Source organism: Ramlibacter humi (assembly GCF_004681975.1).
In the GTDB taxonomy this organism is placed as follows: domain Bacteria; phylum Pseudomonadota; class Gammaproteobacteria; order Burkholderiales; family Burkholderiaceae_C; genus Ramlibacter; species Ramlibacter humi.
The window spans coordinates 1-51,627 of record NZ_SMLK01000010.1 but is presented as its reverse complement, the minus strand read 5'-3'; the positions used below and the strand labels follow the sequence as shown (position 1 = coordinate 51,627).

At 69.7% G+C, this 51,627-nt stretch carries 62 protein-coding genes and 2 pseudogenes (1 of these 64 only partly in view); 30 read left to right on the top strand and 34 right to left on the bottom strand.

The features are described from left to right. From EZ216_RS20105 to EZ216_RS20095, 3 genes are all read left to right on the top strand, one after another. On the top strand, positions 1–786 hold the 3' portion of the coding sequence (locus EZ216_RS20105) for an MFS transporter (protein WP_135251583.1). Its footprint begins 402 nt before the window's first position; the window shows 786 of its 1,188 coding nt (coding positions 403–1,188); its start codon lies beyond the left edge, outside the window; its stop codon occupies positions 784–786. 152 nt (positions 787–938) lie between these two features. Next, the gene (locus tag EZ216_RS20100; RefSeq protein ID WP_135251582.1) at positions 939–1,970 is read left to right on the top strand and encodes a glycosyltransferase family 2 protein; all 1,032 of its coding nucleotides are present in this window, start codon (positions 939–941) and stop codon (positions 1,968–1,970) included. Further along, a complete protein-coding gene (locus EZ216_RS20095) occupies positions 1,955–3,571 on the top strand; it encodes an ArnT family glycosyltransferase (protein ID WP_135251581.1) in 1,617 nt (538 codons plus the stop codon). Before EZ216_RS20100 ends, EZ216_RS20095 begins: the two co-directional genes overlap by 16 nt. Here the strand turns inward: EZ216_RS20095 and EZ216_RS20090 are convergent. Then, positions 3,519–3,911 carry a GtrA family protein gene (locus EZ216_RS20090; RefSeq protein WP_205959721.1) on the bottom strand — a complete coding sequence of 131 codons (393 nt, stop codon included), beginning with the start codon at positions 3,909–3,911 and terminating at the stop codon, positions 3,519–3,521. The genes EZ216_RS20095 and EZ216_RS20090 overlap by 53 nt on opposite strands. 30 nt (positions 3,912–3,941) lie before the next feature. On the opposite strand from EZ216_RS20090, the gene EZ216_RS20085 reads away from it, so the two are divergent. Continuing rightward, positions 3,942–4,784: a ChbG/HpnK family deacetylase gene (locus tag EZ216_RS20085; protein WP_135251580.1), complete on the top strand. Its 843-nt coding sequence runs from the start codon at positions 3,942–3,944 to the stop codon at positions 4,782–4,784. A 4-nt stretch (positions 4,785–4,788) separates the two neighbouring features. Here the strand turns inward: EZ216_RS20085 and EZ216_RS20080 are convergent, their stop codons facing one another. From EZ216_RS20080 to EZ216_RS20070, 3 genes are all read right to left on the bottom strand, one after another. Continuing rightward, the gene (locus EZ216_RS20080) at positions 4,789–6,186 is read right to left on the bottom strand and encodes a M20 family metallopeptidase (RefSeq protein ID WP_135251579.1); all 1,398 of its coding nucleotides are present in this window, start codon (positions 6,184–6,186) and stop codon (positions 4,789–4,791) included. 40 nt (positions 6,187–6,226) lie between these two features. Then, positions 6,227–7,699 carry an NHL repeat-containing protein gene (locus tag EZ216_RS20075; protein WP_135251578.1) on the bottom strand — a complete coding sequence of 491 codons (1,473 nt, stop codon included), beginning with the start codon at positions 7,697–7,699 and terminating at the stop codon, positions 6,227–6,229. Positions 7,700–8,084: 385 nt separating this feature from the next. After that, positions 8,085–9,413 carry an MFS family transporter gene (locus tag EZ216_RS20070; RefSeq protein ID WP_135251577.1) on the bottom strand — a complete coding sequence of 443 codons (1,329 nt, stop codon included), beginning with the start codon at positions 9,411–9,413 and terminating at the stop codon, positions 8,085–8,087. A gap of 155 nt (positions 9,414–9,568) precedes the next feature. On the opposite strand from EZ216_RS20070, the gene EZ216_RS20065 reads away from it, so the two are divergent. Further along, positions 9,569–10,243 carry a PA4824 family protein gene (locus EZ216_RS20065; protein ID WP_135251576.1) on the top strand — a complete coding sequence of 225 codons (675 nt, stop codon included), beginning with the start codon at positions 9,569–9,571 and terminating at the stop codon, positions 10,241–10,243. Here the strand turns inward: EZ216_RS20065 and cadR are convergent. Next, positions 10,233–10,670, bottom strand: a complete 438-nt coding sequence (gene cadR, locus EZ216_RS20060; protein ID WP_135251575.1) for a Cd(II)/Pb(II)-responsive transcriptional regulator — start codon at positions 10,668–10,670, stop codon at positions 10,233–10,235. The genes EZ216_RS20065 and cadR overlap by 11 nt on opposite strands. Positions 10,671–10,746: 76 nt before the next feature. Here cadR and EZ216_RS20055 point away from each other — a divergent pair, with 76 nt between their 5' ends. Next, positions 10,747–11,433, top strand: coding sequence for a cation efflux transmembrane domain-containing protein (locus tag EZ216_RS20055; protein WP_135251574.1), 687 nt, complete (start codon positions 10,747–10,749; stop codon positions 11,431–11,433). Positions 11,434–11,436: 3 nt separating this feature from the next. On the opposite strand, the gene EZ216_RS20050 is transcribed toward EZ216_RS20055, so the two are convergent. The 3 genes from EZ216_RS20050 to edd form a co-directional block, all read right to left on the bottom strand. After that, the gene (locus EZ216_RS20050) at positions 11,437–12,117 is read right to left on the bottom strand and encodes a dienelactone hydrolase family protein (RefSeq protein WP_135251573.1); all 681 of its coding nucleotides are present in this window, start codon (positions 12,115–12,117) and stop codon (positions 11,437–11,439) included. Positions 12,118–12,366: 249 nt separating this feature from the next. Further along, positions 12,367–13,017 carry a bifunctional 4-hydroxy-2-oxoglutarate aldolase/2-dehydro-3-deoxy-phosphogluconate aldolase gene (eda, locus tag EZ216_RS20045; protein WP_135251572.1) on the bottom strand — a complete coding sequence of 217 codons (651 nt, stop codon included), beginning with the start codon at positions 13,015–13,017 and terminating at the stop codon, positions 12,367–12,369. After that, complete coding sequence (edd, locus tag EZ216_RS20040; RefSeq protein WP_135251571.1) at positions 13,008–14,837, bottom strand: phosphogluconate dehydratase; 1,830 nt, start codon at positions 14,835–14,837, stop codon at positions 13,008–13,010. Before edd ends, eda begins: the two co-directional genes overlap by 10 nt. Positions 14,838–14,927: 90 nt before the next feature. On the opposite strand from edd, the gene EZ216_RS20035 reads away from it, so the two are divergent. Beyond that, the gene (locus EZ216_RS20035) at positions 14,928–15,518 is read left to right on the top strand and encodes a gamma-glutamylcyclotransferase (protein WP_135251570.1); all 591 of its coding nucleotides are present in this window, start codon (positions 14,928–14,930) and stop codon (positions 15,516–15,518) included. Between the two features lie 36 nt (positions 15,519–15,554). Next, positions 15,555–16,079 (top strand): superoxide dismutase family protein, encoded by a 525-nt coding sequence (locus EZ216_RS20030; RefSeq protein WP_135251569.1) that lies wholly within the window; start codon positions 15,555–15,557, stop codon positions 16,077–16,079. 4 nt (positions 16,080–16,083) lie between these two features. Here the strand turns inward: EZ216_RS20030 and EZ216_RS20025 are convergent, their stop codons facing one another. Both EZ216_RS20025 and EZ216_RS20020 read right to left on the bottom strand, forming a co-directional pair. Then, on the bottom strand, positions 16,084–16,623 hold the full coding sequence (locus tag EZ216_RS20025; RefSeq protein WP_135251568.1) for a nucleotidyltransferase family protein: 540 nt from the start codon (positions 16,621–16,623) through the stop codon (positions 16,084–16,086). Positions 16,624–16,760: 137 nt separating this feature from the next. Beyond that, positions 16,761–17,519 carry a PAS domain-containing protein gene (locus EZ216_RS20020; RefSeq protein WP_167773000.1) on the bottom strand — a complete coding sequence of 253 codons (759 nt, stop codon included), beginning with the start codon at positions 17,517–17,519 and terminating at the stop codon, positions 16,761–16,763. A gap of 151 nt (positions 17,520–17,670) precedes the next feature. Between EZ216_RS20020 and EZ216_RS21565 the strand changes: the two genes are divergently transcribed. Continuing rightward, positions 17,671–18,159, top strand: coding sequence for a DUF3617 domain-containing protein (locus tag EZ216_RS21565; protein ID WP_167772999.1), 489 nt, complete (start codon positions 17,671–17,673; stop codon positions 18,157–18,159). A 36-nt stretch (positions 18,160–18,195) separates the two neighbouring features. Here the strand turns inward: EZ216_RS21565 and EZ216_RS20010 are convergent, their stop codons facing one another. Together EZ216_RS20010 and EZ216_RS20005 are read right to left on the bottom strand one after the other, a co-directional pair. After that, on the bottom strand, positions 18,196–18,909 hold the full coding sequence (locus tag EZ216_RS20010; RefSeq protein ID WP_135251565.1) for a DUF1345 domain-containing protein: 714 nt from the start codon (positions 18,907–18,909) through the stop codon (positions 18,196–18,198). 41 nt (positions 18,910–18,950) lie between these two features. Beyond that, positions 18,951–19,304 carry a UBP-type zinc finger domain-containing protein gene (locus tag EZ216_RS20005; protein WP_135251564.1) on the bottom strand — a complete coding sequence of 118 codons (354 nt, stop codon included), beginning with the start codon at positions 19,302–19,304 and terminating at the stop codon, positions 18,951–18,953. Between the two features lie 48 nt (positions 19,305–19,352). Between EZ216_RS20005 and EZ216_RS20000 the strand changes: the two genes are divergently transcribed. After that, positions 19,353–21,029 carry an FAD-dependent oxidoreductase gene (locus tag EZ216_RS20000; RefSeq protein ID WP_135251563.1) on the top strand — a complete coding sequence of 559 codons (1,677 nt, stop codon included), beginning with the start codon at positions 19,353–19,355 and terminating at the stop codon, positions 21,027–21,029. Here the strand turns inward: EZ216_RS20000 and EZ216_RS19995 are convergent, their stop codons facing one another. Then, a complete protein-coding gene (locus tag EZ216_RS19995; RefSeq protein ID WP_135251562.1) occupies positions 21,030–21,380 on the bottom strand; it encodes a DOPA 4,5-dioxygenase family protein in 351 nt (116 codons plus the stop codon). It lies immediately after the preceding gene. 62 nt (positions 21,381–21,442) lie between these two features. Here EZ216_RS19995 and EZ216_RS19990 point away from each other — a divergent pair, with 62 nt between their 5' ends. Beyond that, positions 21,443–22,543, top strand: coding sequence for a redoxin family protein (locus EZ216_RS19990; RefSeq protein ID WP_135251561.1), 1,101 nt, complete (start codon positions 21,443–21,445; stop codon positions 22,541–22,543). Here EZ216_RS19990 and EZ216_RS19985 read toward each other — a convergent pair. Continuing rightward, complete coding sequence (locus EZ216_RS19985) at positions 22,540–23,403, bottom strand: YihY/virulence factor BrkB family protein (RefSeq protein WP_135251560.1); 864 nt, start codon at positions 23,401–23,403, stop codon at positions 22,540–22,542. The two genes, EZ216_RS19990 and EZ216_RS19985, sit on opposite strands and share 4 nt — an antisense overlap. Positions 23,404–23,567: 164 nt before the next feature. Here EZ216_RS19985 and EZ216_RS19980 point away from each other — a divergent pair, with 164 nt between their 5' ends. Together EZ216_RS19980 and EZ216_RS21560 are read left to right on the top strand one after the other, a co-directional pair. Then, complete coding sequence (locus EZ216_RS19980; protein WP_167772998.1) at positions 23,568–23,999, top strand: VOC family protein; 432 nt, start codon at positions 23,568–23,570, stop codon at positions 23,997–23,999. 17 nt (positions 24,000–24,016) lie between these two features. Beyond that, complete coding sequence (locus EZ216_RS21560) at positions 24,017–24,166, top strand: SRPBCC family protein (RefSeq protein ID WP_167772997.1); 150 nt, start codon at positions 24,017–24,019, stop codon at positions 24,164–24,166. 7 nt (positions 24,167–24,173) lie between these two features. Here the strand turns inward: EZ216_RS21560 and EZ216_RS19975 are convergent, their stop codons facing one another. Next, on the bottom strand, positions 24,174–24,386 hold the full coding sequence (locus EZ216_RS19975) for a DUF3820 family protein (protein WP_135251558.1): 213 nt from the start codon (positions 24,384–24,386) through the stop codon (positions 24,174–24,176). 27 nt (positions 24,387–24,413) lie between these two features. Here EZ216_RS19975 and EZ216_RS21555 point away from each other — a divergent pair, with 27 nt between their 5' ends. The 4 genes from EZ216_RS21555 to EZ216_RS19960 all read left to right on the top strand — a co-directional run bounded on the left by EZ216_RS21555 (position 24,414) and on the right by EZ216_RS19960 (position 28,233). Next, a complete protein-coding gene (locus EZ216_RS21555; protein ID WP_167772996.1) occupies positions 24,414–24,587 on the top strand; it encodes a hypothetical protein in 174 nt (57 codons plus the stop codon). A 332-nt stretch (positions 24,588–24,919) separates the two neighbouring features. Then, entirely contained in the window at positions 24,920–25,978 is a 1,059-nt protein-coding gene (locus EZ216_RS19970; protein WP_135251557.1) for a hypothetical protein, read from the top strand. 126 nt (positions 25,979–26,104) lie between these two features. Then, a complete protein-coding gene (locus EZ216_RS19965; protein WP_135251556.1) occupies positions 26,105–26,938 on the top strand; it encodes a DUF3703 domain-containing protein in 834 nt (277 codons plus the stop codon). Beyond that, positions 26,935–28,233 carry a cytochrome-c peroxidase gene (locus EZ216_RS19960; RefSeq protein ID WP_239024459.1) on the top strand — a complete coding sequence of 433 codons (1,299 nt, stop codon included), beginning with the start codon at positions 26,935–26,937 and terminating at the stop codon, positions 28,231–28,233. The genes EZ216_RS19965 and EZ216_RS19960 overlap by 4 nt, the downstream gene beginning before the upstream one ends. Here the strand turns inward: EZ216_RS19960 and EZ216_RS19955 are convergent. The 4 genes from EZ216_RS19955 to EZ216_RS19940 all read right to left on the bottom strand — a co-directional run bounded on the left by EZ216_RS19955 (position 28,221) and on the right by EZ216_RS19940 (position 31,479). Continuing rightward, a complete protein-coding gene (locus EZ216_RS19955; protein WP_135251555.1) occupies positions 28,221–29,033 on the bottom strand; it encodes a helix-turn-helix transcriptional regulator in 813 nt (270 codons plus the stop codon). The two genes, EZ216_RS19960 and EZ216_RS19955, sit on opposite strands and share 13 nt — an antisense overlap. Next, positions 29,030–29,323, bottom strand: a complete 294-nt coding sequence (locus EZ216_RS19950; protein ID WP_135251554.1) for a GIY-YIG nuclease family protein — start codon at positions 29,321–29,323, stop codon at positions 29,030–29,032. Before EZ216_RS19950 ends, EZ216_RS19955 begins: the two co-directional genes overlap by 4 nt. A gap of 8 nt (positions 29,324–29,331) precedes the next feature. Next, on the bottom strand, positions 29,332–30,318 hold the full coding sequence (locus tag EZ216_RS19945; RefSeq protein ID WP_135251553.1) for a Bug family tripartite tricarboxylate transporter substrate binding protein: 987 nt from the start codon (positions 30,316–30,318) through the stop codon (positions 29,332–29,334). A 72-nt stretch (positions 30,319–30,390) separates the two neighbouring features. Continuing rightward, positions 30,391–31,479, bottom strand: a complete 1,089-nt coding sequence (locus EZ216_RS19940; protein ID WP_338050573.1) for a fatty acid desaturase — start codon at positions 31,477–31,479, stop codon at positions 30,391–30,393. Positions 31,480–31,563: 84 nt separating this feature from the next. On the opposite strand from EZ216_RS19940, the gene EZ216_RS19935 reads away from it, so the two are divergent. The 3 genes from EZ216_RS19935 (at position 31,564) to EZ216_RS19925 (ending at position 34,217) form a co-directional block, all read left to right on the top strand. Next, complete coding sequence (locus EZ216_RS19935; RefSeq protein WP_167772995.1) at positions 31,564–32,523, top strand: BLUF domain-containing protein; 960 nt, start codon at positions 31,564–31,566, stop codon at positions 32,521–32,523. Positions 32,524–32,590: 67 nt separating this feature from the next. After that, positions 32,591–33,376 carry an oxygen-binding di-iron domain-containing protein gene (locus tag EZ216_RS19930; protein WP_135251607.1) on the top strand — a complete coding sequence of 262 codons (786 nt, stop codon included), beginning with the start codon at positions 32,591–32,593 and terminating at the stop codon, positions 33,374–33,376. An 85-nt stretch (positions 33,377–33,461) separates the two neighbouring features. Then, positions 33,462–34,217 (top strand): 2OG-Fe(II) oxygenase, encoded by a 756-nt coding sequence (locus EZ216_RS19925; protein ID WP_135251551.1) that lies wholly within the window; start codon positions 33,462–33,464, stop codon positions 34,215–34,217. A 47-nt stretch (positions 34,218–34,264) separates the two neighbouring features. Here the strand turns inward: EZ216_RS19925 and EZ216_RS19920 are convergent, their stop codons facing one another. Both EZ216_RS19920 and EZ216_RS19915 read right to left on the bottom strand, forming a co-directional pair. Further along, positions 34,265–35,347, bottom strand: coding sequence for a carbohydrate-binding protein (locus tag EZ216_RS19920; RefSeq protein ID WP_135251550.1), 1,083 nt, complete (start codon positions 35,345–35,347; stop codon positions 34,265–34,267). A 64-nt stretch (positions 35,348–35,411) separates the two neighbouring features. Next, complete coding sequence (locus tag EZ216_RS19915; protein ID WP_167772993.1) at positions 35,412–38,177, bottom strand: SEL1-like repeat protein; 2,766 nt, start codon at positions 38,175–38,177, stop codon at positions 35,412–35,414. A 244-nt stretch (positions 38,178–38,421) separates the two neighbouring features. Between EZ216_RS19915 and EZ216_RS19910 the strand changes: the two genes are divergently transcribed. Both EZ216_RS19910 and EZ216_RS19905 read left to right on the top strand, forming a co-directional pair. Beyond that, positions 38,422–39,231 carry a cytochrome b/b6 domain-containing protein gene (locus EZ216_RS19910; RefSeq protein WP_135251548.1) on the top strand — a complete coding sequence of 270 codons (810 nt, stop codon included), beginning with the start codon at positions 38,422–38,424 and terminating at the stop codon, positions 39,229–39,231. After that, positions 39,228–40,019, top strand: a complete 792-nt coding sequence (locus EZ216_RS19905; protein WP_135251547.1) for a molybdopterin-dependent oxidoreductase — start codon at positions 39,228–39,230, stop codon at positions 40,017–40,019. The genes EZ216_RS19910 and EZ216_RS19905 overlap by 4 nt, the downstream gene beginning before the upstream one ends. 84 nt (positions 40,020–40,103) lie before the next feature. Here EZ216_RS19905 and EZ216_RS19900 read toward each other — a convergent pair whose 3' ends face one another. The 5 genes and pseudogenes from EZ216_RS19900 to EZ216_RS21910 all read right to left on the bottom strand — a co-directional run. Next, positions 40,104–40,808, bottom strand: a complete 705-nt coding sequence (locus EZ216_RS19900) for a hypothetical protein (protein ID WP_135251546.1) — start codon at positions 40,806–40,808, stop codon at positions 40,104–40,106. 127 nt (positions 40,809–40,935) lie between these two features. Further along, complete coding sequence (locus EZ216_RS19895) at positions 40,936–41,322, bottom strand: hypothetical protein (protein ID WP_135251545.1); 387 nt, start codon at positions 41,320–41,322, stop codon at positions 40,936–40,938. A 16-nt stretch (positions 41,323–41,338) separates the two neighbouring features. Beyond that, a complete protein-coding gene (locus EZ216_RS19890; RefSeq protein ID WP_167772992.1) occupies positions 41,339–41,686 on the bottom strand; it encodes a hypothetical protein in 348 nt (115 codons plus the stop codon). A 186-nt stretch (positions 41,687–41,872) separates the two neighbouring features. Then, complete coding sequence (locus tag EZ216_RS21550) at positions 41,873–42,010, bottom strand: hypothetical protein (protein WP_167772991.1); 138 nt, start codon at positions 42,008–42,010, stop codon at positions 41,873–41,875. A gap of 144 nt (positions 42,011–42,154) precedes the next feature. Beyond that, a pseudogene (locus EZ216_RS21910) lies at positions 42,155–42,277 on the bottom strand (slipin family protein); the annotation flags it as partial. Positions 42,278–42,426: 149 nt separating this feature from the next. On the opposite strand from EZ216_RS21910, the gene EZ216_RS19880 reads away from it, so the two are divergent. Together EZ216_RS19880 and EZ216_RS19875 are read left to right on the top strand one after the other, a co-directional pair. Further along, positions 42,427–42,948 carry a barstar family protein gene (locus EZ216_RS19880; RefSeq protein ID WP_135251543.1) on the top strand — a complete coding sequence of 174 codons (522 nt, stop codon included), beginning with the start codon at positions 42,427–42,429 and terminating at the stop codon, positions 42,946–42,948. A 90-nt stretch (positions 42,949–43,038) separates the two neighbouring features. Beyond that, on the top strand, positions 43,039–43,851 hold the full coding sequence (locus EZ216_RS19875) for a leucine-rich repeat domain-containing protein (protein WP_135251542.1): 813 nt from the start codon (positions 43,039–43,041) through the stop codon (positions 43,849–43,851). A 48-nt stretch (positions 43,852–43,899) separates the two neighbouring features. Here EZ216_RS19875 and EZ216_RS19870 read toward each other — a convergent pair whose 3' ends face one another. Next, the gene (locus EZ216_RS19870; protein ID WP_135251541.1) at positions 43,900–44,199 is read right to left on the bottom strand and encodes a hypothetical protein; all 300 of its coding nucleotides are present in this window, start codon (positions 44,197–44,199) and stop codon (positions 43,900–43,902) included. A 92-nt stretch (positions 44,200–44,291) separates the two neighbouring features. Here EZ216_RS19870 and EZ216_RS19865 point away from each other — a divergent pair, with 92 nt between their 5' ends. Beyond that, positions 44,292–44,561 (top strand): hypothetical protein, encoded by a 270-nt coding sequence (locus EZ216_RS19865; protein ID WP_205959719.1) that lies wholly within the window; start codon positions 44,292–44,294, stop codon positions 44,559–44,561. A 55-nt stretch (positions 44,562–44,616) separates the two neighbouring features. Here the strand turns inward: EZ216_RS19865 and EZ216_RS19860 are convergent, their stop codons facing one another. Together EZ216_RS19860 and EZ216_RS19855 are read right to left on the bottom strand one after the other, a co-directional pair. Continuing rightward, positions 44,617–45,045: an HU family DNA-binding protein gene (locus EZ216_RS19860; RefSeq protein ID WP_135251540.1), complete on the bottom strand. Its 429-nt coding sequence runs from the start codon at positions 45,043–45,045 to the stop codon at positions 44,617–44,619. A gap of 85 nt (positions 45,046–45,130) precedes the next feature. After that, a complete protein-coding gene (locus tag EZ216_RS19855; RefSeq protein WP_135251606.1) occupies positions 45,131–45,574 on the bottom strand; it encodes a PACE efflux transporter in 444 nt (147 codons plus the stop codon). A 506-nt stretch (positions 45,575–46,080) separates the two neighbouring features. Between EZ216_RS19855 and EZ216_RS19850 the strand changes: the two genes are divergently transcribed. Together EZ216_RS19850 and EZ216_RS19845 are read left to right on the top strand one after the other, a co-directional pair. Next, a complete protein-coding gene (locus EZ216_RS19850) occupies positions 46,081–46,434 on the top strand; it encodes a hypothetical protein (protein WP_135251539.1) in 354 nt (117 codons plus the stop codon). Between the two features lie 16 nt (positions 46,435–46,450). Then, positions 46,451–47,311 (top strand): polysaccharide deacetylase family protein, encoded by an 861-nt coding sequence (locus tag EZ216_RS19845; RefSeq protein ID WP_135251538.1) that lies wholly within the window; start codon positions 46,451–46,453, stop codon positions 47,309–47,311. 11 nt (positions 47,312–47,322) lie between these two features. On the opposite strand, the gene EZ216_RS21545 is transcribed toward EZ216_RS19845, so the two are convergent. Continuing rightward, entirely contained in the window at positions 47,323–48,111 is a 789-nt protein-coding gene (locus EZ216_RS21545; RefSeq protein WP_167772990.1) for a hypothetical protein, read from the bottom strand. An 83-nt stretch (positions 48,112–48,194) separates the two neighbouring features. After that, positions 48,195–48,445: pseudogene (locus tag EZ216_RS21905) on the bottom strand (zinc-binding dehydrogenase); the annotation flags it as partial. A 180-nt stretch (positions 48,446–48,625) separates the two neighbouring features. Between EZ216_RS21905 and EZ216_RS19830 the strand changes: the two are divergent. Next, a complete protein-coding gene (locus EZ216_RS19830; protein WP_135251535.1) occupies positions 48,626–48,898 on the top strand; it encodes an SWIB/MDM2 domain-containing protein in 273 nt (90 codons plus the stop codon). A 74-nt stretch (positions 48,899–48,972) separates the two neighbouring features. Here EZ216_RS19830 and EZ216_RS19825 read toward each other — a convergent pair whose 3' ends face one another. Continuing rightward, positions 48,973–49,347, bottom strand: coding sequence for an SPW repeat protein (locus EZ216_RS19825; RefSeq protein WP_167772989.1), 375 nt, complete (start codon positions 49,345–49,347; stop codon positions 48,973–48,975). Between the two features lie 95 nt (positions 49,348–49,442). Between EZ216_RS19825 and EZ216_RS19820 the strand changes: the two genes are divergently transcribed. Beyond that, complete coding sequence (locus EZ216_RS19820; RefSeq protein ID WP_239024458.1) at positions 49,443–49,775, top strand: hypothetical protein; 333 nt, start codon at positions 49,443–49,445, stop codon at positions 49,773–49,775. Positions 49,776–49,804: 29 nt separating this feature from the next. On the opposite strand, the gene EZ216_RS19815 is transcribed toward EZ216_RS19820, so the two are convergent. Then, positions 49,805–50,593, bottom strand: coding sequence for an ABC transporter permease (locus EZ216_RS19815; protein WP_135251532.1), 789 nt, complete (start codon positions 50,591–50,593; stop codon positions 49,805–49,807). Further along, positions 50,590–51,186, bottom strand: coding sequence for an ABC transporter ATP-binding protein (locus tag EZ216_RS19810; protein WP_135251531.1), 597 nt, complete (start codon positions 51,184–51,186; stop codon positions 50,590–50,592). The genes EZ216_RS19815 and EZ216_RS19810 overlap by 4 nt, the downstream gene beginning before the upstream one ends. Positions 51,187–51,379: 193 nt before the next feature. Between EZ216_RS19810 and EZ216_RS19805 the strand changes: the two genes are divergently transcribed. Further along, positions 51,380–51,627 (top strand): PA2779 family protein (locus tag EZ216_RS19805; RefSeq protein WP_135251530.1); only part of this gene is annotated, 248 nt, incomplete at its 3' end.

Here is a 51,627-nt window from a genome sequence, read left to right as displayed (position 1 = left end):
GACTTCCGCCGCGCCATCATCACGCTCACCTTCCTGGGCGGCCTGGCCAGCACGGTGTTCATCCCGCTGACGGCCTGGCTGATCTCGCACCTGGGCTGGCGCCATGCGCTGTGGGTGCTGGCCGCGCTGAACCTGCTGGTGTGCGCGCCGATGCACGCGGTGCTGCTGCGCGGCGCGCCCGGGCCCGTGGCGGCCGGTCCCCACTCGTCCTCGCCTTCCTCGCTCTTGCGAAGCGCGCCCTACCTGCTGATCGGCGTGTTCTCCATCGGCATGCTGGCCATCACCGCGGCGCTGCCGCCGCACATGATCTCGCTGCTGCGCGAAAGCGGGCTGCCGCAAGCGTGGGTCATCACCATCCCGGCCAGCATCGGCGTGCTGCAGGTGGCGGGCCGGCTGCTGCTGTTCTTTTTCGAGCACCGCTTCGACCTGCACGTGGCCAACCGCGTCATCCCCTGGCTGATCCCGCTGGGGCTGGCCGCGCTGCTGGCCGGCGCTTCGCACCCGGTGGCGGCCCTGTTCTTCGTCCTGATGTACGGGCTGGGCAATGGCATGCTCACCATCGTCAAGGGGACGGCGATCGCGCAATACGTCAACCGCGAGCACGTCGCGTCGCTGAACGGCGCGATGGGACCGCCGCTGGCCGTGGCGCGCGCGCTCTCGCCGCTGATGCTGGGCGTGCTGTGGACGCCCGCGGCGGGCTACCGCTGGGGCGTGGCGGTGATGCTGGTGGGGGGCATCGTCGCGGCGCTCGCGCTGTGGGGCGCGCAGCGGCGGTCGTTGCTTTGACGCCCGGTGATCAGGGCTTGCCGCCCTCGGCCGGCGGCTCGCTCTGCAGCCCTGAAGCCACCTTGCGCCTGACGGAGCGCTGACTCTCCTTGAGCGCCGCCGCGCTGCTCGACGTTAAGTCGGCCTTAAGGGATCCGTCAGAGGATGAGGTCATGAACGCCGTTCTCGAGCGCCCGCCGGCCGCCCCTTCCCCGGCGCGTGCGAAGCCGGGTGCGCGCCCCCCGGGCGCCAGCTTGTCGTGCGTGCTGCCATGCCGCAACGAAGCACCCAACCTGCAGGTACTGCTGCCGCTGCTCGCCGAGCTGCTGCCCGGGCTCGCGCGCACGTGGGAAGTGGTGGTCGTCGACGACGGCAGCACCGATGCGACGGCCGCGGTCATGCTCGAGTGGACCGCCCAGCCCGGATTCCGCTTCCTGCAGCTTTCGCGCAGCTTCGGCAAGGAAGCCGCCCTGAGTGCCGGGCTCGAAGCGGCCGGCGGCGACGTGGTGGTCCTGATGGATGGGGACCTGCAGCACCCGCCGGAACTCATCCCCTCGATGCTCGACCACTGGCTGCAGGGCGCCGACGTCGTCTACGCCGTGCGGACCAGCCGCGCGGACGAATCCTGGGCCAAGCGCGCCGGCACGCGGATCTTCTACGCGCTGCTCAACCGGTTCGCCCGCGTGCAGGTTCCGCAGGGCGCGGGCGACTTCCGCCTGCTCGATCGCAACGCCGTCGACGCGCTGCTCTCGCTGCCCGAGCGCAACCGCTTCATGAAGGGCCTGTACGCCTGGGTCGGCTTCGAAGCCGTGGCGGTGCCCTACCAGCCGCAGCCCCGCGCCCATGGGCGCAGCCACTTCAACGCGGGCCGCCTGCTGCGGCTGTCCATCGACGCACTGACGGCATTCACCAACTGGCCGCTGCGCATCGTGGGCAGCGTCGGCACCGCCTGCGCCCTCGCCGCCTTCCTGTACGGCGCGTACCTCACGCTGTCGTACCTGCTGGAAGGCAACTCCGTCTCGGGCTGGACCACCATCGTGGTCATCATGCTGTTCTTCTTCGGGCTGCAGATGATCTTCCTGGGCATCATGGGCGAGTACGTCGCGCGCATCTTCGAGGAAGTGAAGCAGCGGCCGCTGTACCTGGTCAAGCGCGAAACGGGGCGGGGGCTCGCGCCGCGGCAGAAATCGTGCGAGACGCGCTAGCGCGCGAGGCGGTCAGCCCGGCGGGCACCGGCGGCACCGCGCACCGTTCCAGCCTGCGCGCGTGGCGGCGCGAATGGGGCCCGCTGCTGGCCGCGCTGGCATGGTTCGCCGTCACGTCGTGGGTGCGCCCGCTGGCGCTGCCCGACGAGGGCCGCTACGTGGGCGTGGCCTGGTCCATGCTGGCCGGCGGCGACTGGCTGGTGCCCGCGCTCGACGGGCTGCCCTACTTCCACAAGCCGCCGCTGTTCTACTGGATCACCGCGGTTTCGCTCTCGGTGTTCGGACACGGCGAATGGGCGGCGCGCATGGCGCCGCTGCTCGGAGCGGTGGCGGGCACCACCGCCGCCTTCCTGTTCGCGCGGCGCTGGTGGGGCCGCGAGGCGGCGCGCGCCGTCCTGCTGGTGCTCGCTACCCAGCCCCTGGTGTTCGTCGGCGCGCAGTTCGCCAACCTCGACATGCTGGTCGCCGGCTGCATCGGCGTGACGGTGCTGGCCTTCGCCCACGCGGCGCTGGCGGCGGACCACGGCTTGCCGCGGCCAACCGCGGCACTGGCCGCCGGCTACGCGTTCGCCGCGCTGGGCGTGCTGGCCAAGGGCCTCATCGGCATCGCGCTGCCGGGCATGGTGCTGCTGGCATGGCTGCTGGGCAGCGGGCGCGTGCGGGCGGTGCGATCGCTGCTCTGGTGGCCCGGACTGGCCTTGTTCGCCGCCATCGCGCTGCCCTGGTTCGTGGCCATGCAGCAGCGCTACCCCGAATTCATGCACTACTTCTTCGTGGTGCAGCACTTCTCGCGCTTCGCGCAGGGCGGCTTCAACAACCAGCAGCCGTGGTGGTTCTACCCCGCGGTCATCGCCGCGCTGTGCTTTCCCTGGTCGGCGTGGCTCGCGGCGCGGCCGCGCCGCGCGGCCGGCGGCGATGCGGCCGGCGGATCCCGTTCGCTGATGTGGACCTGGATCGTGCTGGTCACCGTGTTCTTCTCCATCCCGCGGTCCAAGCTGGTGGGCTACATCCTGCCGGTCACGTGGCCGCTGGCGCTGCTGGCCGCGCAGGCCGCCGCCGCTTCGCCGGCCGGCGGGCGCGCGCGCCGCCTGCTGTGGCCGGCCAGCGTGGCCGTGGGCGCGGCGGTGGGCCTTGCAACAGTGGGATTCGCCGCCGGCCACACGCCCAATACCCTGCGCGAACTCGGAAGGACGCTCGCCGCGCGTGCCGTTGCCGGCGACCAGGTGGCCTTCCTGTCCGGCGCCTTCTTCGACCTGCCTTTCTATGCCCGCCTGCGCGATCCCGTGCTGATGGTCGACCGCTGGGACGATCCCGGCATCGCCGCCCGCGACAACTGGCGCCGCGAACTGGTGGACGCCGGCCGGTTCGCGCCGGACCGTGCCCAGGCCACGCTGCTCACGCCGGCGCGGTTCGCCGCGCTGCTGTGCGGCCCCCGGACCACCTGGGTGGTCGGGAGCCGCGCGGACGCGGCATCGATTCCCGCGCTGGCCGCCGCGCAGGCCGTCGCCACCCAGCGCGACACCGTGCTGTGGCGCGTCCCCGGCGGCGTCAGCGGGGGCGGCTGCCCCGGAACGCCCAGCGCGAACTCAGGACGTAAGTGATGGCCGCCACGCCCAGCAGCACCAGCGCGAGCAGCACGTCGTACCGCACGCCGCTCCAGCGCAGGAAGGCGGCGTACGCGGTCTCGTTCATGGCGAACCCGGCCAGCGACAGCGTGAGGAAGCGCGGCATGGCGTCCTGCCAGCGCGCCTGCCGCGAGCGGAACGTGAGCCGCCACTGCCCGAGGAAGGACACGCAGAACGCGAGGCACCAGCCGGCGACGTTCGCCAGCAGCGGCAGCCAGCCGTGGCCGGCCACCAGCCACACCACCGCCGCGAAATGGACGGCGGCGGCGCAGCAGCCGACGAGCACGAAGGAAGCGAGCGTGGGCCAGTGAGTCACGGTTTGGGTGGGCAGCGGAACGGGCCGAGTATGGGCCCGCCAGCGCCGGGGCCGCGCCGCATCGCGGTGTGCGTGGACGATTTCGGGCTGCACCCCGGCGTCGCCGACGCCTCATCGCGGCTGGCGGACCAGGGCCGCATCAGCGCCGTCAGCTGCATGCCGGGCGCGCCCGCGTGGCCGGCCGGTGCGCCGGAGCTTCGGCGGTTGCAACAGCGCGGCATCGAACTGGGCCTGCACCTGGACCTGACGGAGCACCCGCTGGACGCACACCTGCGTGGCGGCCTTCGCACCTGGCTGCTGCGCGCCTTCACGGGCCGGGTGGACCGCGATCGCCTGCGCCGTGAGATCGATGCCCAGCTCGACCGGTTCGAGACGGATACCGGCACGGCCCCGGCCTATGTGGACGGCCACCAGCACGTGCACCAGCTGCCGCTGGTCCGCGCGGTGTTGGTCGACGCGCTGCGGGCGCGCTATCCCGCGCGGCTGCCTTGGCTGCGGTCCACGCTGGCCGGCGAAAACCCGCCCGGGGCGAAAGCGCGCATCGTCCAGCTGCTCGGGGCACAAGGGCTGACCGAACTGGCGCACCGCAACGGCATCGGGCAGAACGGCCGCCTGCTGGGCATCTACGATTTCTCGGGCGGCCCCGGCCGCTATGAAGCCCTGCTGGCGGGATGGCTGCGGTGCGCGGCCGACGGCGATCTGCTGGTCTGCCACCCGGCGACCGGCGCTCCGCCGGATGATCCGATCGGCCCGGCGCGGCGCAGCGAATACCAGGTGCTGGCCGGCCCGGGTTTCGGCGAGCTGCTGCTGAACGGGAACGTGCGCATCGAGCCCTTGCGCGCGATCCTGCAGCCGGCGCACCGCGCGGCCTGAGAGCCTAGCGCGGCATCCCGACCGGCTCGCCCAGGTCCCAGAACAACCCCGCCATCTGTGCCAGGCCTTCCCTGGCGACAGGCACCAGCAGGTGCTCGTTCGGCGCGTGCTGCGAACACGCGGGGTAGGAATGCGGCACCCACAGCGTGGGCAGGCCCAGCACGTCGCTGAACACGTCGTTCGGGATGGTGCCGCCCAGGTTGGGCAGCACGGTGGTGGGCTTGCCGGTGCTGCGCTCCAGCGATTTCGCGGCCCACGCCACCCACGGGTTGTCCAGCGGCGTGCGCGTGGCGGCCATCGCCATGCCCGCTTCCACCTGCACTTGCGGAAAGCCCGCGGCATCCAGGTGCGCGCGCAGCAGCGAAGCGAGTTCGCGGAACGGCGTGCCCGCGACGAACCGCAGCTGGCCGTGCAGCACCGCCGAAGGCGGGATCGCGTTGATCGGCCGCGCGGGGTTGCCGGCTTCCATCGCCAGCACCTCCAGCGTGTTCCAGGCCACCAGGCGCTCGATTGGCGTCAGGCCGGGCTCGCCCCAATGCTCGTCCACCTCGGGATCGCCGGCCGCTCCGCCCACGGGCACGCCGCTCAGCGCCGCACGAACGTCATCGGCCACCGGCGGCGGGAGCAACGCTTCCACCAGGATGCGGCCATGCGCATCGACCATCGACGCCCACGCATGGGCCAGCACCGTGGCCGGGTTGGCCAGCGCGCCACCCCAATTGCCGGAGTGGTGCGCGCGGTCCCGCGCGGCGTAGCGCAGCGTGAAGTTCACCGCGCCGCGCGAACCGAGGAACAGCGTGGGCCGGTCGGCCGCCACGCGCGGGCCGTCGCTGGCGATGAACACGTCGGCACGCAGGCGTTCGCGCTCGCTTTCGCAGAAAGCATGCAGGCCGGGCGAGCCGGCTTCCTCGCCGGTTTCCAGCAGCACCGTCACGTTGTAGCCCAGGCGCCCTCCCCGGGCGCCGATGGCATGGGCCAACGCGGCCAGCACGATGGTGTGCTGCCCCTTGTTGTCCGCCGTGCCGCGGCCGTACCAGCGGTCGCCTCGGCGCTCCAGCCGCCACGGCTGCAGCCCGTCACGCCAGCGGCCTTCCTGGCCATTGACGACGTCGCCGTGGCCGTAGGTCAGCAAGGTGGGCGCGGCCGCATCCTCGATGCGGCGCGCCAGCAGGAAGGGACCGCCGCGCGGGTCGGGGTTGGCCTCGATCGCGCAGTCGAAGCCCAGCGCCTGCAGCTCGGGGACGACCTGCTCGCGCAGGTAAGCCTCCAGTGCCGGCGGCACCGTGCCGCCGTCGCTCTCGGTGCGGCAGGCCACGCGGCGCGACAGCGCGGCTTCGAAGCCGCCGCCGTCGAACCAGGCGGAGATGTCTTGCAGCAGCGCTTCGCGGGTGGCGGTGGTCATCGGGCCAGTGTAGGCCCGGACCACCACCCGCCGCGGACCGCTACTTCGACGGGAACGCCAGCACGCGGTTGTTCTGCTCGTCCACCACCAGCAGCTGATCCCGGTACAGGGCCATGCCCGCCGGCCCGTGGAACGTGCTGGCCGAAGCCGCGCCCAGCGTATTCGAGGTGAAGGAAGGCTGGCCGATGACGGCGTCGGCCGGCTTGAAGTTGGTGGCCGGGAAGGTGTTCCACACCAGCACGCGGTGGTTGTCGGAGTCCGCGACCAGCAGCTGTTCACCATTCACGAGGACGCTGGAAGGCGAGAACAGCGTGCGGCTCGTCGGGGTCGTCTCCGCCGTGCCGTCCTGGTCGTCGTCATCCAGCTGGCTCATCGCGAACGTGGATTGGCCCAGCACGACGTCGGCTGGCTGGGAGCTGGACGTGGGCATCGTGTTCCAGATCAGCACGCGGTTGTTGGCGCCGTCCGCCACCACCACGCGGTGGCCGTCGGACCACACGCCGGTGGGCAGCGCCAGCGTCTGCGCGCTCGGCGTCGGCGTGCCGCCGTTGGTCGCGCAGTTCGTGAACGTGGACTGCCCCAGCACCAGGTCGGGCGCCTGGCCATTCGTGGTGGGCACGGTGTTCCACACCAGCACCCGGCTGTTGCGCATGTCGGCCACCAGCAGCTTCCCGTCGGGAGTCAGCGACACACCGGTCGGACGGCTCAGCCCCGTGGCGGAGCAGTTCCCCGTGTCTTGCGTGAAGTCGGGCTGGCCGACGACCACGTCGGGCAAGGCGCTGGAACTGGTGGGGATCGCGTTGTAGATCAGCACGCGGTTGGCGTCGAGGTTGGCCACGGCCATCTTGCCCGCGCCGATGGCGATGCCTTGCGGTGCCAGGTGGCTGGCCTGCGTCGTGACGTAGGTGCTGCTCACGAAGTCCGGCTGGCCCAGCACGATGTCGGCAGCCGCGCCGGGCCCGGTGGGCAGCGCGTTGAACCCGAGCACCCGCTCGCCCGTGGAATCGGTGACGAAGATGCGGCCATCCGGGGCCACGGCCACGCCACGGGGAGCGTTGAACCCCACCGCGGTGGGGCCGGCCGATCCGGCCCACACCGTCCCGCTGGTGAAGTTCGCCTGGCCGATCACCGTGCCGGCCGGCGGGTTCGGGTCGAAAGCCAGGTTCACCGCGTAGACCGCGTTCAGCGTGGCGACGCCGCCCTTCGCGCCGTTGGCGCGCAGGATCACCGTGCGATCGCTGCCCGGGCGCCACTTGCCCGCGGTGGGCACCAGCGTGTAGGTGTCGTTCGCCACCGAAGTGGACGACCAGGTGCCCGTCGCTTCCGCGGCCAGGGTGCCCGAGAGCGCCAGCGAGGACGGGTCCATCGAAGCGTCGAACCGGATGACCAGTGCCTCGGTGCTGCCCAGCGACCTGGCGGCCTGGCTGACCGATACGCCGATGGGCGGCGGCCCGGACTCTTCTCCACCGCCACCGCCGCCGCCGCCGCATCCGGCAAGCAGCGCTGTGGCCATGAAAGCGGCGGACAGGAACCTCGCGGACCTGCGGGTGGTTTGGTGGAATCCCAACATCAGAAAACGATCCTTCATCACGGGTTGCCGCGCAGGTGGCGCGGACTGGCGGCCCGGACTCTATGCGGACCCCGGTGCCCGCAAACGGGCGTACTGCATTCGAAGCAGCAGGGGGACGACGCATCTCACGATCGCACCCTGCGTGTCATGCATTGGAATGACCGCGACTGGCAGGCCCGGCGGGCGGGCCTCATGCGCCGCTCTATACGGCGACACACCGGCCGGGCCCCGGGCGCGCCGCGTGCCCAGCGCCTGCAGCGAGGTGAATGCTTGCCACGGATGGATGGCCGCGGCTGCTGGCCGGCGATGAAGTGACGGCCCGCCGGCGTCAGTGCGCGTCGTGCAGGTAGCCCCTGCGCGGCAGCCGCAGGCTGACCAGGAACGCGATGACCATCATCGCGGACACGTACCAGTAGAACAGCGGCTCGCGCCCCGCATTCTTCAGCCACAGCGCGACGTATTCGGCCGAGCCGCCGAACACGGCGTTGGAGATGGCGTAGGCGAAGCCGACGCCCATCGCGCGCACCTCGGGCGGGAACAGTTCGGCCTTCACGATGGCGCTGACCGAGGTGTAGAAGCTGACGATGGCGAGTGCCAGGATGATCAGCGCGCCCGCCTCCACCGCGCTCTGCACGTGCTGCAGGGCGGTGAAGATGGGAACCGTGGCGATGGCGCCCAGCGCGCCGAACAGCATCATGTTGCTGCGCCGCCCGATGCGGTCGGACAGCGCGCCGAACAGCGGCTGCAGGCACATGAACACGAACAGGCAGACGGTCATCACGTTGCTCGCCGTGCGCACCGACATGCCGGCCGAATTGACCAGGTACTTCTGCATGTAGGTGGTGAACGTGTAGAAGATCAGCGAGCCGCCCGCCGTGTAGCCCAGCACCGTGAAGAACGCGCCGCGGTGGTGGCGCAGGATGCCGGTGAAGCTGCCCGCGACGCGGCTGCCGCGGGTTTCGGCGGTGGAAGTCTCGTGCAGCGTGCGCCGCAGCAGCAATGCGGCCACGGCGGCGACGGCGCCCACGACGAAGGGGATGCGCCAGCCCCAGGCGCGCAGCTCCTGCTCGTCCAGCACCTGCTGCAGGATGACGATGACCAGCACCGCCAGCAGCTGGCCGCCGATCAGCGTGACGTACTGGAACGAGGACAGGAAGCCGCGCAACCCGCGCAGCGCCACCTCGCTCATGTAGGTGGCCGTGGTGCCGTACTCGCCGCCGACCGACAGGCCCTGCAGCAGGCGCGCGGCCAGCAGCAGCACCGGCGCCCATGCGCCGATCTTCTCGTACGTCGGCACCGCCGCGATGAGCAGCGAGCCCACGCACATCATGGCCACGGACAGCAGCATCGCGGTGCGGCGGCCGCGCCGGTCACCGATGCGGCCGAACATCCAGCCGCCGATGGGGCGCATCAGGAAGCCGGCGGCGAACACGCCGGCCGTGTTCAAGAGCTGCGCCGTGGGGTCCGACTTGGGGAAGAACGCGGCGGCGAAGTAGATCGCGCCGAACGCGTAGACGTAGAAATCGAACCACTCGACCAGGTTGCCGGACGAGGCCGCCATGATGGCCAGGATGCGCCGGCGCTTCTCCTCGGCCGTGTAGTGGGGGCGGGCCGGTTCGGCGGCGGTGCCGCCGTGCAGGGAAGCGGTGGAGTCCATGCGGCCCAGTCTGCGGGCGGCCGCGGCGCGGGCAATAGGCCCGGGGTCGGGCTGCGTGTCGGCCGCTTCCTTCGCCGAGGACGACCGCGCGCGCCCCTCCCGGGCAGCGCGCCGCCAACGGGGCATGTCACGCGTTTCGTGTAGCGTCGCGGGCCATGAACCCGGCTGTCCGCCCGCTCGTCCTTGCCATCGGTGCCTGCGCCGCCGCCGCGTGCGACGCGGCCGGCGGGCACCACGCGGTGGACGACGCGACCATCCTCGATCCCGGCCAGTGCCAGCTGGAAACCTGGGCCGACAGTTTCGGGCCCGGCGGCGGCGCGCAGCACATCGGCCCCGCGTGCCGGTTCGGCGCCTGGGAGATCGGCGTCAACCTGGACCGCGCGCGGTTCGGCACCGCGCCGGCCGCGCGGGCCGCCGGCGTGCAGGGCAAGTGGGTGATGAAGCTGTCGGACCAGCTCAGCACCGGCATCGTGGTGGGGCCATCGTGGCAGCAGGGCCGCTACGACAACACGATGGTGCTCGTGCCCCTGACCTGGCAGCCTTCGGCGAACTGGCTGGTGCACGTGAACGCGGGCCGGCAGTGGAACCGCGGCGGCCCCGGCCGGAATCTGGCCGGCATCGCGGCGGAATGGACCGCCGGCGAGCAGCTCAGCTTCGTCGCGGAGCGCTTCAACGACGCCATCGGCCGCGCGGCACGCGTGGGCGCGCGCTGGCAACTCGCGCCGGCGGTGTCGCTGGACCTGAGCCGCGCGCACGCGTTCGCGGACGCCCGCGGCCGTTGGTGGACGCTGGGCCTCAACTTCGTGGCCGACGGCGCGATCAGGCCCTGAGCGCCCCTGCGCCGTGGCAGGCGCAGGCATGCTCGCCCGCCACGCCCATGAACGACTGCAGGATGGTGCACGGGTGCGACGCGTCGCCGTCACAAGCCCGCCGCAGGCTGACCAGTTGCGTTTCCAGCGACTGCAGCGCCCTCACCCGCTCGCGCACCAGCTCGATGTGCCGGTCGATCAGCCCGTTGACCTGCCCGCACGATTCGGACGGCGTTTCCGCCAGCGCCAGCAGCTGGCGCACTTCGGGCAGCGGAATGTCCAGCGAACGGCAGTGCCGGATGAACCCCAGCCGTGCGAGGTGGCCGTCCGCGTACTGGCGATAGCCCGACGACTGCCGCGGCGGTTCCGGCAGCAGCCCTTCGCGTTCGTAGAAGCGCACGGTCTGCGCGTCGCAGCCGGCGCGGGAGGCCAGTTCACCGATCTTCATGGGGTTGCCCTGCAGCTTGACCCTGTACCGGGTACAGGGTTTCCAATCCTCCCACACACCCCGTAACCGCACCGCCATGTCCGCTTCCTGCTGCTCCGCTCCCGCCGCGCCTTCCGCCGACCCGCGCTACCGCAGGATTCTCTGGGTCTCCCTGCTGCTCAACGCGGCGATGTTCGTGGTCGAGCTGGGCGCCTCCTGGCAGTCCGGCTCGGTGTCGTTGATGGCCGACTCGATCGACTTCTTCGGCGACGCGGCGAACTACGGGCTCAGCCTCGCCGTGCTGGGCATGGCACTGCCGGTCCGCTCCAAAGCCGCGCTGTTCAAGGCCGCCTGCATGGGTGCCTTCGGCCTCTTCGTGCTGGGCCGTGCCGGCGTCAATTTCTTCGGCGGCGCCGCGCCCGAAGCGATGACGATGGGCGTCGTGGCCTCCGCGGCCCTGGCGGTGAACGTGGGCGTCGCGCTGATGCTCTACCGCTACCGCGCCGGCGACGCGAACATGCGCTCGGTCTGGATCTGTTCGCGCAACGACGCCCTGAGCAACGTCGCCGTGATGCTGGCCGCGCTGGGCGTGTTCGGCACCGGCAGCGCGTGGCCGGACCTGCTGGTCGCGGCCGCGATGGGCCTGCTGGCGCTCAGCGGCTCGGCCACCGTGCTGCTGCACGCGCGGGCGGAATTGCGCGGAGAGCCCGGCCACGAAGCGCACGGTCATCGACCCGGAGAGGCCGGCGCATCCGGACGGCAGCCGCAGGCGCCTCGCGCCTGAAGCCTAGCCTTCCCGCTGGTCCCACATCAGGTGGCGGGTGAACCACGAGCACGCGTGCTGCGCGGCGATCTCCAGCGTGCCGGGTTCCTCGAACAGGTGACCCGCGCGCGGCACCACCGCCAAGCTGCGGTGGCAGCGCAGGTGCTCGAAAGCCGAAGCGTTGAGCGCGACCACTTCGCGGTCGGTCTCGCCGACGATGAGGAGCGTGGGCGCCCTCACCTTCGCCAATGCGGACGATCCCGCCAGGTCGGGCCGGCCGCCACGGCACACGATCGCCCCCACGCGGCTGCCCATCTCGGCCGCTGCCGACAGGGCCGCGGCCGCGCCGGTGCTGGCGCCGAAGAAGCCGATGGCGGGCGGCTCGCCGCCTTCCAGCGCCAGCGCCCACTCGGCCGCGACGCGCAGGCGCTCGGAAAGCAGCTCGATGTCGAAGCGGTGGATGCGGGTGCGCTCGTCCTCTTCCTGCTCGCCCGGCGTGAGCAGGTCGAACAGCAGCGTGCCCAGGCCGGCTTCCTGCAACTGCGAAGCGACCCAGCGGTTGCGCGGGCTGTGCCGCGTGCTGCCGCTGCCGTGCGCGAACAGCACCAGCGCCGTCGCCCCGGGCGGCCGCACCAGGTCGCCGGCAAGTTCGTCGCGGTCCACGGGGATGGCGACAGCCTCTTCCTGAAGGAGCGTCTCTGCCATGTCATGCCTCCTTGCCCGGCAAGTCTGTTCACCTGCCGCCGGATTGCCGTCGGCAGCGCGCCGCAATGCGCGTAGGAACGGCATGACGAGATGGCAGGCACGGCAATCGGCTGGCTCATGCAGTCCGGGCATTTCCTCCAGCGGGTCTTCCGCTCCGCCGTCCGGGGCGCGTCCTCCCCGCTCATCCGCGTCGCCAGCCCGGCCTTCGGGCCGTTTCCGAGGGCCTTCAACCCGCTGCGCGGGAGCGTGTCACGCCGAACGCAACGCCACCGACTCGCGCGCCAGCCGCGTGATGCGGGCCCAGTCGCCCGCCTTCACCGCGTCCGCGGGCGTCAGCCACGACCCGCCCACGCACACCACGTTGGGCAGCGCGAGGAAGTCTTTCGCGTTCGCAACCGACACGCCGCCGGTGGGGCAGAAGCGCACTTCGGGGAAAGGCCCATGCCACGCCTTCAGCATGGCCGCGCCGCCCGAAGGCACCGCGGGGAAGAACTTCAGCTCGTTGTAGCCGTCTTCCTGCGCCATCAGGATCTCGCTGCCGGTGGCGACGCCGGGCAACAGCGGCAGGCCGACCTCGCGGCAGGCGCGGCCGATGGCGGACGTGTAGCCGGGGCTGACGGCGAACTTCGCGCCCGCGGACGCCGCGGCCTGCGCGTCGGCGGCGCTGCGCACCGTGCCCGCGCCCGGCACCGCGCCGGGCACCTGCCGCGCGATGGCCTCGATGGCGGCCAGCGCCATGGGCGTGCGCAGCGTCACTTCCAGCATGCGGACGCCGCCTTCCACCAGCGCGCGCGCCAGCGGCACGGCCTGCGCGGCGTCGTCGACGACGATGACGGGGATGACGGCGGCGTTGCGCATCACGTCCAGCGCGGTGAGGTTCGCGCCAGGGGTTACAGCCATGTGCAGGCTCCTTGTTCGGCTTCCGTCGCGTTGCGCCGCATCATCGCGAACAGCTCGCGGCCCAGCTTCACCCCGCTTTCGGCGCGCTGCGCGCCGGGTACGCGCGCGGGTTCGCGCCGGATCCATTCCTCGTGCGGCACCAGGGCCTGCAATTGCCCCTGCTCCGCGTCGAGGCGCACCACGTCGCCGTCCCGCAGCAGCGCCAACGGACCACCGGCCATCGCTTCCGGCGTGATGTGGATGGCCGCGGGCACCTTGCCGGAAGCGCCGCTCATGCGCCCGTCGGTGACCAGCGCCACGCGCAGGCCCTTGCCTTGCAGCACGGCCAGCGGCGGCGTCAGCTTGTGCAGCTCCGGCATGCCGTTGGCTTGCGGCCCCTGCCAGCGCACCACGCAAATCAGCGAGCCGCCGCCGTCGCGCGCGGCCTTCTCCAGTTCGCCGGACTGGAAAGCCTTTTGCAACGCTTCCTGCGTGTCGAAGATGCGCGCGGGGCCTTCGATGAGGTGGCGGTCGTCGGGCACGGAGGAGATCTTGATGACGCTGCGGCCCAGGTTGCCGGTCAGCAGCTTCAGGCCGCCGGTGGCGCTGAACGGCGCGGTGGCGGGGCGCACCACGGACTCGTCGCGCGAAACACCGATGTCGCGCCACTTCAGTCCTTCGGCGGGCTCCCGCGTGAACTCGCGGATGCCGCCTTCGCGCACCGTCAGCACGTCTTCGTGCATCAGCCCCGCGTCGAGCAGTTCGCGGATGACGTAGCCCGGCCCGCCCGCGGCCTGGAACGCGTTGACGTCCGCCTGCCCGTTCGGGTACACGCGCGCCAGCAGCGGCACCACCGCCGACAGTTCGGCGAAGTCGTTCCAGTCGATGCGGATGCCCGCCGAGCGCGCGACCGCGACCCAGTGGATCAGGTGGTTGGTGGACCCGCCCGTGGCCAGCAGCGCCGCCATCGCGTTGACGATGCAGCGCTCGTCCACCTGCCGGCCGATGGGCGTGAAGCGGCGGGCCTTCACGATCCCCAGCACCGTGCGCATGGCTTCGCGCGTGAGTTCCTCGCGCAGCTCGTTGCCCGGGTTGACGAAAGCCGCGCCGGGCACGTGCAGGCCCATGGCTTCCATCAGCATCTGGTTGCTGTTGGCCGTGCCGTAGAAGGTGCAGGTGCCGGCGGAGTGGTAGGCCTTCTGCTCGGATTCCAGCAGTTCGGCCCGGCCCACCTTGCCCTGCGCCGCCAGCTCGCGCACCTTGGCCTTCTCGGCGTTGGACAGGCCGCTGGTCATCGGCCCGCCCGGCACGAACACCGTGGGCAGGTGGCCGAAGTGCAGCGCGCCGATCAGGAGCCCCGGCACGATCTTGTCGCAGATGCCCAGCATCAGCGCGCCGTCGAACACGTCGTGGCTCAGCGAGACGGCCGTGCCCATCGCGATGACGTCGCGCGAGAACAGCGACAGGTCCATCGCCGGCGTGCCCTGCGTGACGCCGTCGCACATGGCGGGCACGCCGCCCGCCACCTGGGCCGTGGCGCCGTGGCGGCGCGCCTCGTCCTTGAGCAAGGCGGGATAGCTGGCGTACGTCGCATGCGCCGACAGCATGTCGTTGTACGCGGTGACGATGCCGATGTTGGGCACGCGCTCGACGACGACCTTGAGCTTCTCGTTCTCCGGCAGGGCGGCGAAGGCATGCGCCACGTTGGCGCAGCCCAGCCGGTCGCTGCCGCGGTCGCGGGCGGCCATCTCGTCGACACGGCGAAGGTAGTCGGCCCGGGTACCGGCGCTTCGCTCGCGGATGCGCTCGGTGACCCGGTCCACGGCGGGATTCAGGGGCATGGTTCATCCTACCGCCAAGCCCCCCCGCGCAGGGCCGATCGGTGACGGACCGGTTACGAACGGACAGGCGGCGAGCTACATTCGGAAGCCATGAGCCAGCTGCCGCCCCCGCTGCGTGACCCCGCCCCCATGCTGGAGAGAGCCCTCACCGAATGGGGTGGGCACGAGGACCTGTGGGTCTTCGGTTACGGCTCGCTCATCTGGCGCCCCGACTTCGAGTACGCCGAGCGCCGCCCCGCGCGCGTCAACGGCTGGCACCGCGCGCTGAAGATGTGGAGCCGCGTGAACCGCGGCACGCCCGAGTGTCCCGGCCTGGTGTTCGGCCTGCTCAGCGGCGGCTGCTGCCAGGGCGTGGTGTTCCGCATCCCGAAGGCCGAAGGCGCGCAGGTGATGACGGTGCTGTGGGCGCGCGAGATGCTGATGGGCGTGTACGACCCGCGCTGGCTGGTCTGCAACACGCCGCACGGCCCGGTGAAGGCGCTGGCCTTCACGCTCTCGCGCAAGAGCCCCAGCCACACCGGCGTGCTCACGGAAGAGCAATACAAACGCATCTTCAGCGACGCCTGCGGCAAGTACGGCACCACGCTGGACTACGCCGCGCGCACGCTGGAAGAACTGAAGCGCCACAACATCCGCGACCGCCACCTGGAGCGCCTGCTCAGGCTGGTCGGGCACCACTGACTTTTTCCACAACGACTTTTTCCAAAGGAGACTGCCATGCGACTGCCCTTCCCGCTCGTTCCCCTCGCGCTTTCGCTCGCGCTGGCCGGTTGCGCCGGAATGGGTGGCGGTGGCCCTGCCGCCACCGCGAAGCTGGAACCCACGCGCGGCAACGCCACCAGCGGCGACGTGCGCTTCACCTCCTCGGGCGGCAAGGTGCTGGTGGCCGGCGAAGTGCGCGGCCTGAAGCCGAACGCCGAACATGCCTTCCATGTGCACGAGAAAGGCGACTGCTCCAGCGGCGACGGCATGAGCGCCGGCGGCCACTTCAATCCGACGGCTTCGCCGCACGGCCGCCACGACGCGGCCCAGCACCACGCGGGCGACCTGCAGTCGCTGAAGGCCGATGCCAACGGCGTGGCGAAGTTCAGCTTCGAGTCGACCAGCGTGGCGGTGGGCAGCGGCGCCAACGACATCGTCGGCAAGGGCCTGATCGTGCACCGCGACCCCGACGACTACGTCACCCAGCCCACCGGCAACGCCGGGCCCCGGCTGGCGTGCGCGGTGATCCAGAAAGCCTGATGCGCTAGCGTGCGGCCAGCAGGCGTTCCGCCGCGGCGAGCGCCTCGACGGTGTCGATGTCGATCGTGACGCCGGGGTCGTCCACCGGCAGTTCCTCGGCGCCGTGCGCCTTCAGCACCGCCACCGCGCCCTTGGGGCCGGTGAGCGCGGCGAGTTCCTCGCCGCATTCGCGCGAGAAGCCGACCGGGTGCCCGCGCTGCCCTGCGTGCACGGGCACGACGACGTCGGCTTCTTCCAGCGCCTGCGCCACCGCCAGCAACGTGTCGGGCCGCACCAGCGGCAGGTCGCCCGGCAGCACCAGCCAGCCGCCGGCATCGCGCGTGGCGCGCACGGCCGCCGCGATGGAATCGCCCATGCCGGGATGGCCCGCGTCCTCGACGTGGAACGGCAAGCCGGTGGCGCGCACCGCTTCCAGCGTCCACTCGATCACGGGCCGGCCCGCGAGCAGTGCCTGCAGCTTGGCGCCCTGCCCGCCCGAGGCGACGAAGCGCTCGCCCTTGCCGGAGGCCAGGACCAGGATGGTGGGCGGGGTGCGCGCGGCCATGGCTCGACTTTAAGCGCAGCGCTGTCTCTGCCGCACGGCCGCACTGTCAGGCGATTCCTTCGCGCGGTGCCCGGCCTTGCCCTGCCGGCGCGGGCCGGGGGGCGCTGCAGGCCGTGGCCCAGCGGCACTGACCGCGCTCAGACGTGGCCGACGGCGAAGCGCGGGCGCTGCTCCCACAGCCTGCGCTCATGGACATCCGTCACCGACCCCGAGTGGCCGAGGAAGTTGCCCATCGGGTCGAAGCGCGGGTTGCCCATGCACATCACCCAGCGCCATTGGCCCGAGCGGTGCTTGATGCGGTGCTCGATGCGGAAGAACGTCTGCTGGGCGACCGCCTGCTGGGCGCATTCCCTGGCCATTGCGACGTCGTCCGGATGCACGAGCCGCAGCCATCCGAGGCCCAGGGCCTCTTCGGGCAACTGCCCGGTGTACTCGTTCCAGCTGCGCGAGTAGAACGAGCAGAAGCCGTCGGGCTCCATCATCCAGAGCATGGCCGGCGAGCTTTCGGCGAGCGCGTCCAGCCGCGCCTGCGCGATCACGTGCTGCGTCTCGTCGAACAGCATGCCGGAAGGCATGTCAAGGCCGTCCTCTCCCGTCGCGACGACCCTGCCGGCGATGCGCAGGTATCTCGTGGGCGCCACGGTCCGGAACCGGTAGTCCAGCGTCAGGTCCGTCGAAGCCGCCCGCCGGGCGGCGGCCAGCAGATAGGGCCGGTCTTCGGCATGGGCCGCCGCGGCGATGGCGTGGATGCCTTCGCGCACGTCGGCGCCGACGTGGAGGAACGCGCCGTGGATCTCGCCGTCCCGCGTGGTCCACCAGCAGCCGATGCCCAGCCTGCCGGCGATCTCGGGCAGGGAGGGGCCGGGCGGCGCGTCGATCAGGCTGGCTGGGTTCATGGTGGGTCGGGTGGGCGCGGAGCGGCTGCGGCGATTCTGGCCACCGGCGCCCCGCGTGCGAATCGTGCGCATGCAGCATTGCGGCGGCTCATGCCGACGCAGTAATCCAACGGCACCAGGTTCGTGGCGCGGTGCGGGGGACACTGGCGCCATGGAAGACGAAGCGATCGCGCGGCGGGTCCGCGCACTTCTGGGTGCTGCGGCCCTGGCCTGCGCCTGTTGCGCCGCCAACGCCGGCGTGGACGCGCAGCCCAGCCTGAAGCCGGGCTTATGGAACCTCACCGCCGTCTACCCGGATGGCCGCAGCAGGTCGTCCCGCGAATGCGTCCAGGCCCGCACGCGGCGGGACCTGACCACCGAGATCCTGTCGAAGATGCAGGAGTGCAGCTCGCAGCAGTACAAGGTGGTGGACGGCAAGGTGCGCTTCGAGGCGAGCTGCACCACGTTCGACGACGAGAAGGCCGCCGTCGTGGTGGACTTCAGCGGCGACCTGCAGGCCACCTTCCAGGCCGCGGGCCGCATCACGCTCACCAAACCGGGCGGAAGCAGCAAGATCCTGCAGCCTTCCCTGTCGGGGAAGTACGGCGGGACCTGCGACCCGAAGAAGTACTACGGCACGGGCAGCAACGACAACGGCTGACCGGCGCGGCATTGGCCGCACGCGCCCGGCAGGTGCTCAGGTCAGCAGGCCCGCCGCCACGTTGATCGACATGGCGAGCAGCATCGCGTTGAAGAAGAACGACAGCACGCAATGCACGGTGCCGACGGGCCGCAGGGACCGGCCGTGGAACTGGATGTCGGCCGTCTGCGCCGCCGCGCCGATGACGCAGGCGAAGTGGAAGAAGTCGGTGTAACCCGGGTCCTTGGTGCCCGGAAATTCCAGCGGGTCGGGCTTGCCGCGGTGCCGCGCCAGGTAGAAGTCGTGCGCGTAGTGCAGCGAGAACAGCACCTGCGTGAAGAACCATGAGCTGAGCACGGTGCAGCCCGCCAGCGCGAAATGCCACACGCGCTGCTCCTCGTCGACGTCCTTCATCTGCGACAGCTGCGTGCCGACGGCCAGCATCACCGCCGCGGCGGCCAGCACCACCAGCAGCAGGATGGTGGTGCGGCCTTCGTCCTGCGCCACCGCGCGTTCCTGGATGAGCCTGGCGTCGTCCACGCCGCGCATCTCGTGCCAGGCCAGCCCCAGGTAGAACAGGGCGCCGGCGTTCCAGCCGATCAGCGTGCGCGCCGACGTGTCGAGCACATGCGCCAGCGTGATGGCGCCGAAGACGGCCAGGCCGAACGCGATGGCGGCCGCCAGGCGCGGACGCACCCGCAGCGCGCGCCACAGCGGCACGTGGCGGCCGAGACCCGGGCGTTCGGCAGTGGTGGGCTCATCGCGATTCATCACCGGCGATTGTCACGACTGCGGCGCCGCCGTGGCTGACTTCAGCCGTGCAGGTGGCGCTCCCAATCGGCCGGCACCCGCCCCGCCGGCCCGGGCACGGGCTGGCCGGCGGGATGCGACTGCGGCCCGGCCAGCGCGGGCCCTGTCATCGCCTGCTGCGTGCGGTAATTCCAGAACCAGTCCTCGCCCGGCTCGAAGCTGCGGATGAGGTAATGGCCCGTCTCGTGGAAGTGTTTCGTCGCGTGCTGGTGGGGCGAGGAGTCGCAGCAGCCGATGTGGCCGCACTTGGCGCAGCGGCGCAGGTGGAGCCACCACTGCCCGGTGGCCAGGCATTCGGCGCAACCGGTGCCCGAGGGCAGCGCGCCGGGGTCGAGGGCTTGCGAGAGATCGGACATGCCGGGTCCTTGTGGCGTTGGCGAAGCAGCAGATGCTAACGTTGCCCCATGTCCACGCCACCCGAAGAAAGCCGCCGCCACCAGGCTTTCCCGACGCTCACCGCCGCCGAGATCGGCCGCATCCAGCGGTTCGGCCTGCCGATGGGTTTCCGCCAGGGCGATCGCCTGTACGTGGCGGGCGAAGCCAGCCCGGGCATGTTCGTCGTGCTGAAGGGTTCGGTGGCTGCGGTGCAGCGCGACGGTGTCGGCGTGCATGGCGCCGTCACCAGCCACCGGCCCGGCCAGTTCACCGGCGAGGTGGGCCAGCTGTCGGGCGGGCCGGCGCTGGTGGACGGCATCGCGGAGGAAGACGTCGAGGCCCTGCTGGTGCCGCCGGAACAGCTGCGCGCGCTGCTCATCGCCGAAGCGGACCTGGGCGAGCGCATCGTGCGCGCGCTGATCCTGCGCCGCGTCGAACTGCTGCAGCGCGGCGCCAGCGGCGTGGTGCTCATCGGCAATCCGCGCGCGCCCTCGTTGCTGCGCCTGGCCTCCTTCCTGGACCGCAACGGCTTCCCGAACCACGTGCTGGACGTCGGCCGCGACCGCAACGCCGCCGAACTGCACCTGCAATCCGGCGGCGCGCCCGACGACGTGCTGGCCGTGTGCGCCGACGGTTCCGTGCTGCGCAACCCCAGCGAAGCCGAACTGGCGCGCTGCATCGGCATGGTGGACGCGGCGCCGCACGACGAGCTGTTCGACGTCGTCATCGTCGGCGCGGGTCCGGGCGGACTGGCCACCGCGGTCTATGCCGCATCGGAGGGCTTGAAAGTCATCGTGGTGGATGCACGCGCCTTCGGCGGCCAGGCCGGCGCCAGCGCGCGCATCGAGAACTACCTGGGCTTCCCCACCGGCATCTCGGGCCAGGCGCTGACCGCGCGGGCGTACATCCAGGCGCAGAAGTTCGGCGCGCAGTTCCTCATCCCCGTGCAGGCCGAAGCGCTGGACTGCAGCGAGCAGGCGGCGACCGGCGAGCTGCGGGTGAAGTTGGCCGACGGCCGCCGCCTGCGCGCCCGCACCGTGGTGGTGGCATCCGGCGCCCGCTACAAGCGCCCGAACGTCGAGCGCGTCGCCGAGTTCGAAGGCCGCGGCATCTGGTACTGGGCTTCGCCGCTGGAAGCGCAGACCTGCGCGGGCGCCGAGATCGCGCTGGTGGGCGGCGGCAATTCCGCGGGCCAGGCCGCGGTGATGCTGTCCGCGCACGCCAGCCGCGTGCACATGCTGGTGCGCGGCCCGGGACTGGCCGCCAGCATGTCGCGCTACCTCATCGACCGCATCAACGCCATCCCCAACATCGAGCTGCTGCCGCACACGGAACTGACCGAACTGCAGGGCGACCCCTTGCAGGGCCTGACCGGCGTGCGCTGGCGGCAGCGCGATGCGGGCGAGCGCGATCTGCCGCTGCGCAGCGTGTTCGTCTTCATCGGCGCCGAGCCCGCGACCGAGTGGCTGCGCGGCTGCGTGGACGTGGACGCGCTGGGTTTCGTGAAGACCGGTAACGCCGCGGATGGCACGGCGCGCGCGCCGCTGGAAGCCAGCGTGCCCGGCGTGTTCGCGGTGGGCGACGCGCGCTGCGGCTCGGTCAAGCGCGTGGGCGGTGCGATCGGCGAAGGTGCCGCCGCCGTCGCGATGATCCACCAGTACCTGGCCCTGCGCGAGCCGGGGCGCCCTGCCAGCCCCGTCGCCTGATCAGCCTTGGCCGAACATCGCCAGGTTCAGCGGCCACTCGTTGCCCAGCCAGTAGGCGTGGTCGGTGTGGTCCTTGAGGTCGTCGCCGCTCAGGCCGTGCACGAACACGTCGAGCCCGCCGCGGTGCTGGTCCAGCCAGGGAACGATGCGATCGAACTCGGCCGCGGAGAACGCGAGCTGGCAGCTCCAGCGGGGATGCGGCCCGACCAGCTTCTCATGCACGCGGCCCACGGCCACCTTGAACTGGCGGCCCGCCTCTTCGCAAAGCGCACGCGCCTGCCCGACCGTGCCGGCGTCGAAGTAGACGTGGGCGTGGTAGGCGGGGTGGGCGTTGACGGGGCGGCGCGGCATGGCGCCATTGTGCGGCCGCACATGCCTTACCGTAGGGGCCTCGCCGCCATGGAGGTACCGCCATGAATGCCCGCCCTCTCGCCCTGCATTGGCGCCGCCTGGCCGGCAAGGGCTTCGCCGCGCTCGCCGCCATCATCGCCATCACGTGCGTGCAGTGGTCGCCCGGCGAAGCCCGCGCCGCGGGCCTGTTCTCGCGCCCGGCGGCGGACATCCAGTCGCTGGACGGCGCCGTGTCGTGGGTGAACTCGCCGCCGCTCACGCCGCAGTCGCTGCGCGGGAAGGTGGTGCTGCTGGACTTCTGGACCTACTCCTGCATCAACTGCCTTCGCACCCTGCCCTACATCCGCGCGTGGGCGGAAAAGTACCGCGACCTGGGCTTCGTCGTCGTCGGTGTGCACACGCCGGAGTTCGGCTTCGAGCACCAGCCCGCGAACGTGCAGCGCGCGGCCGCGAAACTTGGCATCACTTTCCCCGTGGCCGTCGACAGCCGGCGCGCGATCTGGCGGGCCTACGGCGTGCAGGGCTGGCCTTCTCTCTACCTCGCCGACGCGAAGGGGATGATCCGCAACCGCCAGCTGGGTGAAGGCGGCTACGCGCAGTCCGAGCGTGTCATCCAGCAGCTGCTTCGTGAAGCGGGGCGCACGGGCGTGCCCACCGACCTGGTATCTCCGCAAGGCGAAGGCACGCAAGCGGCCGCCGGCCCGATGCCGGCGCAGTCGCCCGAAACCTATGTCGGCGCGGCGCAGGCCGAGCGCTTCCGCTCTCCGGAGGGCCCGCTGCGCTTGGGCCCATCCCATGCCTACCAGCCGGCAACCAGCCTTGCGCTGAACGAATGGACCCTGGCGGGCGACTGGAAAGTGGGCGAGGAAGCCGCGGAACTGCAGCGCACCGGCGGACGCATCGCCTACCGCTTCCGCGCGCGCGACCTGCACCTGGTGCTGGGCCCGGCGATGGAAGGCAAGCCGGTGCGCTTCCGCGTGCGGCTGGACGGCCAGGCGCCCGGCGCGGACCATGGCAGCGACGTGGATGCGAACGGCATCGGGATGATCGACAGCCACCGGCTGTACCAGCTGGTGCGCCAGTCTTCACCGGGCCGCGAGAGGCTCTTCGAGATCGAGTTTCTCGATCCCGGCGTGAGCGCCTATGCGTTCACGTTCGGCTAGGACCGGGGCGACGGCTTCCTCAGCACGCCGTTGATCTCGGCGCCGAAGATCAGCGTCGTGGCGCTGATGTACAGGAACACCAGCGTGGCGACCACGCCGGCGAAGCTGCCGTAGAGCAGCGCCAGCTTGCCGGCCGAGCGGAACGTGTAAGACAGCGTGGCGGCCGCCACCACCCACACGGCGGCGCCGACGAAAGCGCCGGGCAGCACGGTGGAGAGCCGCTGCCGCACGTCGGGCAGCCAGCCGTACAGCAAGGCGTACAGCGCCACCAGGACGAGATAGGCCGAGCCGTAGCGCACGCCGATGTGAAGCCAAACGATGCCGCTGTCCGATTTCGCGCTGGCCTGGATCAGCAGCGTGAGGTACGGCATGACGACCACCGAGCTGAAGGTGGCCATCACCCCGGCGCCGGTGAAGATGGTGAAGAGCGTGACCTTCAGGCGCGCCCTCCAGAAGGATTGCCCCCGCTCGATGCCGTAGGCGCGGTTCAGCGCGGTGCGAACCGCCTGCATGCCCGACGATGCGGTCCACAGCGTCGCGACGAAGCCGACCGCCAGCAGCGTCTGGTTGCGTTGCGCCAGCACCTGGCGGATGACCGGCTGCACGGCCTCGCGCACCAGCTGCGGCGCGTAGCTCATCACGCGCTCGGCCAGCGCGGCGGCGTCGCCGGGCTGCCCGACGTAGCCCGCGGCCGCCGACACCAGCACCAGCAGCGGGAACATGGCCAGCACCCACGAGAACGCCAGGCTGCCGGCCTGGTTGGCGCTCTGGTGCAGGATGTAGTTGCGCATGGCCGCCAGCAGGACGCCCAGTCCCGGAGCGGCCAGCGCACGCTGCCATGCTTCACGAAGTCGGCCCATACGACAGCGAGCCTATCCGCTGCCGCGGCGCTGCCTCGTCAGCGCGAAACGCAAAAGCCCTTCAGATGCCGCGCTCGACCATGTCCAGCACCTGCGTGGCCTGCAACGGCGCGCGGGCTCCGGTACGCTATGTGGACGCTGTACACATCCATTCAGGAGATCGCATGAACGCCTGCTGCCCCTATCTCTACTTCGATGGCCAAGCGGCCGAAGCGATGCACGCCTACCAGCAAGCGCTGGGCGGCGAGCTCAAGGTGCTGCGCTACTCGGACCAGCCGCCCGGTGCCGGCGCGGCGCCTCCCGGCTGCGAGCCGTCGGACATGAACCGCGTGATGCATGCGATGCTGATGTTCGAAGGCGGCATGCTGATGTGCTCCGACGCGCCGAACAAGGCGATGTTCGAGCCGGCAAAGGGCATGAGCGTGAACGTCAGCTTCACCGACGCGAAGCGCGCGCAACGTGTGTTCGAGGCCCTGTCCCCCGATGCGCAGGTGCGCATGCCGTTCGGCCCCACGTTCTGGGCCGAAGGTTTCGGGATGCTCGTCGACCGCTTCGGCACGCCGTGGATGGTCGGCGGCGGATTCAAGCAACCCTGAGCGGAGCAGGCAGGACCATGGGCAAGCCGCCCACGCTCGATCCGAAACTGGATTTCGCCATCGAGCGCTTGGCCGACGCGCCCCCGCGGCTGGTCTGGGAAGCGCTGACGAAGCCGGAGCAGATCGCGGTGGACCAGCTGGTGGCCCACGTGCTCGCGATGAAGTAGCGGGCCGTCAGGCGCCGCCGCGAAGCGGCTGCAGCAGGTGCTTGAGGCCGTTGTGGTCGATCTCGTGCATGAGAGCGAGAAGCCGGCCCAGCCGCCCCGGCGGAAAGCCTTCGCGCGCGAACCAGTTCAGGTAGTTGCCCGGCAGGTCGGCGATCAGCGTGCCCTTGTACTTGCCGTAGGGCATGGCGGTCTTGACCAGCAGGTCCAGGGGTTCGGACATCCGTGGATTGTCCGGCCATTCCCTGGCGTGGCCGGTCACACGACCGGCGTTTCCTGCCGGCTCGACCGGTGCTCGTCGCCCGCGGTGACGGCCGCGGGCACCACGCCGTTCAGCTTCACGAAGCAGTTCGCGGTGAAGCGCGGCGACGAGGTCCGCTCGACCTTCACGCCTTTCGGCGAAGTGCGCGTCACCTTCGACTGACGGGCCGGTCAGGCGTCCCGCTCTACCGGACACGCACCCGCTTCCCATCGCAAGCGCGCTTGCATGGCGTGAGCCGACCCTCACGGCTGTCCCATGCCAACCTCGAACGCTTCCGCTGCCCGCCTTGAAGTGCGCGCCGGTGGTGCGCGGCCGCACTCTATTTACGAACGGTGCCACCCGGCCATGGGCCGCGATCCAAAGATCAAGCCCTGTCCACTTGCCACCGGGAGATCAACATGCCACGGAAGAACGGCTTCTTGCTGTCCGCACTTTTTGCGTTGTGCACCTTGTCGGGTTGCGGAGGCGGCGGAGGTGGTGGAGGCAGCCCGGGCATGGCCGATGCGGCCGGCACCGCCGGCTCGGCGACGGCCGGGAGCCAGGCGTCCGGGCAAGCCTCAGGTGCCGCCGCGTCGCCCGCGCTGAACCCGGCGGCGATGATGACGGTGCCGAAGGCCGGCGACTTCTGGCTGACCACGACACACGCCGGCGAGGCCCAGCGCTACCCCCACATGGCGCGCCTCGCCAATGGAAGCTACGTGGCTGTCCGCGCCAATTTCGCCACGCCGGGCAGCGGGATCGTGCTGATGCAGGCCTTCGATGCCGGCGGAAATCCCTCCGGGGCGGAGACGAGCGTCGCGGAGGGACAGTCGCCGGGCGTGACGTCGTTCCCCGACGGCAGCTTCCTCGTCACGTGGGTCGTGCCCCCGCCGACGTTCGCGCTGTCCTTCCCGGTGTACGGCCAGCGCTTCGATGCTTCCGGGCAGCCCATCGGGGCGCGGTTGTCGCTCGGGTATTACGCGGACGACGCGCAGCCGGCGGCGGTGAGTGCCGACACGTTCATCCTGGGCGTCATCGCGCAGCTCGGCCATGTGAACGGTCCCGCTGGGAGCCTGGCCGGCTTTTCCCTGGATGGCTCCACGGTGCTGACCACGCCGGCGCTGCAGGAGGACCCCTGCGGCATCAACGGCACCCCCGCGGTCACGGCGTTGCCGGGAGGCGGCTTCGTGGCGGCGTGGCCGTACCAGTGCGTGGGCAATCCGCAGATCGTGCTGCGCCGGTACGACGCCGCCGGCAACTTCACGGCCAGCCGCTTCGACGCCTTGTCCATGACCGGCACGCCGTCCCTGGCCACCCTGTCCAACGGCACGGTCGTCGTCGCATGGACGATGGCGGACGGAATCAATGCCCCATCGGCCCGCGCGCTGCTGCTGGGTGCGACGCTGCCGGCTTCGGCCGGCGGTGCGATCGCCGTTCCGGCTCAAGGAGGGCGCACCCCGCTGGCGGTGTCTGCGGTAACGGCCGGCGGGTTCGTCATCCCTTGGTCCGCGACCGGCCCGGCAGAAGCGACGGTGCCGGTCAGCAGGTATTCCAACGACGGCACGCCCATGTGACTCGCCGGCTTGGGCGGGGAGCGGCTGGCTTGAACGAAAAGGCTGGGGCGAAAGCCGCTTCGTTCAAGCCCGGAACCGGCCGGATGCGAAGAATCGGTGTGCATCCCAACTCACCGGCACACCTCCATGACGACCTTCGCCCTCCGTATCCGTCCCCGCGTCCAGGCAGAGCTGGCGGCAGCCGCCGCCGCCGAAGCGCGGGGGCATTTCCACACCGCGTTCGGGCACCTCGAACGCGCCCACGTGCTGGGGCAGACCGCGACCGTGGAGCACGTGCGTGTGCACGTGGCCATGTTCCGCTTCGCGGTCCGCAACCGCATGCCGGCCGAGGCCTTCGGGCAAGCCTGGCGCATCGTGGGTGCGGCCCTCTTCACGGCCATCGGCCTGGTTCCGTCGGGGAACACCGGCGGCGCCGGGGTCAGCGGTTTCCGGCGCATGCCCGTGCCGGAAAACCTGCAGGACGAGCTCGATGCCGCCCGCGCCGGCAGGCAGGCGCGCGGCATGGCGGGAGCGCGGCGTGTTCGCGCGATGCTCGCATCGGCAGCCGTCGTCGCGCTGGGCGCGCTCGGGATGGGCGGCTGCAGCAGTCCGCCGAAAGACCTGGACGTGTCGCTGGACAAGGCGTCGGCGTCCGGCGTGTACCACGTCGCACTCGTGCCGCCCGCCCAGGCGCCCGCCATCAACCAGATGCACAGCTGGAGCGTGACGCTCGCCACGCCGGACGGCAGGCCGGTTCACGGCGCCAGCTTCGCGGTGGACGGCGGCATGCCCGAGCATGGCCATGGCCTTCCCACGAAGCCGCGTGTCACCCGGGAGCTGGCGGACGGCACCTACCAACTCGAGGGCATGAAGTTCAGCATGCCCGGCTGGTGGGAGGTGAAGCTCGCCATCCAGGGACCGCAAGGCGCCGACAAGGTGACTTTCAACACGATCGTGAACACGCCCGCGGTGCGGCCGTGAAGACGCCGGCATCGAAGCCCGGGACGCCGCTGCTGGCCCGGGCGGCGGCCGCGATCGCCGCCGTCGCCGTCACCGCCGTTGCCGCGCAGGCCATGAACAACCAGGCGCTGCGTGACCCGTGGCCGGCGCAGGACATCGCGGTGCTCGCATCCATGCGGCTGAAGGAAGCCGGGCCGCGTCCGGCGGATCCCGGCAATGCCCACGAGCAGCGCCAGGAAGCGGCGGCGCTGGGGCGCGCGCTCTTCAACGACACGCGCCTGAGCAGGAACGGCCAGGTAGCCTGCGCCAGCTGCCATTCCGCCGGCAAGCAGTTCCAGGACGGCAGGCCTTTCGGCCAGGGCATCGGCACCGGACAGCGCCGGACCATGCCCCTGATGGGCGCCGCGCACTCGCCCTTCCTCTTCTGGGACGGCCGCAAGGACAGCGCCTGGTCGCAAGCGCTCGGGCCGCTGGAGGATGGCGCGGAGCATGGCGCCAACCGGGTGCGGCTGGTGAAGACCGTGCAGGCCCACTACAGCGCGCAGTACCAGGCCGTCTTCGGCCCGCTGCCGCCGCTGGGTGGCCTGCCGGATGACGCCTCGCCCCTGGGCACCCCCGCGGAGCAGAAAGCCTGGAGCGCCATGCCGGAGGGCAGCCGCGATGCGGTGAACCGGGTGTTCGCGAACATGGGGAAATCCATCGCCGCCTTCGAGAGAAGCATCTCCTACGGCGAATCGCGCTTCGACCGCTACGCCGATGCCACCGTGGCCGGCGACGGGCGCGGCCAGGAAGTGCTGTCGCCGCAGGAAGTGCGGGGCCTGCGCCTTTTCCTCACCAAGGGACAGTGCGTGACCTGCCACAACGGGCCGCTGCTCACCGACCATGCCTTCCACAACACCGGCATCCCGCCGCTCGATCCGGCCAAGCCCGACCGCGGACGCGCCGACGGTCTGCGCAAGCTGCTGCAGGACGAGTTCAATTGCCTGGGGCGCTACAGCGACGCCAGGCCCGAACAGTGCGGCGAACTCCGGTTCCTCGCCACGGACGACCCCGGGCAGCTGGCGGCTTTCCGCACGCCCAGCCTGCGCAACGTCGCGGACAGGGCGCCTTACATGCACGCCGGACAGTTCGCCACCCTGCAGCAGGTGGTGGAGCACTACGCGAAGTCGCCGGAAGCCGCGCTGGGCCACAGCGAGCTGGCCCGGCCCGGGGAAAGGCACGCCGAGCGCCAGGCGATCCGCCTGTCGGCCGCCGACATCCAGGACCTGGCGGCATTCCTGGGAACGCTGTCCGGTCCCGTCGTTCAGTCCAGGTGATGCCGTTCGCGTGCCTGCGCGCTCAACGGCCCGCGCATCTGCAGGACGGAGGGCGGAAGTCCGAACATCGTTCGCGCCGTGCGGGACAGGTGCGCCGAGTCGGCGAACCCGGCGGCGTGCGCGGCGCCGGAGAGCGTCTCGCCGGCCATGAGCAGGGTCCAGACATGCAGGAGCCGGCGCCACAGCAGGTAGGTGCGCAGCGCCATGCCGGTCTCTTCGACGAACAGGTGCCGGAACCGCTCGGGCGAGAGGTGCGCCGCCTTCGCCACGTCGGCGAGCGAAACGCCCTGGCCGGCCCGCTCCCGGACGTATTCGATCGCGGCGAGAACGCGCGGATCGGACGGGGTGTTCGGCGCGGCCCCGGAAAGCTCGCGCACGAGGTCCATGCACGCGGCCCGCACCGCGCCGTAGCTCTTCTCCACTTCCCAGGCAGCCTGCAGCCGCGCGGCGCATGCCGCCACGGTGGAGCGGCCCAGCAGCTCCACCCCGCCGCCCAGGCGGGCGGCGAGCGCCCTCCCCTGCGCGGTTTCCGGTTCGATGAAGAGAACGGCGCTGAAGCCGCACTCGTTCACGTCGATGCTGTGGACCGCCCTCGAAGGCACCAGCGCCGCGGCACAGGCTTGCCATTCACCGTGGCGCCCCGGCTGCACGCGCAGGCCGGTGGGTGCGCCCAGCGCCAGCTGGATGGCGTAGTGCGAGTGCGGCTCGATGGAAGGCCCGCCGCCCCTGCCGATGAAGCCGCAAACGCCCGTCCAGGCAATGAAGTCGCCCTGGTAGCGTTCGGCTGGAGGGGGGCTCATGGGCAGTGCGGCATGCCGGCGGAAAAGAAGTCGATTTTCCGGGCCCGTGGCAAGGCCTTCAACCGCAACTCCGCGCGCAGCGCCTCCGACTTGCTCGGATACTCCCGCGCGGCCAGCACGCGCAAGGGCGGCCGCGCGCGCGTGAACTTCGCGCCGGTGCCGAACAGGTGCTGGAAGAAGCGCTGCTCCACGTCCAGCGAGATGCCGGCGTAGTAGCAGCCTCCTTCGCACTCCAGCAGGTACAGCCAGTACGGCTGGGATGGATTCACGCCATCGGCCGGCACCGGCATGCGGGCCGTCAGTCGGCCTTGATCTGCTTTTCCTTCACCACCTTGGACCAGCGCGCCGTCTCGCCGGCCACGAAGGTGGCGAACTGCTCGGGCGTGCCGCCGCCGATGATGTTGCCGGGGCCCTGGATGGCCTGCATGACGTCCGGTTCCTTCAGCGCGCGGTTGGCCGCTTCGTTCAGCTTGGCGATGATGGCCTTGGGCGTCTTGGCCGGCGCGACCAGGCCGAACCAGTTGGACATCGCCATGTTCTTCAGCCCCAGCTCGTCGAACGTCGGAACGTCGGGCAGCTGGGGAAGGCGTTTGTCGGTCGCGACCGCCAGCGCGCGCATCTTGTGCTCCTTGATGTGGGGCAGCACGGCGGGCGCCATGTCGAACATGAAGCTCACCTGGCCGCCGAGCAGGTCGGTGGTGGCGGGACCGCCGCCCTTGTAGGGGACGTGCACCATGGGGATGCCCGTGGCCGCCGACAGCAGTTCGCCGCCCAGGTGGTAGGCGCCGCCGACGCCGGCGGAGGCGAAGGTGGTCTTGTCCGGATTCGCCTTGCCGTAGGCCACGAAGTCCTGGAAGTTCTTGAACTGCGACTTCTCGGGGACCACCATCACGAGCGGGCCGCGCTCGATCAGGATGATGGGCGCCAGGTCCTTGGCCGGATCGAACGGCACCTTGGCCATCATCGCCTTGTTCACCGACAGGGGCGCGAAGTTGCCGATGCCGAAGGTGTAGCCGTCCGGCGCCGCCTTGGCGATGGCGTCGGTGCCGATGTTGCCGCCGCCACCCGCCTTGTTCTCGACGATGATGGACTGGCCGAGGTACGACGACATCTTGGCGGCCAGCATGCGCGCGCGCGTGTCGGAGCTGCCGCCGGGCGCATAGGGCACCACGAAGGTCAGCGGCTTGGCGCTCGGGTAGTTGCCCGCGTCCTGGGCGTGCGCGCCGGCGCCGGCCAGCGCCAGGCAAGCGGTCGCGAGAAGGCGGGTTGCGGTAAACGGTTTCATCATGGCTCCTGGGTGATTCCCCTCGGATCGTCGACTGCCTGGCTGTCAACTGGCTGTCGGCTTGCTCGGGGTTTACCCCACACTTTCCTTGGAAGAGCTGGCCGGTGCGCCCGCGTAGTCGGTCCAGCACCGGCGTTGGAAGTCGTAAAGCTTGCAGCGCCTGGCCGTGTCGAAGTACCAGCGGAAGGAGAAAGGCTGCACGACGATGCGGCCCGGCAGCATGTGCTCCAGGCACGCCTGCGCATCCTTCAGGCGGTACAGCGGGATGCTCATGTCCACGTGGTGCGCCGTGTGCTCCATGATGTGGTGCATGGCGCCGCCGATGCCCCACGGGAAGGTCAGGTGCACGGTCGTGGACACGAAGGGTTGCGCGCCCGCCCACTGCGCGCGGTCGTCATGCCACTGCACCTCGGTGTGCGTGTGGTGCACGTAGACCACGAAGCCGATCATGGCGCACCAGAACAGGAAAGGCAGCGCGAAGCCGGTGGCCAGCACCGGCAGCAGCGCCTGGCCGGTGGCCGCCGCGATCCATGCCAGAGCCGCGAGCCAAACCGCCCCGAAAGCGGACACCAGCAGGTTGTCCAGCAGGAACACGCGGCGGCGCGTGGGCATGTGGCGCCGGTTGGGGAAGAACATGCGCTTCCACCAGATCTCCACCAGGTAGTAGAGCCCCGGCGCCCAGCCGCTGCGGTAGATGCGATCCAGCCGCTGCCGCCCGCGCGGCAGCGCCGCGAATTCTTCGGCGGTGTGCGGCGCCCACACGAAGTCGAACCCCTTGAGGTTGGTGTAGCCGTGGTGCACCACGTTGTGGCCCACCTCCCACAGGCTGTACGGCGTGAGTGAGGGCAGGAAGGCGATGCGCCCCAGCCAGTGGTTGAGGCGGCGGTTCGGCGTCAGGCTCTGGTGGCAGGCGTCGTGGCCGACGATGAAGAGGCGCCCGATCACGAAGCCGGCCCCCACGCCGCACAGCACGCGCCACCACCACGCCAACGGCATCACCGCGCCCGCGAGTGCCAGCAGCAGCAGCGCGTAGTCGAATGCCAGCAGCAGCGCGGGATATGCCACGGTGCGGGCGGACAGCGGCAGCAGCCACTGGCGGATTTCCTTGCGGTGCGGCATGGCCGCGTGAGGCGGGACGGGTGCGGGGATGGGCGTGGGCATGAACCGGCCATGCTAGGTGCCGGGGCGCGGCCACAGTTGATCCAGCGCAAGGCCGGGCTGCGCCCCACCCCCGAAGATCGCCGCGTGCCCGCCTGTCCAGAAGTCCCGCCGCCCGTCGAAGAGAACGTGGCGCGCATCGTGTACGCCAGCCAGTCCCTCATCGCCGATTCCGTCTATGCGCAGATGGAGCGCATCCGGTCCAGCGCGCTGCGCCACAACCAGCCGCTGGGCGTGTCGACCGCGCTGCTGCACCAGTCCGGCTGGTTCCTGCAGTGGAAGGAAGGGCCCGGCGAAGTGCTGCGCGCGCTGATGGAGCGCGTGGCCCGCGATGCGCGCCACCACGCGCTGCGCATCGTCCACGCGAGCCGCGGGCCTCGCCTGCTGGACGGCCCCTGGTCGATGGCCATCGTGCAGTGCGACGACGCGCCGGAGGCTTTCGCGCAACGCGTGGCGCTGTTGCGGCGGCGGCACGAGGACGGCTGCCAGGACGAGCCGCCGGCCGTCTGGCGCCAGCTGTCCACGCCGCTCGGCCACCCCGGCGCCGAGCGGCAGGCCGATCCGTCCGCCTTCACGCGTGTGCTGGTCTGCGCCGCGCAAGGCGCGGGTTCCTTCGAACTGGTGCGCTGGCTCGCGCGGCGGCATGGCCAGCCGCTGGTGCATCGCCGCCTGGCCGGCGCGTGCGACCTCGACGTCGCCACCGACTACGTCGACTTCCCGGCCGGTGAACGGCTGGCGCGTGTGATCGCCATGGCGCGGCGCGGCCTGGGCGTGCCGCTGGCGCGGGCGTTCCTGCCCGACTACGCGCGGGTGTTGCTGCTGCTGTCGGGCGAGGCCGACGCCGACCTGCGCCTGGTGCGCCGCGTCGCAGCGGCATGCGCCGGCCGGCCGCAAGCGCCCGCGCTGCTCGGTGTCGGCGCTTGCGCGGACATCCACGCCCCGCTGGCGCAGGTGGCGCACGGCTTCGGCCTCGCTTACCGCGGCGTGCTGGCGGATTCCGCCGAACCGTCCGCGGCGTGGAACGCCGCGGCCCCCTTCATCCACTGATCCCGAGGAGCTTCCATTGCCGACCGAGCCCACCGAGCTGTACCGCCAGAAGGACCACGCCTGCCTGATGTTCAGCGATCTCGTGGAGGAAGACGGACAGGCCGTGCAGGCCAACCAGTTCCTGATCGTGGACCATGGCCAAGGCGCGGTGCTGGACCCCGGCGGCAACCTCGCCTTCAACGAGCTTTACCTCACGCTGTCGCGCTTCTTTCCGCCGCGGCAGCTGAGCTACCTGCTCGCTTCGCATGCCGACCCGGACATCATTGCCTCGCTGGACCGCTGGATGACCAGCACCAGCGCGCGGCTGGTGATCTCGCGCATCTGGGAGCGCTTCGCGCCGCACTTCACCAAGGTGGGCAAGACCGAGAACCGCGTCATCGGCGTGCCGGATGCCGGTGGCCGGCTGCAGCTCGGGCTTGGCGAGGTGCACCTGGTGCCCGCGCACTTCCTGCATGCCGAGGGCAACTTCCAGTTCTGGGACCCGGCCAGCCGCATCCTGTTCACCGGCGACCTGGGCGTGTCGCTCATGAGCGGCGCCGAGGCCAGGCGCCCGGTGACCGACATCGCCGCGCACATCCCGCGGATGGAAGGCTTCCATCGCCGCTACATGGTGTCCGGCAAGATCCTGCGCCTGTGGGTGCGCATGGCGCGGCAGCTGCCCATCGCGATGATCGTGCCGCAACACGGCGCGCCGATCGAAGGCCGCGCGGCCATCAACGGCTTCCTCGACTGGGCCGAGCAGCTCGCGGTGGGCATCGACCTCTTCGACGAGCGCGCCTACCAGCTGCCGACGGCGATGATCGACGCCGAGAGCGGACAGCTGCGGCCGCAGCTGCGGGCCGTGGGCGGCTGAGGCGGCAGGCGGCTACCGCGGTCCCTCGCAACCACGTGTCCGGTTGCGGCCAGCCTGCGCTGATGTGCGGGCCTATCCTCGTGCCATGGCCACTTCGCATCTCCAGCCGAACTCCTTCGAGACCCGGCAAAGTCCGGCTGTCCGCCTGGAATCCCAGGACTGGCCTCGTGTGGAAGCGGAACTGGACCGCGACGGCGTGGCCGTGCTGCCGGAGTTGTTGACCGCGGACGAATGCTCCGGCCTGGCGGCGCTGTACGACGAGGGTCGTGGGGGCCTGTTCCGCAGCAGGGTCGTGATGGCGCGCCACGGTTTCGGCCAGGGCGAGTACAAGTATTTCGGCTACCCGCTGCCGGGCCTGCTGCCCGACCTGCGCGCCGGGCTGTATGGCCGGCTCGCGGCGATCGCGAATCGATGGGCTTCAGCGCTCGGGCTCGAACCCCACTATCCGCCCTCGCACGCCGAGTACCTGCGGCGCTGCCATGCGGCCGGCCAGACCCGCGCCACGCCCCTGCTGCTTCGCTACGGCGCCGGTGACTACAACTGCCTGCACCAGGACCTGTACGGCACGATGGTCTTCCCGTTGCAAGTGGTGGTTCTGCTTTCGGCGCCGGGGGTGGCGTTCGACGGAGGCGAGCTGGTCCTGACCGAGCAGCGCCCCCGGATGCAATCGCGGCCGATGGTGGTGCCGCTTCGTCAAGGCGATGCCGCCGTCTTCGCGGTGAGCCACCGCCCCGTCCAGGGCAGCCGCGGCTTCTACCGCGTGAACATGCGGCACGGGGTCAGCCGCATCCGCAGCGGTACCCGCAGCACGCTCGGCCTGATCTTCCACGACGCGGCGTGAGAGCATGGGCCGATGAGGCTCCTCCGGGCAGCAGCAATGCGGCGCCGCTACTCGGCAATCTCACGCACGCTCAGCCACTTGAAGTCCACGTCCGAGGTGCTGTCCCAGCGGAACGTGGCAATGGGACCGCCCCAAGTGATCGGTGCGGCGGGCACCGAACCGCCGCAAAAACCAAGCGCACCCCCAATCTGGCCATGGTCCACGGTGTCATAGATCTTTTTCCACGTGACCTTGTCTGCATTGTCGTTGAGCCACAGTTCGAGCTTCACCGCAGGCTGCCCGTTGTACGTGATGTTCTTCATGATCGCCTTGAAGCCCACCCACCGGCCCAGCAGCGACGAAGTGACGTCCTTGTACGCAGTCTGGTCGTAGCTCACGTGCCAGGACTCCTTTTCCCAGCGGGCCCGGCCGTCATAGTGCAGCCCACCTTTGTACGAGGTGCCTTCGCAAGGGGCGGAGTCGGTGTGCCGGCCACCACGGGCATACCAGGAGAAGTTGTCCTTTGGATCGCTGACCGCGTTCACTTTCACGAAGCCCGTCATCTCCACGTTTTTCCAGTCGTTGGGGGCTTGCATGTAACCGCGTCTGGCCAGCTCGTCGGGGTCATGCGTGGAGATTGCCTTCCTGTTGTAGCCGGTCGAGGTGAAGACTTCCATGCGAACCTTTGGGCTTCTCATCTTCCAGGAGCCGTCCGCGTTCGGTTTGGGGGCGCCCTGGGGATCAAAGCGCTTGTCATTGCGCGAGGCCTCCGTGAGAAACCACGCTTCACCGCCCGCCTTCGACGGATAGATCATCGTCACGCCGAACACATCCTGCTCCGTCGAGGATGCCCCCGGCGGCGACGCCGGCGTGCCGGCGGTGGCTACCGCCAGTTCGGAGATGCCTGCCCACGTGGAGAGATCTCCGTCGATGGCATTGGCCGGCTTGTTTCCATCATCCGTGCTCGCAGAGACGCTGGCGAAACCGCTCGCGCCAAGCGCCTGCGCCGCGCAATCACTCTCGGATTTCAGCGCTTCCTGTTCCTGGGGGAACAAGCCACTTCGGCAGCTGAACGGCTCGGGCGCCGCGTGTGCAACCACGCTGAACGTGGCGATGACGGCACAGGCAATCAGTCGTTCGATGCGGTCCAACAATCTCTCCGTCGAGGGGACGATTCAACAAGGCGTCCTCGGTGCCGTATCCGACGGCGAGCGGCTACCGCCGCGCGCCGCTCGCCTGGCTTCGCGCGTCTTCGTCGGTCCAGGGCACGATGTCGTACACGTTGGGCCCGTCCGGCCGGCGCGCGGAGGCGCCGACTGCCTTCACCATGTTCCTGGCTCCCGCGTTGACGGCGCGGATGCGCACGGCGTGCATCTGCCCCTTGTCGGCCGCGGTGGACAACCCGGTGGGCCAGCGGGGCGCTTCGGCCGGCGCGGGCTGGACACGGCGGTCCAGCCAGGATTGCAAGTCCTTCCATTCCGAACCGCCCTGCTTCTCGAGCGCGGCCTGGGCGGCGGGATGCCGGCAGCACACCCAGGCGTCCAGCAGGAGGCGCAGCGCGGCGTCGCGAGAAGGCGTTCCAGGCTCGCCGCCGCCCAGCCGCGCCGCTTTCGCCACGTACAGCTCGCCCAGGTCCCGCTTGGCCGCGGTGTGCCCCTGCGCCAAGGCCGCTTGAAGGTACTTCGCCGCCTTGTCCTCGTCGGACGGAACGCCGGCGGCCCCTTGCATGTGCATCCGGCCGAGGCGCCACTGGGCCTCCGCGACGCCTGCGTCCGCGCCGCGCCGGTACCACTCGAGCGCCTGCGCGGGATCGCGGGGCACCAGCTCCCCTTTTGCGAACAGTCGCTCGAGATTTCCCCTGGCTTCCGGGATGCTGTTGGCGGCAAGCGCGTAGCGTTCCACCGCAGCCTGCGGATCGGCGGGCAGGCCCAGGCCCTTCTCGTGCATCCACCCCAGGTTGTTCATGGCCGACATCTGGCCGGCGTCGGCGGCCTTGCGCAACAGGGGCAGCGCCCTGGCGGCATCGGCGCTCATGCCTTCGCCGCGCAGGAAAAGCGTGCCCAGGCGCGCTTGCGCCCAGGAGCTGCCCTGGTCCGCGGCGGACTTGTACAGCTCGATCGCACGCGGCAGGTTGCGCTGCACGCCACGGCCCCCTTCGTACATCTCCGCCAGGTCGAGCGGCGCCCGCGTGTCGCCCTGGTCGACGATGCGGGTCAGCAGGCGCACCGCCTCGTCGTTCTGCCCCTTCGCCAGATGGATCTGCGCGAGGCGGTAGCGGGCTTCGGTGCTGCCGCCGTCCGCCAGCGGCTGGTAGATCTGGATCGCGCGCTCCAGGTCGCGCGGCACACCGCGGCCGGTCTCGTACAGCTCCGCGAGCACCATCTTGGCCATCGTTTGGCCCTGGTCGGCCGCCGCCTGGTACCAGCGCAGCGCCTCGGCCATGTTGTTCGCCTGTTCGGCTTGCACCGCCACCTCGTATTGGGAGTCGGCATCGCCGGCCTGGGCAAGCTCCAGGGGCGTCCTGGCGGTCTGCGCCTGCGCGGGTGCCGCGGCGATGCGGGAGCGGTCGAAGCTGTCCTTCTCGACGCTCCGGCCTTGTCCCGCCGCCACCAGAAGCAGGCGCTTGGCCTCTTCGTCACCGGCCTGCGCGGCCTTGCGGTACCACTGCAGGGCCGCGGCTTCGTCCTTGGGCCCGGCCACGCCCCGCTGGTCCATCACGCCCAGTTGCACCATCGCGCGCGGCGAACCTTGCGCCGCGGCGCGTTGCGCTTCCATGCGGGCTTGCGGCATCTGCTGCTGGAAGGCCAGGGCGCGCGCAAGCTGCGCCCGGTGCCGCGCCGGCGACGAAGGCTCGGCCACCGCCTGCCGGCAGGCCGCCACGGCTTCCTGGACGATCTCCGGCTGCCGCATGCAACTCGCCGGCAGGCCGGCAGTGACCTTGTCGCGCGCGTTCGGGTCTCCCGCGAGCTGGTCGCACCGCGGCGCCGCACTCGCCTGCCTGATCTGCTCGCGGCACCGGAACAACTCCGGCATCCGGTCCCAGCGCAGGGCTTCACCTTCGTCCTTCGGCACGCCCAGGCCGCCCTTGTACATCCGCGACATGTGGTGCGCGGCCGCCGCATGGCCGGCGTTGCCGGCCTTCGAGAACCAGTCCATGGCGGCCTTGGAATCCTGCGGCAGCCATTGCCCCGCGCGCGCCAGTTGTCCCAGCCACGTCATCGCCCACAGTTCGCCGGCATCCGCCTGCTGGCGATACCAGGCCAACGGCACGGACACGTCGAACGGCGGCTGGGGCGGATGGAGCCGCAACGGGTTGGTGTCGCCGTCCGTGGCCAGGCGCTCCGCCGCGTCGCGCCAGAGCGCCGCGGCGCGCTCGCGGTCCTGCGCAACGGCGCGGCCCGCCCAGTGCCATTGCCCCAGCAGCACCATCGCCCCCGCGTCATGGGCCTGGGCCGCGCGCTGGAAGTAGTTGGCCGCCTCCCTGTCGTCGCGCGGCACGCCCCAGCCCTGGGCCCAGAGCACGCCCAGGTTGTAGTTGGCGAGAGCCCCGACGGCGCCGCCGGAGCGCGCCTGCAGAAAAAGCTCCCTCGCCTGCGCGTACGAACCTGCGGCCGCGCTGAGCACCCCCAGCAGGACACGGCCTTCGTCGGCACCGAGTTCCGCGCTCCGCCGCGCCGCCTGATCCCCCTGCGCATCCTTGCCGGCGAGCAGCCGCAGCTTGGCCAGCACCGCGAAGGTCCAGCCGTCGTTGGGGCGGATCTCCTTCGCTTGCTCGCACTGCGCCAAGGCTTCATTCAGCCGCGGCATGAGTTCCGCGATCTGCGGCGCGTGGCCGTAGAAGTCCCGGTCGGATGAACCCAGCCCGAGCGGGCCATACCCCAGGCATTGGTAGTCGGGCCCATCGGCGGCCCGCGACGGCAACGGCGACAGGATCGCCGCGACGACGAGGAAGCGATGCGCGAGTCTCGTGAGTGCCGACATGGGTTGCTCCTGGCTCTGCCTGAATCGCATCGCGGGGCGCGCGAATCCCGGGAAACCGCCTCCGGCCCGGCGATGGCTGACGGGACAATACAGGCTGAGGCCGATTCCGAAGAGGACGATCCTGCATTTGCAGCAGAGTCCGCGTCGCCGGAAAGTGGTCCGGGCCTGGCAGTTGACCGGCCCGCCTGCGCGCTGTATGAATGCCATGCGCACGGCCTTCGCTCGGCCGTTCCGGGAGGCGTCCATGGCACCCGACTCATCGCCCGCCGTGATCTACAGGCACCGCCTGCCGGTGCGGATCATGCATTGGATCAACGTCGTCTGCGTGCTGGCGCTGCTGGGCAGCGGCCTGCAGATCTTCAACGCCCATCCGGCTCTTTACTGGGGCAAGGACTCGCGGCCGCAAACCCGCGTTCTGGAGATCGGACAGCGGCGTGACGGCGGGGCCCTGGTGGGTGTCACCCGCATCGGCGATCGTGAGTTCGTCACCGACGGCGTGCTCGGCATGTCGCGCGGCCCGGATGGTTCCGTCCTGCCCCAGGCGTTTCCGCCGTGGGCCACGATCCCCGGCAGCCAGTGGCTCGCCATGGGCCGCATGTGGCACTTCTTCTTCGCGTGGCTGTTCGTCCTCAACGGCGTGGCATACCTGCTGTGGACGGTCTTCAGCGGCCACCTGCGCCACGACCTGGTGCCCACGGGCCGGGAGTGGCGAGGGATCGGGCGATCCGTTGTCGACCACCTGCTGCTGCGGCATCCGACGGGGCAGGACGCGAGACGCTACAACGTCCTCCAGAACATCGCCTACCTCTCGATCGTCTTCATCGTGCTTCCGCTGATCGTCGTGTGCGGGATGGCCATGTCGCCGCGGCTGGATGCCGTGTTCCCCGGCTGGGTGGATTGGCTTGGCGGCCGTCAGGCCGCGCGCACCTTGCACTTCGCCGGGGCACTGCTGCTGGTCGGCTTCGTGCTGGTCCATCTCTTCGAGGTGGTCGTGACCGGGTTGGCCAACAACCTGCGATCGATGCTCACGGGCTACTGGAGGATCCCGCGATGACCTCCACGGGCAGGAGCAAGGCCGAACACGGCCGCGAGCGCCGCCGGCTGCTGCGGGCCGCCCTGGCCACGGCCGCGGGCGGCGTGCTGGCGGGCTGCGATCGGCTGAGCCACGACGAGCGGGCCGTTCGCGTGCTGGGCAGCGCCGAGGCGCTGACGCGCGAGGTGCAACGCCGGTTGACGGGGCCCGCGCTGGCGCAGGAGTTCTCGCCGGCGGACATCGCACCGGTGTTCCGATCCAACGGCACGACCCTGCCCGGGGGCGGGTATGCCGCGCTCGCGCGGGACGGATTCGCGAACTGGCGGTTGCGCGTCGAGGGCCTCGTCGAGCGGCCGGCCGCCTTCACGCTGGCGCAGCTGCGCGCGATGCCGTCGCGCACCCAGATCACCCGCCACGACTGCGTCGAGGGCTGGAGTTGCATTGGCCAATGGACGGGCGTGCCCCTGTCGCACGTGCTGCAGCTCGTGGGCGCGAAGCCGCAGGCGCGCTACGTCGTCTTCCACTGCATGGACGTGATGACCGAGGGTGACTACCGCGTGCCGTACTACGAGAGCACCGACATGGACGAGGCATTGCACCCGCAGACCCTGCTCGCGTGGGGCCTGAACGGCGGCGCCTTGCCCATCGAGAACGGCGCGCCGCTACGGGCCCGCATCGAGCGGCAGCTCGGCTACAAGCAGCCCAAGTACCTGCACAGGGTGGAGCTGGTCGACAGTTTCGCGGCGCTGGGACGCGGCCATGGCGGCTATTGGGAGGACCTGGGCTACAACTGGTACGGCGGCATCTAGGCCCGGCACGCAGAACGGAAGCCTGCTGTCGCCCCACGGCAGACGCCAATCACGGAAGGCGATGGCGGGTTGAGAGAAGGCTGCCTACGTGCGTTGATAGGCCACCAGTGATGAACTGCTGGAGGAGGGCTGGATCTGGCGGATGCGCAAGACTTTCCCATCCACCTTGGCCTCGTAGCCCCGTTTCTGGCCTGAGAGATTCGTTGAAACCTTCTCCCCCTGGCAGCCCTTGTATGACGTCGTTTCCTGGCCATCGGCTATGTTCAGCTCCAGTTTGCCGCCGGCGACGAAGGCCATGCCGGACATTCTGGATTCCGTCACCTTGAAGCAGTTCGCGCCACGCTTGCTGCTGGCATGCGACGTCCAGGTGAACTTGCCATCGCGCTGGATCTGCAGATCGCCTTTCCGCTCGACCTCGTACGGCTTGTAGCCGTTGCGCACTCCATAGTCGAAGCTGCCCACCCCGCCGTTGCCGATGGTGCCGATGCGCTGACCGCTGGGCAAGCCAAACGAGCTGCTCACGACTTCCGGGCCGTACTCAAGCTCCGTGTGCGTGCCATTGACTTGCCAGCGCCCCATCACGTCCGAAACACCGGCGGGAGACTTGCCCGCCGCATCCGCGGCGGCGCCGACGGATGCCCAACCCAATACGAACAGGCCGATGCCCCATCGAACTTTCCGGGCAAATTGACGGTTCAACCGCGAATCGGTATTCATGATCAGTCCTTGAAAAATGCACGGCGCACGCATTCCAGTTTGGCGCATGAGCAGCCCGGATCGCAGCGCCATGCACCTCTCAATGCGCGGCAGCCAACCAAGTGCATCGCTCTGCCGCCATGTTCACAGACTCATCGACGCGCCAACCTGCTGCATACGCACGACAAGTCGGTCACGCCCGGGTCAAGGCCCTGGGTGTCTACTGAAGGAGAGCGGCTGCCGTGGAGGCGCCGCGGGGGGCCAGCATGAAATGGGCTTGTCCATCCAGCCCCGTCGTTCTAAGCGCCCAGATCACGGATTCCTCTCCGGCGTCAGCCCGCAGGCGGGCGGCTATCAACTGCAGGTAACTCCAATGCTGCCTGCGGCCTTCTTTCCAGCCCGTCATGAAGGCCCCCACGAATTCCGCCGGCAGGCACCGGCGTGCCCAATCCCGCTGCTGCGACGAACGCTGGCCGTAGATCGAAACGAACAGGCGCAGCTCGTCGACGAGGTGCTGCAGGAGCTGCAAATCCTCTTTCTGGCCGGGACGGCGTCTCATGCTGGTTTGACGCATCCAGTTGAGAGGCGCGGTGGTGCGGATCGGCATCGGATGGGGTCGACCGTCAGCCGGCAGACTCGACCAGCGTGCGAGGTTCCGCTGCCCACTGTGAGTACAGCCTGATCTGCCGCAAGACGCCGGTGACCGTCAGGCCGTCGGTGGCCGTGAATCCGCTTCCGCCAGAGACCAGGCTTTCCGCCTCCTCGCACGCCTGCTCGAACGGCAACAGGCCCGCAGGCCCCCCTGCAACACGCATCATCGAGAAGTACGGGTGCATGTCGAAGTCGTTGGCCACTTCGATCGCGATCCCATTGTCAAGGGCGATCCGGAACGAAGAGATCGCGATGGATGCTTCATCGCGGACCGCGGACAGTCGAAGATCCGGCCAGCGTGTGCGTACGAATTCCTGCACGTGGCAGATCATCAGGTGCTGAGGTGTAACTGACATATCGGAGCGAGAAGACACCGCCCCGCGACCGAGCAGCCGCGCCAGCGCGCGGGTCGATGATCGGCCCAACCTGCCGATGAGCATATCCCTCGGATGCACGACTTCGGGGGATGCCGGTCCATGCAGCTCCGGCGGCAAGCGCCTGCTTGGTCACTCCGCGGCCCAGGCCAGCACCAGCAGCACGGCGATGGGCGGCAGCAGGCCCCAGAAGCCCAGTCCGCGGTGGATGAAGCCGGCGGCGACCGCGCCCGCCGAGAAGGCGGCGACCGGCAGCGCCTGCCGGCGCACTCGCAGCGCGGAACGCGCCCGGTCCGCGCCGCGGCCGCGAAGCGCGTTGATCCGTTCCAGCGTCTCCAGCTCCTTCAGGCGCAGGGTGACGGGTGTCCTCCATCACCTTGGCCGTGTTGAGCAGCGAGCGCGTCGCGGCGGTCACCTTGTCCTTGTGAGGATCTCTTGGCCCGTCACTTCCATCACCTGCAGGCGCAGATCCACGAGTTCCACCGTGATGTTGCGGCCGAACTTCCAGAACGCGTAGCTGCTGGCATCGAGCAGGCGCGGCGGCGTGGAAAGCAGACGCGCACCTTCTCCACCTTCCCGGACAAGACGACAGCTGCGTCGAGGACTCCAGCGGATTGCGGCAATACCCCATGAGCAGGAGAGAAAAACTCGTGAGGGCGTCCACCCCACTGGTACCCTCGTAAGCCATGCCGAAACCGCACCGAACGAAAGAGAACGCCCACTGGACACCGGCTGCGGCCCAGCTTGCCAAGTCGAAGCCCTATTCCGTCCAGGCACTGCAGTCACGCCGGGTAGCCGACATCGTTGCGGCAAGTAGCGAACTTGGCTTTGCCCTGTTCCACACGAACCTGAGCGACCTGGCCTGCACGGTGCCGACCGCGCAGAAGCAGCTCGCCGAGTGGCTGCGTTTGCCAACGCCCGCGCTCACCAAGCGGGATTTGCTGCAAGAGCAACTGACGAATGCCCTCCTGCAGGACCGCCCTGCCGCCGGGTACGTCTTCCTGCTCGAGAAACTGCCCTCCAGCCATGAACACTCCGAGGTGAGAGAGGTGCTGTTGGACTGCTTCGCCGATGCGGCGGAGTTTTGGGAGGAAAAGGCGATCCCCTTTCGCTGCTTCCACTCGGCTGGCCGCAGTGTCGCGACGCCATCAAGCCGAGCGCTTGCCTTGGTCAGTCCATTCAGCATCGGCGCTGCCGCGATCGGCTAGATGCCTGGCGTTGGGTAACCTCATTCCATGCAGCCCAATCGGGTCGACACGTTAGCTCAGCTGCGATCGCACTCGGCGCATGCTCCGGGAATGGATTGGCACGCGCGCTTGTTTCCGGGTGAGTCGAATGGGGGCAAGGTCACGCCGGATGACTTGGATGCCGCCTTGGGACTGCCGGGAATCACTGCGCTCACCGTTTGCGGCCTGGACCAGAAGTCATTCGAGCACCTTGCCGTCAGATATCGCACGACGCTCACGGCGATCCACTTCTGGAAGTGTCCCCGGATCGAGGACTTGTCGCCCCTCGAGGAGATGAGTGCGCTGACGCACGTGGCGTTCTTCTGGAATCAACGCGCGACCAGGCTCTGGGACTTGAGGAAGACGACCGGGTTGCGAGGTCTTCACTTTGACGACTTCACAAGGCTCCGGGATCTGAGTGATCTCGAAACCGGCGTGGGCCTGGTTGAGCTGGCGTTCGGGAACGCGGTGTGGACGACCTTCGCGTTGCCATCGCTTGGCCCCCTTTCCGGGCTCTCCAATCTCAAGGCGCTTCATTTCAATTTGAAGAAGGTCGCCGACGGCAGCATTGCCCCATTGGCAAGGCTGACCGGGCTCAGGGAGCTGGAGTTCTCGCCGAACCTTTTCACCACCGACCAACTTGCCTGGCTGCGTGCCCGACTTCCCATGGAAGTCAGCTCAAGTGTCCTGCAGCCTTTTCGGATGCTCGCGCAACCTGTCACGAGAGGCTCGAAGGAACTGGACGTACTGGTCGCAGGAAAGGGAAAGCCGCTTCTCTCGACGCGAGCCGATTCAGCGAAGCTTCAGCGATACGTCGCAGCCTTCAACGACGCGCTGTCGAAGTATGCGGCTGACCCCGATCTTGAGCCGGAGGTGGCGGGTTGAGGTCTGACATGCCGGTCACCTGAGACTCACAGGAGCCATGACCGGCAGCTATCCCGCGGAGGACAAAAGCGCCGCGATGGCGGCGAGGTGGGATTCCTTCAGCTGCTGAGGCTTCACTTCATCTTCAGCGGCAGTCTCGTTCTCGTGATCCTGGAGCGCGGACCGCACTTCCTCCAGGCTGGCATACACGATGACTTCCTGCTTCGGGCACATGTGCCGCATCGTGTGGTACCAGTAATAGCCGTCCGCGCCACCGAACAAGCGGTCGATCGCCGCCAGGTCTGTCGGCCGCACGCCGCGCTTCTGGAGGATCTCATCAAGGACTTTGTGGGACAGCGTGAACGGCATGGGGCGGGGGCGCAGTGGATGCTGCGAAGTGCACTGGGTAACCCGTGATTATCGTTTTTCGGCCGTTGCCGGCCGGGAGCAAGGGTGGGGACGTGCGCCCCTACCTGCACGGCGCGGTCGCGTACCTGGACGTCGTTCGCCAGGAACGCCTTGTGTTTCCGGGTGGCCTTTACTTCGATGTGCCCGCCGGTGCCCGCGCGGTTTACGTCGGAACGGTGCGGTATCACCGCAACGACTTCAACAGGATCACTCGCGTCGAGGTCATTGACGAGCGCGATGACGTTTCGGCTTTGCCCGGCACTCCCGCCGAGCGTGCGCAAGTCGTTCCGGCGTTGCTGAAGCCCGTGGATGGTCTCCGCTGAAGGGGAATGAAAAACGGCCGCTCGCGGCGGCCGTCCTCGATCCCCGGCGGGAGGATCAGAGCGCAGCGTCCTTCAGCTTCTTCAGCGGACGGACCTTCAGCTTCGTGGTCGCGGGCTTGGCCTTGAACACGGTCTCTTCCTTCGTGAAGGGGTTGATCCCCTTGCGGGCCTTCTTGGCCGGAACCGCGATGGCGGTGACCTTCAGCAGCCCGGGCAGGACGAACGCACCGGCGCCCTTCTTGTTGACGGACGCGAGGACCGCGCCTTCCAGCGCGGCCATCACGGCCTTGACGGCCTTGGGCTCGACGCCCGACGACTGGGACAGGTGATTCACCAGGCCGGTCTTGTTGAGCGCTTCCTTGATCGGCTTCATCGGGGCCGCCGAGGGCTTCGCAGCCTTCGCGGCCTTCGCCGTGGTCTTCGCGCTGCCGCGCGCGGGGGTCGATTTCTTGGTGGCCGGCTTGGCCTTCTTAGCAGTTGCCATGGATTCCATCAGTGACTGCCTCGGACATCCGAGGTGCGTGAAATTCTAGAGGCAATGCGTGCGGCGCAGTGCTCGCGCACTTTGCTCAAGCGTCGGCAGCCCCGGGATTCTTCGCTGCCGAGGCGGGCAGCCCGAAAACCCGGTCGAACGCCCACGTGAACGCGATGGCGTAGACGAAGAAGAACACGAGAAGCGCCAGGTTGGCCACGAACGCCGCCGCCGGGGAAATGCCGAGCCAGAGCGACATGACCGGAACGAGGATGACCACCAGGCCCCCCTCGAACCCGGCGCCGTGCGCAAGCCGCCTCGCGAACGAGCGCCCGGGCACGGCTTGCCGCGCTTCCCAAAGCTCGAAGATCCAGTTGAAAACGTAGTTCCACGCCAGCGCGATGGTGGACAGCACGACGGCCAGCCCGAAGGTGGAGGCTTTCGGCTGGTCGAAGGCGAAGCCCAACGCGGGTCCCACGACTGCGATGGCGATCGCTTCATACAGGACGGCTTGGAGAACGCGGCGGGAGACGGGTGACATCATGGGCGGGATGCGAGCGCGGGGTGGTCCCGCACCGTGGTGACAGGCTGTTCCGCTGCAAGGCTACGGAGATCGCCGCGCACGTGCCGCGCGAAGGCTGAGAAGCCCCGGAACGCATGGGTGGTTCGGCTGCAACACCTGCGCCTGCGCCTGCGCCTGCGCCTGCGCCCGAGTCTGCTCCTGGCAGGAAGCAGACACGCCATCCCCTTCACTCGCGCGGCACCGGGGGATCTTTCGCGCGGTTCCCGATGCCTTGAGAGCATCACGCCGAATGAATTTCCCAAAGCGGAACGAAGCGATTAGCTTCCCGAAATCGCCGTCACTCAGGATGGATTTCTGGCATGCCCCCTGCGCGCTCGACGCAATCGACTACCCGATCGAGAAGTGAGTATTGCGGCAGCGACCACTGCATCAATGCCTGCGGCGCAATGTTCCCTAACGAAATGGACCCTGCACAGGGTGCTATCTAGACTTTCCCGTGTTCGATCAGCAACGGAGACAAGAAGATGGCCGCCAACACTGCCTTGCGCAAGCAACTCCTTGAAGCCATGGCGTCTGCCATCCAGTCCCGGATTCCCAGCGCCATGGTCGATCCGGTCACGTACGACAATCGCAGGGGCATCCATTCGCTCTGGATCGTCCTGCGCAGCGGGATCGAGCTGGCGCTGGCCGACTGCCCCGACGGGGCTGACACGCGTTTCGTCGCGATGCGCGCATCGGAGGGAATGCCGTTCAAGCTGCCCTTCGAAGGCGCGTACGAGGACGGCTGCGGGGTGACCGATTCGCTGACCTCGCAAGCGGTCCTCGAACTGCTCGATGCGTACGAGGCGTTGGCGGAACTCGCCCTGACAGTGTCCTAGCGGCCCGCGCGCCACCATGGAACACCTGACGCAAGCGAACACCCGCCCCATCGCGATCCTGGCCTACCACCAGATCGCGCCCGCGCCCCGGCGCGGCACGCCTGTCAGGTCGCTCTTCCTTCCAGGCTGGCGATTCGCGCTGCAACTGCGGGCGCTGAAGCTGCTGGGCTGGCGAGGACTTTCGATCCGTGACCTGGAGCCCTACCTGGCGGGCAGGCAGAGCGGCAAGGTGTTCGGCATCACCCTGGACGATGGCTACCTGAACACCTACGAACGCGCGCTGCCCACCTTGCTGGAGCTGGGCTTCACCGCGACCACCTTCGTGGTGAGCGCGCAAATCGGCGGGACCAATGCATGGGACCACGATCAGGGCGCCGTGCCGGCCCCATTGATGGGGGTCGACCACCTGCGCGGATGGATAGCGGCGGGCATGGAAGTCGGTGCGCACACCCGCCACCATGTTCACCTGTGCCGGTGCGATGCGGCCACTGCGCGTTCGGAGATCGAAGGCAGCAAGCGGGAGCTCGAAGACTCGCTGGGCGTCCCGGTGCGCAGCTTCTGCTACCCCTACGGAGAGCACAGGGCGGAGCACGCCGAGATGGCGCGCCGGGCGGGCTATGTCAACGCCACCACCACTGTCAGTTCGCGGGCGCATCCCGGCCGGGACGATCCGATGCGGCTTCCACGCATTTCGATCGAGCTTCACACCAACCTGCCCGTCCTGGTGGCGAGGGTCACGACAGGCATTCGCAGGTGGGAAGCGTCTCGCGGCACACGCGTGGCCGGCGCGAATCCGGCCCAGCACCCGCCATTGAGATTCCCCGAAGACAGTGCGTGGGGGCAGATGGCGGACACCGTCGGGGACTCGCGGCTCTAGCCCGCCGGCGCCTACTGCGGCAACCGCCTGCGGAGTCCCTGCCACGGCAGGCAGCCCAGGCCGGCGCGCGCGGCGGCACTTCCTTCGATCGCGCAGTCGCCGCCGGCCAGCCATTGCACCTTGGCCACGGGCCGATCCCAGAACTCGGACAGGCGCACGACTTCGGTGACCTTGCCGATCATCACGAAGGAACGGCTCGAGAACAAGGGCAGCTGCGGCGGGATGCCTTCGATGCGCAGGTAGGCACCGCCGTACGCCGCCACCGCGGAACCCGCCGACTGCCGCTCGATCAGCCGGAACGGCCCCGCGACCGTGCCGCCGACCAGCAGGTGCGCGTTGTCGGCCAGCATGGACAAGCCGTCGCGGCGGTAGCTCGAGTCCACCTTGGGCAGCCAGTCCGCCAGAAGGCGCGCCACCTCAGCCTCCTCGGCCTGGAAGACCGCCTTTTCCTCCTGCAGCCGCGCACCGGCCTTCTGCGCGTCGGCTGCGCGGCGGGCATTCTGCGTGCGCACGCGGGCCACCTCTTCGGCGTTCAAATCGCGCCACTTCGCATTCGTGGCTTCGCACTCGTTCACCGATTGGGCGCGCGCCTGGGCGGACGGCGCCCGCCCTTTCGGCCTTTCGGCGGCTTCGCGCTCGACTTCCGCTTCGCAGTCCTTCAACGCCATCAGCGAGGGCTTCAGCTCCGAGTAGTCGCCGCGCAAAGTGGGTTCGGGCCGCCCCGTCACAGTCTGCGCCACCGCATGCAGCGCCGCGCAGGCCAGTACCAGGGCACAGAAGGTTCGGGCGATGGGGCGCATGCAGGGCGTCGAAAGCGGCGGGTCGACGCATTCTGCGGCGTGGCAGGCATCCTGCGGATGCAGGAGCGCGAGTTCCCGCCGCCTCAGAAACCTTCCAGCACCACCTTGCCCTTGGCCCGGTGGCTTTCAAGGAACGCGTGCGCGCGTTGCAGGTTGGCGGGCGTGATGCGGCGAAGCTCTCGCCCGCGGTCGTGCGCAGCACGCCTTCGTCCACCAGGCTGGACACCCGCGCCAGCAGCTCGTGCTGGCGCACCATGTCCGGTGTCTCGAACATCGACCGCGTGAACATCAGCTCCCAATGCAGCGACAGCCTTTTGGACTTCAGGGGCATCGCAAGCAGTTCTCGCCGGCCGTGCAGGCCTGGCTGCGCGAAAGGTTCGATGCGCTGGGACCGCCACCCGGGCAGCTTGTGGAACCACCGGCCGCCCGGTCTGCCTAGCACATCCGTCCGGCCTGGACGGACGTGCTTGAGCGAGGCGGGGGTATGCTGCCGGCCTTTAACCGGACCAACTGCATGACCCAACCCGAAACGTCCAAGAAGAACTCCGCCTTCATGAAGGCGCTGAAGCCCAGCCCCGAGCTGGCAGCCGTGATCGGCCCCGAGGCTGTGCCACGCACCGAAGCCACCAAGCGCCTCTGGGAATACATCAAGGCCCACAACCTGCAGAACCCCGCGAACAAGCGGAACATCCTTTGCGACGACAAGCTCAAGGCCGTGATGGGCAAGGGTGAGGTCACGATGTTCGAGATGACCGGACTGGTCGGCAAGCACCTGCACGCAGCCTGACCGGCCTGCACCGGCAGGCCGCCAGGCTTGCGTGCCGGGTGCCCAGTGGCAGGGTTCCCGGCTGCCTCCGCGGCCTAAGCCGCGGCTCGGTGTTCTTCGCGGTCCAGCTCGTGCGTCAGGACCAGCGACCAGACCGTCAGCACCACGGCGACGATGCCGGCGGCCATGGCGTCGTCACGCGCGGACACGTTGCCGCTGTACCTCAGGACCCAGGGCGAGACGACCATCCAGATCCCGAGCGCAAGGTTGACCCACTCCTCCCACAGGCTGCGCATATTCAGGGCGGCGATCGAAAACACGAAGAACGCCGCGCCGATGACGAAGAAGTTCCAGCTCTGGTTCGGCAGTTCGGCGCGGAAGCCGAGCAGCCACGGTGACACGAAAAGCCAGATGCCGAGCAGCAGGGTGAGCCAGTCCTGCCAACGCTTGTTCGCGGTTCGATGTGCCATGTCGTCACTCCTTGAAAGATGGACTCCCAGGGTAAGACGATTGGAAGCGGAATGGTGGCTCGGCGGGAGAAAAAAGATCGTGACACGATATTTTTTTGCCCTTCGCCGAGGCAGCCGAAAAGCTCTGCCTGCTTCAGGTCCCGCTGGATCTGGCCGATGAAAGACAATCCGGACCATCCATCTTTTCGCAAGGAATGTTCTTGGCCCGATCCGCGCGTTGGCACGACAAGGTGATCGGATTGCTCCGCGCGGGCAATCCCGATGCCGCCATCGCGCAAATGAAGGTTGCCCCGTCCGTTCGCGAACTGCGATCGCTGCAAGAGGCGCTCGCCGAATCGCAACTGGCTGGCCGCTGGAGGAATGTCGACCAGGCGCTGGCCGACGCGATCCAGGACCTGTCCGCCCCCCGGCTTCACCGGTCGCCTTGACCTCCAGGCGAGAAGCCGGGAGCCGCGCCTCAGGCGAAGCGGTCCAGCCTCAACCGATGCCGCGCATCCGTCGCCCGGCGCGTCGCCAGCAGCACCGCGAAAGCGGCGCCGAAGCCGGTGGCGCCGGCCAGCAGGAAGAGCACGAAGATCTGGTACTTCGCCGCGTCGAACGGCGACATGCCGGCGAGCACCTGGCCGGTCATCATGCCGGGCAACGTGATGATCCCGGCCGCGGACATCTGGTTGATCACGGGGATGATCCCGCTTCTCAGCGCGGCGGCACGCACGCCGCCGAGGGCCTCGTCGCGCGTCGCGCCCAATGCCAGCCTGGCCTCGATCGCCCGCTGCTCGCGCACGACGGCCGTGTTGAAGGAGTTCAGCGTCACGCTGATGCCGCTCATCGCGTTGCCGAGGATGATGCCGAACATCGGGACGGCGAAGCGCGGGTCGTACCACGGTACCGGGTGCAGCAGCGCGATCGCCAGCGCGGTGACGGGAAGCGTCGCCACGGCGATCGTTCCGGCGCCGACCGAGTAGCCCCAGTGGCCCGCGAAGCGGCGTTGCTGGCGCGACATGGTTTCCCACGCCGCGCTGGCCAGCATGGCGAGCAGCACCGCCGACACGAGCCAGGGCGAGCCCAGCGCGAACACCGTCCGGAGCACGAGCCCGACGAAAAGCAGTTGCACGGCCGTCCGCGCGCCGGCGATGAGAAGCGAGCGGCCCACGCCCAGCTGCAGCCGCAGCGACAGCGCCGCATTGGCCACGACCAGCAGCGCGGCGATGCCGAGCGTCCCGTAGGACAGCGGCGCTTCGTTCATGGCTCCAGGGGCCGCAGCTGCCCGGCTTCCATCCTGAACGAGCGCGATGCGATGCGGCGCGCCAGCTCGGGATCGTGGGTCACGAGCAGGATCGAGCAGCCGCGCGCCATGCGGGCCTGCAGCAGCGATTCGATCCGCTCGCGCGTCTCGAGATCCAGGCCGGACGTCGGCTCGTCCAGCAGCAGTGCACGCCCCTCCAGGGTGAGTGCGCGCAGCAGCGCGACGCGTTGGCGCTCGCCGGTGGAAAGACGCGAGACGGGCCAATCGATCGCCTCCGGCGAGAGGCCGGCGGCTGGGAACAGCGACCGCGCTTGCACCGGGTCGCCGAAGTGGTCGCGGATGCGATCGGCCCACCAGCCGGAATCGGCCGGCACATAGGTCACCCGCTTTCGCCAGGTTGGCGCGGGCATCGCGGAGCAGCCGGCACCGTCGAGCGCGCAATCGCCTTCGTGCGGGTCCAGGTCGGCGACCGCGCGCAGCAGCACGGTCTTGCCGCTGCCCGAGCGGCCCTGCACGCTCACGCACTCGCCCGATTCGATGCGCAAATCGACGGGGCCGACGTGCAGGCGCCGAAGTCCGCTGAGTTCGAGCATCGCGCGATTTTCGCCGAACCCGTTGGGACGCGATGCCGGGCAGTGCGCTCTGTCGATCGCAGGTCCCCGGGGCGCCCGCGGTTTTCATCGATACTGCATGGGCAGGATGGCTTCAATTCGCCCGGCAGCGACCATCGGCACTGCACCGGGCCTCCAAGGCCATGCGTGCTTCCATAAACTCGAAGGAATAAAAATGAACTTGAAGAAGATGACCTGCCGCGGCCTGATCGTTTCGCTGCTCGCGCTGTCGTTCCAGACGGCCGGTGCCGGCATGATCGGCGCCGACAAGGCGGCGCCCGCGACGGCCCAGACGGACCGCGCCCTGGTGCTCGAGGTGGTGGCGCGTGCCGACACCGCTTCGCGCCTGCAATCGCTGGGCGTCGACCCCCTCGCCGCGCGCGACCGCGTGGGCGCCATGAGCGACCAGGAAGTGGCGCAGCT

Excerpts from the sequence above, each read along its gene's own strand:
- EZ216_RS20100 (WP_135251582.1), top strand. The coding sequence starts at position 939 with ATGAACGCCGTTCTCGAGCGCCCGCCGGCCGCCCCTTCCCCGGCGCGT.
- EZ216_RS20085 (WP_135251580.1), top strand. The coding sequence starts at position 3,942 with ATGGGCCCGCCAGCGCCGGGGCCGCGCCGCATCGCGGTGTGCGTGGAC.
- EZ216_RS20080 (WP_135251579.1), bottom strand. The coding sequence starts at position 6,186 with ATGACCACCGCCACCCGCGAAGCGCTGCTGCAAGACATCTCCGCCTGG.
- EZ216_RS20075 (WP_135251578.1), bottom strand. The coding sequence starts at position 7,699 with ATGGCCACAGCGCTGCTTGCCGGATGCGGCGGCGGCGGCGGTGGCGGT.
- EZ216_RS20070 (WP_135251577.1), bottom strand. The coding sequence starts at position 9,413 with ATGGACTCCACCGCTTCCCTGCACGGCGGCACCGCCGCCGAACCGGCC.
- EZ216_RS20065 (WP_135251576.1), top strand. The coding sequence starts at position 9,569 with ATGAACCCGGCTGTCCGCCCGCTCGTCCTTGCCATCGGTGCCTGCGCC.
- cadR (WP_135251575.1), bottom strand. The coding sequence starts at position 10,670 with ATGAAGATCGGTGAACTGGCCTCCCGCGCCGGCTGCGACGCGCAGACC.
- EZ216_RS20055 (WP_135251574.1), top strand. The coding sequence starts at position 10,747 with ATGTCCGCTTCCTGCTGCTCCGCTCCCGCCGCGCCTTCCGCCGACCCG.
- EZ216_RS20050 (WP_135251573.1), bottom strand. The coding sequence starts at position 12,117 with ATGGCAGAGACGCTCCTTCAGGAAGAGGCTGTCGCCATCCCCGTGGAC.
- eda (WP_135251572.1), bottom strand. The coding sequence starts at position 13,017 with ATGGCTGTAACCCCTGGCGCGAACCTCACCGCGCTGGACGTGATGCGC.
- edd (WP_135251571.1), bottom strand. The coding sequence starts at position 14,837 with ATGCCCCTGAATCCCGCCGTGGACCGGGTCACCGAGCGCATCCGCGAG.
- EZ216_RS20035 (WP_135251570.1), top strand. The coding sequence starts at position 14,928 with ATGAGCCAGCTGCCGCCCCCGCTGCGTGACCCCGCCCCCATGCTGGAG.
- EZ216_RS20030 (WP_135251569.1), top strand. The coding sequence starts at position 15,555 with ATGCGACTGCCCTTCCCGCTCGTTCCCCTCGCGCTTTCGCTCGCGCTG.
- EZ216_RS20025 (WP_135251568.1), bottom strand. The coding sequence starts at position 16,623 with ATGGCCGCGCGCACCCCGCCCACCATCCTGGTCCTGGCCTCCGGCAAG.
- EZ216_RS20020 (WP_167773000.1), bottom strand. The coding sequence starts at position 17,519 with ATGAACCCAGCCAGCCTGATCGACGCGCCGCCCGGCCCCTCCCTGCCC.
- EZ216_RS21565 (WP_167772999.1), top strand. The coding sequence starts at position 17,671 with ATGGAAGACGAAGCGATCGCGCGGCGGGTCCGCGCACTTCTGGGTGCT.
- EZ216_RS20010 (WP_135251565.1), bottom strand. The coding sequence starts at position 18,909 with ATGAATCGCGATGAGCCCACCACTGCCGAACGCCCGGGTCTCGGCCGC.
- EZ216_RS20005 (WP_135251564.1), bottom strand. The coding sequence starts at position 19,304 with ATGTCCGATCTCTCGCAAGCCCTCGACCCCGGCGCGCTGCCCTCGGGC.
- EZ216_RS20000 (WP_135251563.1), top strand. The coding sequence starts at position 19,353 with ATGTCCACGCCACCCGAAGAAAGCCGCCGCCACCAGGCTTTCCCGACG.
- EZ216_RS19995 (WP_135251562.1), bottom strand. The coding sequence starts at position 21,380 with ATGCCGCGCCGCCCCGTCAACGCCCACCCCGCCTACCACGCCCACGTC.
- EZ216_RS19990 (WP_135251561.1), top strand. The coding sequence starts at position 21,443 with ATGAATGCCCGCCCTCTCGCCCTGCATTGGCGCCGCCTGGCCGGCAAG.
- EZ216_RS19985 (WP_135251560.1), bottom strand. The coding sequence starts at position 23,403 with ATGGGCCGACTTCGTGAAGCATGGCAGCGTGCGCTGGCCGCTCCGGGA.
- EZ216_RS19980 (WP_167772998.1), top strand. The coding sequence starts at position 23,568 with ATGAACGCCTGCTGCCCCTATCTCTACTTCGATGGCCAAGCGGCCGAA.
- EZ216_RS21560 (WP_167772997.1), top strand. The coding sequence starts at position 24,017 with ATGGGCAAGCCGCCCACGCTCGATCCGAAACTGGATTTCGCCATCGAG.
- EZ216_RS19975 (WP_135251558.1), bottom strand. The coding sequence starts at position 24,386 with ATGTCCGAACCCCTGGACCTGCTGGTCAAGACCGCCATGCCCTACGGC.
- EZ216_RS19970 (WP_135251557.1), top strand. The coding sequence starts at position 24,920 with ATGGCCGATGCGGCCGGCACCGCCGGCTCGGCGACGGCCGGGAGCCAG.
- EZ216_RS19965 (WP_135251556.1), top strand. The coding sequence starts at position 26,105 with ATGACGACCTTCGCCCTCCGTATCCGTCCCCGCGTCCAGGCAGAGCTG.
- EZ216_RS19955 (WP_135251555.1), bottom strand. The coding sequence starts at position 29,033 with ATGAGCCCCCCTCCAGCCGAACGCTACCAGGGCGACTTCATTGCCTGG.
- EZ216_RS19950 (WP_135251554.1), bottom strand. The coding sequence starts at position 29,323 with ATGCCGGTGCCGGCCGATGGCGTGAATCCATCCCAGCCGTACTGGCTG.
- EZ216_RS19945 (WP_135251553.1), bottom strand. The coding sequence starts at position 30,318 with ATGAAACCGTTTACCGCAACCCGCCTTCTCGCGACCGCTTGCCTGGCG.
- EZ216_RS19940 (WP_338050573.1), bottom strand. The coding sequence starts at position 31,479 with ATGCCCACGCCCATCCCCGCACCCGTCCCGCCTCACGCGGCCATGCCG.
- EZ216_RS19930 (WP_135251607.1), top strand. The coding sequence starts at position 32,591 with ATGTTCAGCGATCTCGTGGAGGAAGACGGACAGGCCGTGCAGGCCAAC.
- EZ216_RS19925 (WP_135251551.1), top strand. The coding sequence starts at position 33,462 with ATGGCCACTTCGCATCTCCAGCCGAACTCCTTCGAGACCCGGCAAAGT.
- EZ216_RS19915 (WP_167772993.1), bottom strand. The coding sequence starts at position 38,177 with ATGTCGGCACTCACGAGACTCGCGCATCGCTTCCTCGTCGTCGCGGCG.
- EZ216_RS19910 (WP_135251548.1), top strand. The coding sequence starts at position 38,422 with ATGGCACCCGACTCATCGCCCGCCGTGATCTACAGGCACCGCCTGCCG.
- EZ216_RS19905 (WP_135251547.1), top strand. The coding sequence starts at position 39,228 with ATGACCTCCACGGGCAGGAGCAAGGCCGAACACGGCCGCGAGCGCCGC.
- EZ216_RS19900 (WP_135251546.1), bottom strand. The coding sequence starts at position 40,808 with ATGGCGCTGCGATCCGGGCTGCTCATGCGCCAAACTGGAATGCGTGCG.
- EZ216_RS19895 (WP_135251545.1), bottom strand. The coding sequence starts at position 41,322 with ATGCCGATCCGCACCACCGCGCCTCTCAACTGGATGCGTCAAACCAGC.
- EZ216_RS19880 (WP_135251543.1), top strand. The coding sequence starts at position 42,427 with ATGCCGAAACCGCACCGAACGAAAGAGAACGCCCACTGGACACCGGCT.
- EZ216_RS19875 (WP_135251542.1), top strand. The coding sequence starts at position 43,039 with ATGGATTGGCACGCGCGCTTGTTTCCGGGTGAGTCGAATGGGGGCAAG.
- EZ216_RS19870 (WP_135251541.1), bottom strand. The coding sequence starts at position 44,199 with ATGCCGTTCACGCTGTCCCACAAAGTCCTTGATGAGATCCTCCAGAAG.
- EZ216_RS19860 (WP_135251540.1), bottom strand. The coding sequence starts at position 45,045 with ATGGCAACTGCTAAGAAGGCCAAGCCGGCCACCAAGAAATCGACCCCC.
- EZ216_RS19855 (WP_135251606.1), bottom strand. The coding sequence starts at position 45,574 with ATGTCACCCGTCTCCCGCCGCGTTCTCCAAGCCGTCCTGTATGAAGCG.
- EZ216_RS19850 (WP_135251539.1), top strand. The coding sequence starts at position 46,081 with ATGGCCGCCAACACTGCCTTGCGCAAGCAACTCCTTGAAGCCATGGCG.
- EZ216_RS19845 (WP_135251538.1), top strand. The coding sequence starts at position 46,451 with ATGGAACACCTGACGCAAGCGAACACCCGCCCCATCGCGATCCTGGCC.
- EZ216_RS21545 (WP_167772990.1), bottom strand. The coding sequence starts at position 48,111 with ATGCGCCCCATCGCCCGAACCTTCTGTGCCCTGGTACTGGCCTGCGCG.
- EZ216_RS19830 (WP_135251535.1), top strand. The coding sequence starts at position 48,626 with ATGACCCAACCCGAAACGTCCAAGAAGAACTCCGCCTTCATGAAGGCG.
- EZ216_RS19825 (WP_167772989.1), bottom strand. The coding sequence starts at position 49,347 with ATGGCACATCGAACCGCGAACAAGCGTTGGCAGGACTGGCTCACCCTG.
- EZ216_RS19815 (WP_135251532.1), bottom strand. The coding sequence starts at position 50,593 with ATGAACGAAGCGCCGCTGTCCTACGGGACGCTCGGCATCGCCGCGCTG.
- EZ216_RS19810 (WP_135251531.1), bottom strand. The coding sequence starts at position 51,186 with ATGCTCGAACTCAGCGGACTTCGGCGCCTGCACGTCGGCCCCGTCGAT.